We start from the raw sequence: 48,477 nt of genomic DNA, 5'->3' as shown, positions 1-48,477 counted from the left end.
GTTCGTCTTTTTTTTCACTGGTCTCTGTCGCTCCCCCCCGCGGGTGCGCCCCCGCGTCCACCGGCGCACCGTTGAGTTCGCCGTAGTTGCACTCGCGCAACCGCCAGTCCTGGAGGTACGGCGCCGTGAGTCCGGACAACTCGACCGTCTGCACCGCGCGCCGCAGGTCCGAGCTGAAGACCAGGTCCACCTCCCGCCGCCGCGGACCGAGCTCAGCCGCCAGCCGCCGCCCCTCCGCCGACAGCTCGCCGGGGAGCCATCCGGTGGCGATCCCGCGCTCGTTGTCGACGGTGATCGAGTGCGTCTCGTATATCAGCTTGGCCACAGGTCACAGGTAACACCCTTTGCCGTCGTTACCCACGGGTATATACTCAAGTTACTCGTGAGTAAGCGATCGCTGAGGGGATTACGTGAGAGAGCGCAGCGAACGAACCAATATGCACAGCAGTCCCCTGGCTCATGCCGGAGCCGAGCGAAGCGAGGTGGAGGCATGAGTCACTACAAGTCGAACCTGCGCGACATCGAGTTCAACCTGCTCGAGGTCCTGGGCCGGGACGAGGTGCTCGGGCAGGGCCCGTACGCCGATATGGATGTCGACACCGCCCGCGAGGTGCTCGCGGAGATCGACCGGCTGGCCAAGCACGAACTGGCCGCCTCGTTCGCCGAGGCCGACCGGACGCCGCCGGTGTTCGACCCGGAGGCGCACGAGGTCCGGATGCCGGAGGCCTTCAAGAAGAGCTTCCATGCCTACATGGACTCCGAGTGGTGGAAGCTCGAGCTGCCGGCGGAGCTCGGCGGCCAGCCGACCCCGCCCTCGCTGCGCTGGGCCGCCGCTGAGCTGGTCCTCGGCGCCAACCCGCCGGTGCACATGTACGCCGCCGGCCCGAACTTCGCCCACGTGCTGTGGCGCAGTGGGACCGAGCGGGACCAGAAGATCGCGCACCACATCATCGAGCGCGGCTGGGGCGCGACCATGGTGCTGACCGAGCCGGACGCCGGTTCTGACGTCGGCGCCGGGCGCACCAAGGCGACGCTGCAGGACGACGGCTCCTGGCACATCGAGGGCGTCAAGCGGTTCATCACCTCGGGCGAGCACGACATGACCGAGAACATCGTCCACCTGGTGCTGGCCCGCCCGCAGGGCATCGAGGGCGTCGGTGGCCCGGGCACGAAGGGCCTGAGCCTGTTCGTGGTCCCGAAGCACCACTTCGACCTGGAGACCGGCGAGCTGACCGGGGAGCGCAACGGCGCCTTCGTCACGAACGTCGAGAAGAAGATGGGGATCAAGGTCTCCACGACCTGCGAGATCACCTTCGGCGACTCCAACCTCGGCGGCCCGGCGAAGGGCTGGCTGCTGGGCGAGGTGCACGACGGCATCGCGCAGATGTTCCAGGTGATCGAGTACGCGCGGATGATGGTCGGCACCAAGGCCATCGCGACCCTGTCCAGCGGCTACCTGAACGCGCTCGACTACGCCAAGGAGCGGGTCCAGGGCGCGGACATGACCAACCCGGCCAAGGATGCGCCGCGGGTCACGATCACCCATCACCCCGACGTACGGCGTTCGCTGCTGACGCAGAAGTCGTACGCCGAGGCGCTGCGGGCGCTCGTGCTGTTCACCGCGACGTACCAGGACCGCGCCGAGCAGGCCCGCTACGCCGGCGAGCACGACACCGTCGCCGAAGGCGTCAACGACCTGCTGCTGCCGCTGGTCAAGGGCTACGGCTCGGAGAAGTCGTGGACGCTGCTCGGCACCGAGTCGCTGCAGACCTTCGGCGGGTCCGGCTTCCTGCAGGACTACCCGATCGAGCAGTACGTGCGGGACGCGAAGATCGACACCCTCTACGAGGGCACGACGGCCATCCAGGGGCAGGACCTGTTCTTCCGCAAGATCATCAAGGACCAGGGCAAGGCCCTCGGCCACCTGGCCGAGCAGGTCCAGGCGTTCGTCGCCTCCGAGGCGGGCAACGGCCGGCTCAAGGAGGAGCGCGCGCTGCTCGCGAAGGGCCTCGAGGACACCCAGAAGATCCTGGGCATCATGGGGCAGGCCCTGATGGCCGCCAACCCCCAGGCCGAGAACGGCGACATCCGGAACGTGTACAAGGTCGGGCTGAACACCTCACGGCTGCTGTTCGTGCTCGGTGACGTGGTCTGCTCGTGGCTGATGCTGCGCCAGGCCGAGGTCGCACTGAACCGGCTCGGCGGCGAACTGTCCGCCGCTGACCAGGACTTTTACACCGGGAAGGTCGCCGCGGCCCAGTGGTTCGTCCGGTCCACCATGCCGTCCGTCCGCGCCGAGCGGGTCAAGGCCGAGCTCACCGACCTCGACGTCATGGACCTTCCGGAGTCCGCTTTCTGACCGATCTCTCCGGCTCGGGCGCTTGCGCGGTCCGGGCCGGAGGCCAGACCGGGGCAGATCGATCTGCCCCGGGTTGCCCCGCGATCTGCCCTCCCCAAGGGCTTCCCGGTGCAGCAGAGTTTCTGCCCTGAGGTACCGCGACCCTGGCCTGGCTTCCCCTGTCCGAGCCAGGGTCGCGTCTAATTGCGGGAGCTGCTGAGGCGCCGGATCCCGGTGGGTTCAGAGCGGCAGGACGTACAAGCTCAGCGTGGTGGCGAGAAAGGTGAGCGCTGAGACGTAAGCGAGCAGCGGTACCCCGAGGCGGACGCCGGCCGTGCCCGGCTCCAGGCGGTCCCGCCGCGCGGTGAGCGCCTGACCGGCGAGGCGTTCGCCGCGCAGTTCGGCCGCCCGGCGCTCCTCGTCGACGAATACCTCGAGAGACGAGCGCAACGGGTCGAGATGCCCCAGCCTGGCGGCGTGGTCGTCCGCGCACATCTCCAGCAGCAGATCGACCTCGGAATGCACCGCGAGCGACAGCGGAGCGCGCCGGAAGAGGCGACGGAACATCGCGAAGGGCAGGATCGCCAGGTCGTGCCGCGCTGACAGATGGTTGCGCTCGTGGGCGAGCACGGCGGCCAACTCCGGTGGAGTCAGGGCCCGGATCGCCGCGGTCGTCGCGACGATGGTCGGCTCCCGGCCGGGTACGGCGTACACCAGCGGGGCCGTGTGGTCGATGACCGCCATCTGTCCTTGCTGCGGGTGCGCGACGAGGTCGAGCAGCAAGCGCTGACGCGATTGCGCGCGCCGCGACCGAAACGTGGCGTGCGCGTAGGTCGCCAGAACGAGTGTCAGCATCGCGAACGCGCTCAGCAGAGCGACCGCCTCCACCGTGTTCAGTTGACTCATGCTCGGCTTGCCGCGACCGATGGCGCCCAGCGCGGGGACGACACCCAGAGCCGGCAGGGCGACACTGACCAGGAAGCCGAACGACGCCAGCAGACAGGTCAGACTCAGCAGGTGCCAGAGCGTCACGGCCGCGCGCGGATGCTGGCGCGTCCACGCTTTTCCGTGCAGCAGGGCTGCGGCTGTCAGGGCAGCTCCGAGCAGCGCCGCGGCGTGGTGCGTCGCGTAGATCATCTTCGTCGCTGCCGCGGGCTCAGGGCCTGACGGAGCGCTTCCGCCTCGGCGGGCCGGACCACTCGCGCGAAGGCTGCGAGCGCCGCTTCACGATCGCCGGTGAGCGCCAAGGCCTGCAGCATCAGCTCCGCCACGAACGCCTCCCGACTGGCCACCGGCTCGTAGAGCCAAGCTCGATCGGACCGGACGCGACGGACGAGGCCCTTCTCGGCGAGTCTGTTCAACACGGTCCGGACGGTCGCGTACGCCAGGTCGTGGCTGCTGCACGCGGCCTGGACCGCACGCGCCGAGAGCGCCGCATCGGCCTCCCAGAGCGCCTCCATGAAGGCGCGCTCCAACGTCCCGAGACGAGCCGGCCCCGCGTCGTGTGCCGCCCGTTCCGCACCGTGCCATGTCTCCTTCACGCGTCCATCATCCCACCCCTCGCGGATGCTGCGGTCCTGCGTAGCGCTACAGTTGCTAGCGTTACATCATGTAGCACATCGGAGGAATCGACGTGTGGACTGATCTGAGTGGCGGCTTCCTGCTCGCGGCGACGGCGGTCTACGCCTTGGCCGCGCTGATGTTCGGTGTCGGGCTGGCGCTGTCGTCGGCGGCCGCGCCCCGTCGCGCGTCTCGTACCGCGGTCGCTCCGGGCGGGCAACTCGTACGGGTCGGTGAGGCTCGGCGCGACAGCGATCAGTCGGCAGGCGCCGATTCCGTACTGCGGGCGCGCGGCGAGGTGATCGCTCGGATCGGCGTCAACCTGACGGTGCTCGCCGCGGTGCTGCACGGCGCCGATCTCCTGACGCGTGGTCTCCTGGTGGGTCGCGCACCGCTGAGCAACCTGTTCGAGTTCACGGTGGCGGCGTCGTTCGTGGCCACGATCAGCTATCTGGTGATCGGGCGGCGAACCGGGCAACTGCGGGAGCTCGGGTTGCTGGCGCTGCTGCCGATCACCTCCGCCATGTTCTTGGCGGTCAGCACGCTCTACAAGGCACCGCAGCAGGACCTGCCGCCGTCCTTGCAGTCCTACTGGATCGGCATCCATGTGACAGCGGCAGCCATCGGGGTGGGTTCGGTGACCATCGGCGCTGTGGGCTGTGCGGCGCAGCTGAAGGCGCAGCGAGCCGGCCGGCCGGACCTCCTACCGCGGGCGGAGAAGATCACCAGCGCGGCGTTCGCCTTCGCGTTCCCGGTCTGGACGTTCGCGGTGACGACGGGGGCGATCTGGGCCAACTACGCCTGGGGCCGCTACTGGGGCTGGGATCCCAAGGAGATCTGGGCCTTCGTCAGTTGGGTCATGCTCGCCGCGTACCTGCACTCCCGCCGCACGGCAGGCGTCAAGAAGCGCACGCTCGCCGTCGTGGGCCTGATCGCCTACGGGACGCTGCTGTTCAACTTCATCGGCGTCAACCTGTGGTTCAGCGGACTCCATTCGTACGCCGGACTCTGAGCCGTGCGGACAGCCGGCAAGGTGCTGACGCGCCCAGGGGACGCTCGCCGAACCGCGCGGGTGCTGACCGCGACGGTCGTCGCCCAGGTCACGATCGTCGTCACCGGTGGCCTGGTGCGGATCACGGGCTCTGGACTGGGCTGCCCGAGCTGGCCCGCATGCACTCCCCAGTCGCTCGGACCCACACATTCCGGCCCCGCGATGTGGATCGAGTTCAGCAACCGGCTGGTCGCGGCCGGAGTGATCGTCCTGTGCGTCGCGTCGCTGATCGCCGTCGCGCGACGCGGTGACCGCTTCCTGACGCGGTGGGCAGCCGGACAACTCACCGGCGTCGTCGCTCAAGCCGTCATCGGCGGCCTCGCCGTGATCGCCGACCTGGCTCCTGTTCTGGTCGCTCTGCACATGTTCGTCTCGGCCTTCCTGATCTACGCCGCCGTCACGATCAGGCTGCAGTACGCCGGACCTGGGCCAGCGCCTCGAGTCGAGCGACGCGTCCAAAGGTTGACCACCGCAACCTGTGCGCTGGGGCTTGTCGTCGTGATCGCGGGCACCGTAGTCTCGGCCTCCGGCCCGTACGCCGGCGACGCCGCATCCGCGCGCCTCGCGGTCGACTGGATGCTCGTCACCCGGCTCCACGCTCTCGCTGCGACAGGCCTGCTCGCCTCGTTGGTTGCAACCGTCTGGGCAGCACGGCGGCAGACGGCGAATCGCCAGACCGCTTCACCGCCGGCAACCACGGGCGCACTGCTGACCGGGATCTTCGGGCTGCTCGTGATGCAGCTCGGCGTCGGCGAGTGGCAGGTGAGGTCCGGCCGACCCGCCATCGGCGTGGCCGTGCACCTGCTGCTGGCCGCCACGCTTCTGGCCGGGCTGTCTTGTCTGCATCGGCTGGTGCACCTCGCCCGGGCCGGTGTCCCTGTTCACTCCCAGGAAGGAACGGAGATCCCTTGAATCCCGTCATCGGGGGTATCGACACCGTGGCCACGGTGCTCGCCCTGCTTGCTGCGCTCGCTGCCGCCGGATGCGTCATCCGCGACCGTCTACCCGGCTGGCCCACCGTCTTCGGGCTGCTCGGCCTGGAAGCTGCCCTGCTGGCGACAATCGTCGGCAACGTCGTGCTGCTGGTCAGCACCGACCGTGACGTCGACACGCCGGCTCTGATCGGCTACCTGTTCGTGCTCCTGATCATCGTCCCGGCGGGACTGCTCTGGGCCTTCGTGGACCGCACCAGGTTCGGCGTGGCCACCATCATCGTCGCCTGCCTCGCAGTACCGGTCATGATCCTTCGGACCCAGCAGATCTGGGGGCTTGCCCATGGCGCGTGAGCGCACGGCGAAAACCCCGCTGCCGACCGGCATCAACACCGGCCCGGGCCGGACTCTCACCGCGGTCTACGCTCTCTTCGCGGTGGCGGCGACCGGACGATCCACGGTCCAACTCATTGCTGACGCCGGCAAGGCTCCTCTGGCGTACTCCCTGTCCGCGCTCGCGGCAGTGATCTATCTCCTCGCGACCGCATGCCTGGCCATCGGGGACCGTGCGCGGTACGTCGCGATCGGCGCGTGCAGCGTCGAGCTGGCCGGCGTACTGGTGGTCGGCACGCTCAGCTACCTGGCGCGCGACCTGTTCCCCGATCGGACGGTGTGGTCCCACTTCGGCCAGGGCTACGGCTACATCCCGCTCGTCCTCCCCCTGGTCGGGCTCTGGTGGTTGCTCCGGGGGCGGCGGGGCCGAGACGATGAGTGAACTGTCCGTCCGCACTCAGGTGCTCGCCCTGGCGTCGGTCGTCTTCGTCGACCTGCTCGGCCTGGCCATCATCCTGCCTTCCCTTCCGTTCTTCGTGCTGCACCTGGGCGGCAGCGGTCTCGCGCTGGGCGCCATCCTCACCAGTTACTCGCTGGCGCAGATGGCGGCGGCCCCCGTCCTCGGCCGGCTCTCGGACCGCTACGGGCGGCGTGGACTGCTCCTGCTCAGCCTGGCGGGCTCCACGGCCTCCTTCGCGCTCTCGGCACTCGCGCCCACCGTGACCCTCCTGATCGTCGCCCGCGTCCTGGCGGGGCTGTGCGGCGGCAGCATCACCGTGGCCTACGCGTTCGCTGCCGACATCACCACCTCCGAGGACCGCCGAAGCGCGATGGGCCGGATCGGAGCAGGGATCGGCCTCGCCTTCACGGTCGGTCCAGCCATCGGCGCGGCCCTCGCACCCCTGGGCTTCGCATCGGTGTGCTGGGCCGGCGCGGCCGTCACAGCCGCGAACCTGGTCGCCGCCTGGCGGGTGCTTCCCCACCCCTCCGGTCCGGAGCACCCCACACCGCGACCGCCCTCCCCCCGAGCCGAGCGACCCAGGTTGCTCATCGTGCTGGTCCTGGGCGGAGCTGTCGTCACCGGGGCGTTCGTCTCGATGGAGACCACCGTCGGCCTCCTGGTTGACGCCCGCTACCGCTACGGGCCTTCCGGCGTGGGGTGGCTGCTCGCGCTCGCCGGGTTGTCCATGGTGCTGGCTCAGATCGGCATCGGCCTGCGGCGCGCGCGACAGGTCCCGGACCGGATTGTCGCCCTCGGTTCGATGACCCTGGTAGCGGCCGGTCTGGCAGCGATCCCGGTGGCCTGGGCTCCCGGCACCGTCCTTGGCGTCCTCCTGCTGTCGGCTGCGTACGGCGCCTTCACGGTGACCCAGGCGAGCCTGATCTCCCGCAGCGGTCCGCCGACGAGCACCGGCGTACGCCTCGGCTGGTCACAGAGCGCGAACGCTGCCGGTCGCGCTTGTGGTCCTCTCGGCGCGGGCCTTCTCTACGACCTGCACGCCGACCTGCCGTACCTGGTAGCGGCGGTTGCGACCGCGGTCATGGCTACCCTCCTCGCCGGCGCCGAGCGGTCGAACTGAGACTGTTTCGCGGTGGGTACCTGGTGGTGCAACAGACATCTGCTGTTGATGGTTTGTCGACGCACGGCGGGGTAGCGTCGAAGGTGTTGGACGCACTCCAAGGAGGCTCGGATGAGCATCGGTGTGGGGATCTTCCTGATGGTCGTCGGCGCGGTGTTCGCGTTCGCGATCAGGGACTCGTGGGACGCGGTCAACCTGCAGGTCGTCGGGTACATCCTGATGCTCGCCGGACTGGCCGGGATCCTGCTCTCCTTCTACATCACGAACCGGCGGCGCCGCGTCACCACCGATGCGATCGACCCCGCGGTCGAGGAGGAGTACCGCGTGGTCGAGGAGCACCACCGGGACATCAAGGAGTAGTCGCTCCCGAGAGCACCAGCTGCAGGCGGGTCTGCCCGTCCGGGGTCACCTGGACGGGCACGCCCCAGTCCTGGCGGTGCACGTGGCACGCGGGGAACTCGACCTCCGTGGAGTCGTCGCACGACGCGGCCTGGACCGCCACGTGCAGGACGCCGTCGCCGACGTGCTCGTCGATCACCAGCCGTCGCGTGAGGTCGGTGGAGTCGCCGGCACCCTCGCGCAGCAGGTTGTCCGGGGTTGAGGACACCAGCAGCCGGGTGGACGGGCCGTAGCGGTTGTCGAGCTTCTGCCCGGGCGGCGGCGTGAAGACGACCTCGAGCGTCACCTCACCGGCCGCAACCTCCATCGGTGGACGCTGTGTCCGCGTGCTGAACTCGTCGACCCGCGCCGATGCACCGAGCGGGATCCGGGTCAGCCGGTGCGCCGCCGACTCGACCACCAGCAGTTCGTTGCCCACGACAACGGCACCGCTCGGCTCGGCCAGGTCCGCCGCCATCGTCTCGACCACCTCGGTCCGCGGGTCGAACCGCCGTACGGCGCCGTTGTAGGTGTCGGCGATCGCCACCGAACCGTCCGGCAGCACGGTCACGCCGAGCGGGTGCTGGAGCAACGCCTCACTCGCCTTGCCGTCCCGCAGGCCGAAGTCGAACAGCCCGGTGCCGACAGCGGTGTGTACTTCCGTGTCGATCCAGCGCAACGCCGAGATCTCCGAGTCGGCCAGCCACAACCGGTCGCCGTCGGCGGCGAGACCACTCGTCTGCGCGAACCAGGCCTCGGCCAGCGGACCGTCCTTCAGCCCTTCGTTGGTCGTGCCGGCCGCGACCTCGGTGACCTTGGTGACCGGGTCGTACGTCCACAGCTGGTGTACGCCGGCCATCGCGATCCACACCTTGTCCCGCCACCACGCGACGTCCCAGGGCGAGCTCAGGACGTCGGTCCCGTCGCCGTCCATCCACTGCTTGCCGGTCCCGGCCAACGTCGTGACTTCACCGCTCTGCAACGAGACCCCGCGCAGGGCATGGTTGACGGTGTCCGCGACGACCACGTCGTACCCGACCCGCGCGGCGAGCTCGTCCGGGAGCAGGGTCAGGCCGTTGGGCTCGGAGAACCGCGCCTCGGACGCGCCGCCGTCGACGAACCCACGCTCGCCGGTCCCGATCCGCCGTACGACGGTTGCCGCGTCGTCGGCCAGCTCCACCAGGCTGTGGTTCCCCGCATCCGCGACCAGGAACCCGTTGTCCAGGGCAATCACCTTCGCCGGGAACCGCAGCTCCGACCACTCCGGCTCGGGCGCGACGTACGGCGATTGCCCGCGGGTCAACGTCCCGGCCTGCTCGTGCTGTGGGATCAGCTCGCCCAGCAACGCGTCCAGCGCGTGCGCGTGTCCCTCACCGGAGTACTGCGCGACGATGTACCCGTTCGGATCCACCAGCACGAGGGTCGGCCACGCGCGGGCCGTGTAGTTCTGCCAGGTCACCAGCTCCGGATCGTCCAGCACCGGATGCCCCACCTCGTACCGCTCGACCGCAGCGCGAACCGCCGCTTCCTCACCCTCGTGCGCGAACTTCGGCGAGTGCACCCCCACGATCACGAGCGCATCGCCGTACTTCTCCTCCAGCGGCCGCAACTCGTCCAGCACGTGCAGGCAGTTGATACAGCAGAACGTCCAAAAGTCCAGCAACAAGAATCGGCCCCGAAAGTCCGCGAGCTTCAGCTCCCGCCCCCCGGTGTTCAACCACCCACGACCCCGCAACTCCGGCGCACGCACATGCATACCAACATTGTCCGGCCCCACTCAACACGCCCGGCCGCGGGGGCCACGGACCGAGACTCAGCGCGGGAGGATCAGGGTGTCGGTGAGGAGTTTGGCGGTCTTGCGGAGGGTTGCCGGGGAGGAGGAGAGGTCGGTGGCCAGCGCGTAGGGGGTGAGGGCTTCGCCGGGGCCGACCAGGCGGTGGCGGTGGGCCAGGAGCCAGACGATGGCTCGGGGCCAGGTGGAGAGGCGGGCCTTGGTGAGGAGGTCGGGGGCGTCGCGGACCAGGCGCTCGGCAATGTCGAAGGCGTCGGAGGCATACGCGTTGCCGAGAGTTTCGCCGGCCATCAGCCAGGCGTGCGGGGCGAGCACCGAGAGCGTCGCAGCCTGGGAGTTGTCCAGGCCGTTGAGGTCCGGTTGCGGGGGTGAACCCAGCCCGGCCAGCGCCCGGTACGCGTCCTCGAGGTCGTTGCTGGTCTCGTCCAGGAAGACGCGCTCGCCCGGCCTCGAACCGACCGGGTCGACGATGGCCGCCGCGGCCAGCGCCGGCGTCCAGATGTCCACCGCGTCGACGGCCTCGTCCACGGCGTCCAGCGGCAGCTGCGTCCGCTCCCCCGCGAACTCCAGCCACGCCTTCACCGCACCCGGCACCGCCTCGAAGTACGTGCTGTCGGCAAGCACCTTGCGCGGCAACCAGTGCGCCAGGAACAACTCGACCAGTACGGCGCTGACTCGCAGCGGACCGCCGACGGTGTGGTCCACGGCGTGGTCGATCCACAGCCGAAGGATGTCGGCGGCCTCGTCCGGCAGCCCCATCGCCCGCTCCGACGCGAGGAACTCCTCGACCAGCTGGTCGCGCTGCCGCGGCGACAGCAACGGCCGCACCGGCGGTCGCACCGGCCGCTCCGGCAACTGGGTCAGCCGGTTGACCAGCAGCCCGGAGAAGAACTCGAAGTCCTCGCTCACCGGGGGCTCGTCGTAGTCGTTGGTCTCCCCAAGAGCCTGGAGGATGATCCCGGCCGCGATCGACGGCCGGACGGTCCGGATCGTCACCCGCCCACCGCGCTGGTACGCCTCCAGCACCCGGTCCACCGGCGGACCGACGAAGACGTCCTTCACGATCGCACCGAGGTTGTTGTCGATGAACACCACCACGGTGTGCGGGTGCTGCTCGTCGTCGTAGTCGAGCACGACACTCAGCCCGTCACCGGTGATGTCCTCCGACACGATCGCGCTCGTCAGCCGGAAGCCGGCGATCCGCGTCACCCACTCCGGCACGAAGCCCTGGGTCCGCAACCGGGCGACATGGGCCCGCTGCAACGGCAACCGGCCGGCCGGCCCGACCGTCCGGGCCAGACTCGTCAGCAGGACAAAGGATTCCTCGTCGCGGCGCTCGCTCAGCACTCGGGCCGCATCCGCCCAGAAGAACCGCTCGACCTCTCCGATCTCGTCCGGCCGCCCGGCCGGCCACAGCTGGTCGGCGAGCATCGCGGCCGACCGCGCCACCGAGGCCTCGGCGATCACCGGATGCAGCGCCGGTGGCGCCGCGGCGAGATCCAGGGAAAGGGTCTCGAGCAACGTCTCCAGCACGGCGACGCTCGGCGTGATGTCGACGTCGACACCCAGCGTCGGCCCGTCCGGCGCACCGGGACCCGAGCCGACCAGCCGCAGGTGGCTGCGCCGTCCGTCCCGTCCGCGTGGAGGTTTGGTCACGTTCGTGAGATTACCGTCCTGCCACAGTCCGCCGCAGAGTCCTGCGCGCGTCCTGTGGACAACTGGAGAAGCGACCAGGTTATCCACAACCTGTCATCACGCAAGCGCGGCCCGTGCTCACCAGGAGCCCGGGCCGCGCGTACGCCGTACAACCGTGAAAACTGTCAGCCCTTGAGGGCACCTGCCATCAGGCCGCCGATGAACCAGCGGCCGAGCAGGATGTAGACCAGCAGCGTCGGGAGCGACGTGATCAGCGCGCCCGCCATGCTGGCCGCGTAGTCGACCTTCTGGCCACCCGCCAGCGCGGCCAGGCCCAGCGTCACCGGGCCGTTGTTCTGCTGGGTCAGGAACAGCGCGAACAGGAAGTCGTTCCAGACCGAGGTGAACTGCCAGATCAGCGTCACCACGAACCCGGAGATCGAGATCGGCAGGATGATCCGCGCGTACGTCTGGATCAGCCCGGCGCCGTCCACCCGGGCCGACTCGATGATCTCGTTCGGCACGATGGTGGCGTAGTAGTTCCGGAAGATCAGCGTGCAGATCGGGATGCCGTAGATGCAGTGCGCGATGATCAGCGTCGGCACGCCCCGGGTCACGTCCAGCTCGGTGAACGTCGTCCGCAGCGGCAGCATCACCGCCTGGTACGGGATGAACATCCCGAACAGGATGAACGCGAACACGATGTTCGCCCCCGGGAACCGCCAGCGGGCCAGCACGAACCCGTTCGCGGAGCCGATCAGCGACGAGATGATCGCCGCCGGGATCGCCAGCGACAGCGACCGGATCATGTACGGCTGGAGCACGTCCCAGGCCTTGCGCCAGGGCTCCACCGTCCAGGTCTGCGGCAACGACCACTGTGCCGCGGCGGTGGTGTCGCTGGACGTCTTGAAGCTGGTGATGAGTACGACGTACACCGGCGTCAGGACGAACAACAGGAACAGCAGCAGGAGGATGTACCGCACGGTCCGGCTGCGCCGGGTCGAGCCGTCCGCGATCACTCCGCGCTTCTGCGGCTTCCGGCGGATCGCCGCGGCGGCCTGTCCGGTCGCGGCAGCGGTATCGGCGCTCATTCCTCGTTCTCCTGCCGGACGGTGTACGCGATGTACGGAATGACAAGGACGGCGACCACCGCGAGCAGCACGATCGCGATCGCAGCGGCTTTCGCCTGGTCGCTGCGGAGCAAGGTGTTCCACATGTAGACCGCGGGCACCTCGGTGCGGAACTGGTTCGGCCCGGTGATCGCGTAGATCAGGTCGAACAGCTTCAGCGACATGTGCCCGAGGATGATCAGCGCGGAGAGCGCGATCGGCGACAGCTGCGGGAACAGCACGTGCCGGTACAGCTTGAACTCCGACGCGCCGTCCACCCGGGCCGCCTCGCGCAGCTCGCCCGGGATGCCCCGGAAGCCGGCCAGGAACAGCGCCATGATGTAGCCGGACAGCTGCCAGACCGCCGGCAGGGCGATGGACGCCATCGTCGTCCATCGGCTGCCCGCGGTCCACCACGGATTCTCCAGGAAGTTCAGGTGCAGGATCTGGAACAGCCGGTTCAGGCCGCGGGCGTCGTCGCCCTGGGACGGGTTCAGCAGCCAGCCCCAGACCACGCCCGAGGCGATCATCGAGATCGCCATCGGGAACAGGTAGACCGACCGGAAGATCGACTCTCCCGGCACGCCCTTCTCCAGCAGCAGCGCCCAGAGCAGGCCGAAGATCAGCGTGCCCACGATGAACGCCACCGTGAGCACGCCGAGGTTCTTCAGCGAGTTGAGGAACCGGTCCTCACCGAACAGGTGCCCGTAGTTCTCGAACCCGACGTACGACGCCGGGCCCTTGCGAGCGGTGTGCCGACTGGTCAGTGAGGTGTTGAAGGACCACGCGATCAGCCCGTAGACGAAGTACCCGAGCAGCAGCACGGTCGGCAGCAGCACCAGGGCGCCGGGTCCCCAGGTCCGAATTCTTCCGTGCAACGCTCAGTCCTCCCAATCGTGACGGATCCGCAACTCGTGCTGCATCAGCTCGTCTTCATCGCGGTACCGAGCGCCGACTGCAGCTTGGCGACGTCGGGGCTGCCGCTGAACTGGCTGAGCGCGGACAGGATGTCGTTGTTCTGTCCGGCCGTGCAGGCCGCACCGTGCGCGCAGGACGGCACGATCTTGTTGCTCTTCCAGTCCGCCATCGCGGTCTGCTGGTACTTCGGGTAGTCCGCCGGGTTCGCGTCCGACCGGGCCGGGATCGAGCCCTTCTTGGTGTTGAACGCCTTCTGGCCCTCGGCCGAACCGACGACCTTCAGCCAGCACTTGGCGCCGTCCGGGTCCGCACCGTTGGTCGGCAGCGTGAACGAGTCGGCGAGGAACTGGAAGTCGCCCTGGGTACCCGGCGCCGGCCAGTAGGTGTACGCCGAGTCCGGCACCTTGTCGGCGAGCTGCTGTGCGGCGACCCAGTCGCCCATCAGCGTGTAGCCGGCCTTGCCCTTGTTCACGTAACCCAGCGAGTCGGCCCAGTCGATCGCCTCGCGGTCGCTGTTGCTGAAGGTGAGCAGCGTCTTGTACTTGTTCAGCGCCGCGGTGACGTCACCGCCGGCCCAGTCGGTCTTGCCGTCCCACAGCCCGCTGAACTTGTCCGGGCCGAGCTCGGCGAGCAGGGTCGTCTCCATCAGCATCTCCTGGGCGAAGCCCTTGGAGAGGCCGAGCGGCGCCGTCACGCCGGCCGCCTTCAGCTTGGTCAGGTCGGCGATCCACGCGTCCACGGTGGCCGGGGCCTTGGTGGCGTCGATGTTCGCCTTCTTCAGCACCGTCGGGTTCGCCCAGACCACGTTCGCCCGGTGGATGTTCGCCGGGATCGAGTAGATCTTGCCGTCGACGGTCAGGTTGTCGATCAGGTTCTGCGGGAAGGCCTTGTCCAGCCCGTAGTCCTTGTACAGCCCGCTGACGTCGTCGACCTGGCCGGCGTTGATGTAGTCCTTCAGCTCCGCACCGGCGTGCGCCTGGAACGTCGACGGCGGCTTGCCGGCCTGCAGGTCGTTGGCCAGCACCTGCTTGGCGTTGGAGCCCGCGCCGCCGGCGACGGCGGAGTTGACGAACTTGTAGTCCTTGCACTCGGTCGCGAAGGTCGAGACCAGGCCGTCCAGCCCGGCCTTCTCACCACCGTCCGCCCACCAGGTGAAGACAGTGACGTCCTTACTGGCCGACGAGCCTCCGTTGCCGCCGCCACCGTTGTCGTCGCTATTCCCGCACGCGGACACCGCGAGAAGACCCGCCGCACCCACCACTGCGAGGGTCTTACTCAGACCACCACGCATGATTTCACTCTCCGATCAGTTGCTGGAGCCGCCTGTGACAACGATGCCCCCTTGACGGCCCCAACTCTGGGACGCGGCCTGCCGGGTGTCAACGATCCGCGCAAGCGCGTTGCGCAGCCGTGACCCCACGCACCTTGACAGTGTGAGAGCGCGCACATAACAGGCACTGCGCAGCGCGACTGTTCGTTTCAGGGGCGCAACATGACCTTGATGGCCCGGCGCTCGTGCATCGCCCGGTAGCCCTCGGCCACGTCCGCCAGCGGCAGCACCGAGTCGAAGACCTTGCCCGGGTCGATCTCCCCGGCCAGCACGTCCGCCATCAGGGCCGGCAGGTACGCCCGGCACGGCGACGCGCCCCCGGCGAGCCCGACGTTCCGCCCGAACATCGTCCCGATCGGCACCTCGACGCCATGCGGTACGCCGACGAATCCGACCGTGGCGCCGGCCCGCGCGACGTCGAACGCGGTCGTCATCGACTGCCCGGTCCCGACGCACTCCAGCACCGCGTCCGCGCCGACGCCGTCAGTCAGTTCGAGTACGGCGTCCCGCCCCGCGTCGCCGCGTTCGGAAATGATGTCCGTGGCACCGAATTCCTTCGCAAGCTTCTGCCGGGGCTCGTGCCGTGACATCGACACCACTCGCTCCGCGCCCATCCGGGCCGCGGCCAGTACGCCGCACAGCCCGACGGCGCCGTCCCCGACGACGACCACAGTGTCACCGGGCTTAACCCGCGCGGACCGGGCGGCGTGCCACCCGGTCCCCATCACGTCCGACAGCGTGAGCAGCGAGGGCACCAGCGAGTCGTCCGGTACTTCGGGCGTCGCGACCAGCGTGCCGTCGGCGTACGGGAGCTTGACGTACTCGCCCTGGCCGCCGTCGGCGCGGTCGGTGCCGTACCCGACCCGGTTCACGCAGGCGGTCTGGAACCCGGCCAGGCAGTGGGGGCAGGTCCCGTCGCTGACCACGAACGGTGCGATCACGAAGTCGCCGGGCTTGACCGTGCGGACCTCCGAACCGATCTCCTGGACGATCCCAACGAACTCGTGGCCGATCCGCCGCGGCGCCTTGACCGGCGGCTCACCCCGGTACGGCCAGAGGTCGGAGCCACAGATGCAGGAGGCAACGACTTTGACGATGGCGTCCCCGGGCCCGTCGAGCTTCGGGTCCGGGACGTCCTCGAGCCGGACGTCGTACGACGTGTGGAGCACTGTGGCACGCATGGGCCCAACACTAGGTCGTGTCTGGTGATTCCGCGCCGTAGCGAGCATGTGCTCGGTGCGGTAGCTCGGCGTGCTGGGGCGAAGGGTTCGATGCGGAGCATCGTGCCCTTTGCACCAGTGCGCCGAGGTGCCGTGCCGAGTGCAGCGCAGTAGGCGGGGAATCACCAGACACGGCCTAGATCGTGGCGGGTTGCCCGGTGGCCTGGGCTGCCTCCGTCCGCCGCGCGGTCCAGGCGAGCCACACGCAGCCGACGGCGAGGAGTACGCCGTGACCGATCCGCACTGCGGGCGGGGTGAAGAACTGCGGCAGGAACAGGACGAAGCCGGCACCGAACAGGATCGCCGGCACCGTCCGGAGCCGGACCGCGACGATGATCCCGGCCGCCGCCATGGTCAGTAGGCCGGCGCCGAACAGCGTCATCGCGAACGGGTTGTAGCGCACGTCCTCGGCCAGGTCGAGCAGGTTCGGCTGGCCGGCGATCGCGTGCAGACCGAAGTCCTCGGCGCCGTAGTACGGCAGCGTCAGTCCGGCGCCGATCCAGAATACGATCGCTGCCGCGCGGTTGATCTGCAGCAGCGCGACCGCCACCAGGATGAAGCCGATCATCGCGCAGAGGTGGGCGACGATCCAGGCGGTGGAGCCCATCGCGGCCGAGGCGCCCGCCCTGGTGGTCTCGTCCTCCCACGGACGGAGCGCGGGGTACAGCAGGAACAGCAGGCCGGCGACGGACAGGGGGATTCTCATGACTCATTCCTCAGGGTGGTGAGATACATCTGGATCAACTGGTCGTAGGTCTCGTCGAGGTCCTCGGGCAGGCCGAAACCGCCCGCGGACTCGATCGACGCGAAGCCGTGCACGAGCACGCGCAGCCGCCGGGTCGCATGGACCGCGGCCGGGCCCTCGAGCCCGTAGCCGCGCAGCGTGGCGTACATGACGCCGAGCAACTTCCCGGCGATCGCCCGCTGGACCGGGTCGTGGACGGGGTCCATCGGCATAGCGGCGTACCGGTTCGGGTTGGCGGCAACGTAAGCGCGGTACGCGTGCATCAAGGTGGTGACCGCCTCGTCACCGCTGCTGCCCAGGACGGCCGCAGTGAACTGCTCGGTCATGTCTTCCAGCACCCGCACCCCGACGAGCGTCTTCAGCTCGCCGAGGCTCGCCACGTGCTTGTACAGGGACGGAGTGGCCACCCCGCACCGCTGCGCCACGGCGGCGAGCGTGAGGCCGTCCGGCCCGTCCTCGTCGACGACGCCGAGCGCCACGTCGACCACAGTGGTCGGCGTCAGCGGCTTCTTTATAACCATAGCCAGAAGGCTAATGACATTAGCCGAGGGCGTCAACGGACTTTCGGAGGCGCTTCCAGGTGGTCTAGATCGCCGTGTAGCGGCCGCGGCGGTGGACCAGTGCCGGTACGTCGTCAGCCGCCAGCTCGACGTGCTTGATCTCCAGCTGGACCTGCAGCCCCCAGCCCACCTCAGGCGGGTCCTGGTCGACGAGCGTGCAGCCGGCCCAGGTCGGTACGCCGACCGGCGCGGGACCCCACTCGGTGTCGGTCCAGTCGAGCAGGCGGAACGGGCCGCCCGGCGCCGGCGCGACGTACCCGAAGGCGTCGGCCAGCTGCCGGTGCGGTTCGCCGAGCAGCGCGACCACCGCGGTCCTTGCCCTGCGCAACGTTTCCCACAGGTCCGAGTCCGGGTCGATCATCCCGACCACGAACCCGGGCTCGCCGTCCGCGACCAGCATCGAGGACACCGTCAGCCCGGCCCGCTTCCCGTCGTACGCCGTCGTCCACAGTCCGACCGGGGACGGCAGCCGGCCGCGGAACCGCCGGACCGGGCTCCGCTCCGACTCCGGCGGAAGGAACGGGTGGTCACCGTGGATGGTCATACCAGCACGGTACTGACCCGGCGACCTAGCCGAGCGTCACCTTCGACGGCAGGGCGAAGCGGTCGATGGGATGCATCGTCAGGCCGTTGCCGCCGCGCACCGATTCGACAGCGCCGTTCGCGTCGAAGGTGAAGCGGTAGGACTCGCCGTACGCGCCGTACCCGTTGCCACCGGACACACGCAGGTTGTCACCGTCCAGCTCGAGCTCGATCGGCTGGTCGGCCGGATTGCCCTCGGCAGGTGACATCCCGTAGAGGCGGCCACCGAGCAGGGCTATGTCGGTCACTCCCCACAGGTCCGCGTAGCGGCCGGCGAACCGGGCCAGGCCGGCCGCATCGCCGCGCTCCTTGGACTCGGCCAGCTCGACCAGCTTGAGGAAGCCCTCGGCCAGCTGCGCGGCGGGCCCGTCGATCGCGTTGGTCAGCACGGAGACGATCAGCCGGCGCTCGCCGTCGACGAACGTCTTGGTGATGTGCCCCGGATACCCGCCCGCGTGGCCGAAGACATCGCGCTCGCCAACCTTCTGCACGATCACACCGAGCCCATAGCGGCTCTTCTCGTCGGTGCCGGTGACCCAGTGCGGGTGCTGCATCTCCCGCTTCGACTTGTCCGACAGCAGCCGGTCGTCGCCGGGCAGGTGCGCGGAGAAGTAGGTGACGAGGTCGCGCGCGTTCCCGAAGAAGCCGGTCGCAGCCGACAGCGCGTGCGTGTCGATGTGCTCGATCGGCAGGCGCTCCTCGCGGTACTCCACCGAGCTGTAGCCGACCGCGTATTCGCTCAGCCGGGCCGGGTCCAGCTCCGGCCCGAGCCCGGAGAGCCCCAGCTTGTCCACGATCGCGGTCTGGACGTACGAGTTGTACGGCGTCCCGCTCGCGGCTTCGATCACGAGACCGAGCAGGCCGTAGCCGATGTTGGAGTACTTGAAACGCTCGTTCTCCGGCATCACGGCCGACGACTCCTGGCGCATGACGTCCAGCAGCTGATCCCGGTCCGGGAAGCTGTAAGCGAGCTGCCACCAGTCGGAGTCCGCGCTGTCCCGGGTGATACCGCCCGCGTGCGCGAGCAGCTCCCGGACGGTCCGCTCGCCGAGCGGCGTACCGACAAGCTCGGTGACGTGCTGGCCGGCCTTGTCGTCGAGCCGCAGCCGGCCCTGCTCGACCAGCTGGAAGACGGCGGTAGCCGTGAACGTCTTCGAGTGCGACGCGATCCGGAACAGGTGCTGGTCGGTCAGCGGTACGTCGTTCTCCACGTCGGCGAGACCGTAACTGCCGGAGAACACCACCCCGTCGCCGGCGTACACCGCCGCCTGGATTCCGGGGACGCGCCGGTAGCGCTGGTTGAACGCCAGCCAGCTGTCGTAGTACTCGAGCGCTTCGCGCAGGTTCTCTGGCAACAGGTCGTCAGGCATGACGCCTAGATTGAATGACGCGGAAGCGACTCGCAACGTAAGCGCCGTCGGTGTACGTGGCGTTGGCGGCCGGATTCGCGCCGGTGCCGTGGAAATCGCTGAACGCGGCCGACTGGTTCACGAACACCGGGCCGGTCAGGTTCTCCGACAGCGCGACCCCGGCGTCGAGCGCGGCCTCGCGGGCCTCCTCGATCACCTTCTCGTCGGTCGAGTAGATCCCGGCGGTCATCGCGCCGCCGTCGACCACGGTCTTCCGGAACAGCTCGATCGACTGCGCAGTGTCGGCGGTCCGGACCAGGAACGACACCGGACCGAAGCACTCGCGCCCGTAGACGTCGGCGTCGTCGGCGCCGATCGCGATCAGCGTCGGCGTCCGGACCACCGCGTTCGGGAAGGCCGGGTGCTCGATCGCCCGCGACTCCAGCACGACCTCGCCGTACTCCGGGGCCAGCTCGAGGCGGCCGATCACGGCCTGGTTCACGATGCCGCCGAGGATCTCGACCGCGCGGGCGTCGTCGCCGAGCAGCTTGCTCATCGCGGTCGCGATGCCGGCGCCGACCTCCTCGAACGACTTGTGGCCCTCGTCGGTCTCGATCCCGGCGGCCGGGACGAACAGGTTCTGGGTGGTGGTGCACATCTGGCCCGAGTACAGCGCGAGGGTGAAGGAGAGGTTCCCGCAGAGCGCCTTGAACGCGTCGGTCGAGTCGATGATCACCGCGTTCACGCCGGCCTTCTCGGTGAAGACCGTCGCCTGGGTCGCGTTCTGCTCGAGCCACTCGCCGAACTCGCTGCCGCCGGTGAAGTCGATCAGCTTCACCTCGGGCCGGGTCGCCAGCGGCTTGGCCAGGCCGTCGCCGGCGCGCTCGGTGGCGAGCGTGACCAGGTTCGGATCGAAGCCGGCCTCGGCCAGCACCTCGCGGCACACCTCGACGGTGATCGCCAGCGGCAGCACGGCCAGCGGGTGCGGCTTGACCACGACCGCGTTGCCGGTGACCAGCGAGGCGAACAGGCCGGGCCAGGAGTTCCAGGTCGGGAAGGTGTTGCAGCCGATCACCAGCGCGACGCCACGGCCGGTCACGGTGAAGGTCTTGGTCATCCGGATCGGGTCGCCCTTGGCCGGCTTCTCCCAGGTCGCCTCGGCCGGGTAGCGGTGCATCTCCTCGTGGGCGTACGCGACCGCCTCGAGCGCCCGGTCCAGCGCATGCGCGCCGCCGGCCTGGAAGGCCATCACGAACGCCTGCCCGCTGGTGTGCTGGACCGCGTTGGCCAGCTCGAACACCCGCTTGTGCAGCCGGTCGAGGATCTCCAGCACGACCCCGGTCCGGCCGTCGATCCCGGCCCGCCGCCAGTCCGCGAGACCCTGCTGGGCCGCGGTCAGAAGCTCGTCCAGCCCTTCCTCGACCATCCGCGGGTACGCGACGTCCATCGCGATCCCGTACGGCGACTCCTCGGTCACGACCGTGCCGCGCGCACCGGGGATGTCCAGGGCGTACGTCGCCCCGAGGTGGGCCTCGAACGCCGTCTTGCCGTCGGCCGCCGCGGTCTCGCCGTACACCCGCGGACTCGGGGACTCCGGGAAGGCGGAGTGGTAACCGCGGTCCCGGATCGCGGTCAGTGCGGCGTCGAGGCGGTCGCGATGAGCGGCGAGCAGATCGGTCATGCCTGCGATGTTACAGTCGTTGGCGCAACCGGGACCAGAGTGTCATATAGCTTCTTCTCGATGGGGCAGGTCGGATGGACTTGGCAGCCAGGGTCGCCGCGGCGATGTGGGCGGAGGACACCGCCAGCGCAGGGCTGGGCATGCGGCTCGTCGACGTCGGCGCCGGGACGGCGCGGCTCGAGATGACCGTGCGCGACGACATGGTCAACGGGCACGGGATCGCGCATGGTGGATTCGTGTTCACTCTGGCCGACTCCGCGTTCGCCTTCGCGTGCAACTCGCGCAACCTGGTCACGGTCGCGCAGGCCTGCGACGTCGTCTTCGTCGCGCCGGCGCGCCGCGGTGATCTGCTGGTCGCCGAGGCCCACGAGCGGACCACCTTCGGCCGGAACGCGATCTACGACGTCACGGTCACCCGTGGCGACGAGGTGATCGCCGAGTTCCGCGGCCGCAGCCGCCAGTTGTCGGGGACGATCATTCCGGAGGAAGCATGAGTCGCGAGGCCTTTCTGGTCGACGGAGTTCGGACGCCGATCGGGCGGTACGGCGGCGCGCTCGCCGCGGTCCGGCCGGACGACCTGGCCGCGCACGTCGTCTCGTCCCTGCTGAACCGAACCGCCCTGGACCCCGCGCTCATCGACGATGTCGTCCTCGGGTGCGCGAACCAGGCCGGCGAGGACAACCGCAACGTCGCGCGGATGGCCGTACTGCTGTCCGGGTTGCCGGAGTCGGTTCCCGGGACGACGATCAACAGGCTCTGCGGGTCGGGGTTGGACGCTCTCGCTTCCGCGGCGCGGTCGATCATTGCCGGAGACAACGACATTGTCGTGGCCGGTGGGGTCGAGTCGATGTCGCGGGCGCCGTTCGTGATGCCGAAGGCGGGTTCGGCGTACTCGCGGCAGGCGGAGATCTACGACACCACGATCGGCTGGCGGTTCGTGAACCCGGCGCTGCAGGCGCAGTACGGGATCGACTCGATGCCGGAGACCGCGGAGAACGTGGCGGCGGAGTTCGGGATCTCGCGGGAGGACCAGGACTGGTTCGCTCTGCGGTCGCAGCAGCGGGCGGCGAAGGCGCAGGCCAATGGTCGGCTGGCCGAGGAGATCGTTGCTGTCGAGGTGCCGGGGAAGCGTGGTGCGGTGACGGTCGTCGACACGGACGAGCATCCCCGGGAGACGTCGTACGAAGCTCTGGCGGGTTTGAAGACTCCTTTCCGTTCGCCCGGGACCGTCACGGCTGGAAACGCGTCGGGGGTGAATGACGGGGCTGCGGCTTTGCTGGTGATGAGCGGGGAGGCTGTCGAGAGGTTTGGTGTTACGCCGATTGCCCGGGTGGTTGGGACCGCGGCTGCGGGGGTGCCGCCGCGGATCATGGGGATCGGGCCGGCGCCGGCGACTCGCAAGCTGCTCGACCGGACCGGGGTCGCGCTGTCGGACGTCGACGTGATCGAGCTGAACGAGGCGTTTGCCGCGCAGTCGCTGGCCGTACTGCGGGAGCTCGGCCTCCCCGACGACGCCGAGCACGTCAACCCGAACGGCGGCGCGATCGCCCTCGGCCACCCGCTGGGGATGTCCGGCGCCCGCCTCGCACTCACCGCGGCCCTCGAGCTTCGCCACCGCGACGCCGGGTACGCGCTGGCCACCATGTGCATCGGCGTCGGCCAGGGCATCGCGACCCTGCTCGCCCGTCCCTAGGAGAACGTCATGTTCGGTGCGGCCTGTCCGGAAGAGCTTCGGGACGCCGGCGAGAAGCTGTCCGTCGACGAACTCCGGTCCCGGCAACTATCGTTGCTGCAGGCAACCGTACGGCGGACCTACGAGAACGTGCCGCACTATCGTTCCGCGCTGGATGCGATCGGCTTCAAGCCCGGGGACCTGCAGTCGCTCGAGGACCTGAGCCGGTTGCCGTTCACCGCCAAGAAAGATCTGCGCGACAACTACCCGTTCGGAATGTTTGCGGTGCCCAGGACCGAAGTGGTGCGGGTGCATGCTTCGTCCGGGACTACTGGGCGGCCGACTGTGGTTGGCTACACGCGGCGGGACCTCGACAACTGGGCCGATCTGATGGCGCGGTCGATCCGGGCGGCCGGTGGGCGTGCGGGCGACGTCTGCCACGTGGCGTACGGCTACGGCCTGTTCACCGGCGGGCTCGGGGCGCACTACGGGGCCGAGCGGCTCGGGTGCACCGTCGTACCGGTGTCCGGCGGGATGACCGAGCGGCAGGTGGACCTGATCCGCGACTTCGGGGCGCGGATCATCATGGTCACGCCGTCGTACTTCCTCTCGATCGTCGACGAGATGGCGGCGCGCGGGCTGGACCCGCGGGACACCGCGCTCCGGATCGGCATCTTCGGGGCCGAGCCGTGGACCGAGCAGATGCGCCGCGAGGTCGAGGAGCGGACCGGGATCCACGCGGTCGACATCTACGGCCTGTCCGAGGTGATGGGCCCGGGGGTCGCGCAGGAGTGCGTGGAGACCAAGGACGGCCTGCACATCTGGGAGGACCACTTCTACCCGGAGATCATCGACCCGGTCACCGGCGAGGTGCTGCCGGACGGGTCCGAGGGCGAACTGGTCTTCACCACCCTGACCAAGGAAGCCTTCCCGGTACTGCGGTACCGCACCCGCGACCTGACCCGCCTGCTGCCCGGCACCGCGCGGCCGGGGATGCGCCGGATGGAGAAGATCACCGGCCGGACCGACGACATGATGATCGTCCGCGGCGTGAACGTCTTCCCGACCCAGATCGAGGAACAGATCCTGCTGGTCGAAGGCCTCACGCCGCACTACCTCTGCGTCCTGACCCGCCCCGGCCGCCTCGACGAACTCACCGTCCAGGTCGAGGCCGCACCCGGTCTGACCGATCACCGGACCGCCGCCGCCCATCTGGCGCAGCGGGTCAAGGAGCGCGTCGGCGTGACGATCACGGTCGAGGTGGTCGAGCCGCACGGGCTGGAACGCTCGCTGGGCAAGGCGAAACGCATCCGCGACGACCGAACAGGCTGAGAGGGTGGCTGGCCGGTAATCCTTAGAGCAGAGCTTCGGGCTGGGTTTCGAAGTGGCGGGTCTTGCGGAACGCCGGGGGGCGGATGTGGGGGCGGACCAGAGCCTCGACCTCGAAGTCCTCCAGGTTGAACTTGGCCGCGATCTCCCGGTACGACGCTCCGGTCCGGACCTCTCCCACGACGTCCTCGACGCGGACGTCCGAACCGTCCACCATGGGCTGGCCGTAGGCGCGTGCGGGGTCCACGATTACGTCGATGTCGTGGTAGATGACGAGTCGGAGCGTGGCGGCGTACCCGTCGTCGGACCAGCCGATCGCGGCCGAGCCGCGGCGAAGGACGCCGGGCAGGCCGCCCTGGCTGTCGCGGATCCGCTCCCAGCCCTGCTCGCGGCCCTCGTTGGAGATCTCGATCAGCAGGTCGCGGCCGTCGTACGCCAGGCCGGACCAGGCGAGCGGGTAGTGCCGGCCGGCCCGGGAGCGGAGGGCGACCGCGGCCTCGCCGATCGCCTGCAGGGACAGACCCGAGCGGCGCAGGTGCCGGAGCATGTGGGTCTCGACCAGGCCGGCGAAGGTGATCGTCGGTTCGCCCCGGGTGCCGCGGCCGGCCTCGAGCGCTCCGGAGCGCAACCAGTCGCCGAGTGTCGTTGCCGGGAGTCCCAGATGCAGGGCGACCTCGGCCCGGGTGTAGAGCGGCCGGTCGAACCGTGGGTCCACGTGTCACCTCGTCTGCGCTGAGCGGGCGCTGTCAGGACCAGAGTGCCAGAAATGTGTATCGCTGCCCCGAGCAGTCCGGTACGGTGCGCGCAATGACTCCTGTAGAACGTCCGTCGCTGACGGCCGACGAGCGCACCCAGCTGGTCGGATGGCTCGATGTCCAGCGTTCCTTCGTGCGGATGAAGTGCGAAGGACTCACCGAAGAAGATGCCCACCGCAAGGTTCTGCCCAGCTCACCGCTGAGCACGATGGCCGGTCTGGTCGCGCACCTGCGCTGGGTCGAGTACGACTGGTTCCAGACGCGCATCGCGGGCGTGCCCGACACCGGGCAGACGCCGTGGACCGAGGGCGGGCACGTCGACGCGGAGATGTTCGTCGACGACGTACCCATCGCCCAGCTGCTGGACGAGTACGACGAGGAGTGCGCGCGCTCGAACGCCACGGTCGCCGCCCTGGAGCTGGACGCGGTCGGGAAAGCGGGTCCGCCGGACAAGGCGCCGTCGGTGCGCTGGGTGCTCTGCCACATGATCGAGGAGACCGCCCGGCACCTCGGGCACCTCGACATCATCCGGGAACTGATCGACGGCACCAGGGGCTACCAGCAGCCCGGCGACTCCTGATCCGGGGCCGAACCAGTCGGCCGGGTGGCCTGGTCGCGAGCACGATCACCGGCCGCCTCGCCGGGGCGGTACCGGACGGCCCGAGGCGTGGATAGGATGTCCGGCATCTGGCACGGGGTAGCGACAAGAGGTGTGATGAGGGAACCCTCCGTACGCCGTTATTCCGGGCGGTCAGTCGAGGAATGGAAGGCCGCACGCCGGGAGCGGTTGCTGGCCGCGGCACTGGAGCTGTTCGGGACCGAAGGCTATCCGGCGACGTCGGTGGAACGCCTGTGCACACAGGCGAAAGTGTCGACCCGGCACTTCTACCACGAGTTCCAGAACAAGGAGGCCGTACTGCTCGCGGTGCACGCGCAGGTGATCGAGCTGGCGGTCGGGAGCACCGGCGACGCGCTGCGCCGGACGGCCGACCGGCCGGTCCGGGAGCGGATCACCGCGGCCGTCGACTCCTACCTGCGGACGATCATGGCGGACCTGCGCCGGGCACGGATATCGTTCGTCGAGGTGGTCGGGACCAGCCCGGCGGTCGAGGAGCAGCGGATCGCGTTCCGGGAGCTGCTGATCGGCAGTGTCCGCGACCTCGGCGACACCGCGGTCGAGCGCGGCGAGATCAAGCGCAAGGACTTCCGGTTCCTGGCGCTGGCGTTCTTCGGCGCGGTCAACGCCGTGGTCTACGACTGGATGCTGTCCGACCCACGACCACCCGAGCAGAAGGTGCAGAAGTCCCTGCGGGAGCTGGCCGTCCAGCTCATCACCGCCTGACGATTCACCGCCTGACAATCAGGACGAGCTGACCCGCTTGCCGAGCTCCGCGAGGGCCTCCTCGCGGGTCAGCGCCGCACCGGCCTGGTACAGGGCGTCGTACCGGTCGTTGCCGAGGGCATCCTGCAGCCGGTCGACGACTCGCTGCAGGTCGACGGGCCGAACCCCCCACACACCCTTCATCCGGCCGGCCATGCCCAGGGTGCGGGCGGCCTGCGCGAACTCGCCCGCGACCAGGTCCACCTCGGCGGCCGCCTCGACCGCGGCGGCGGCGAGCGGCATGTCCTCGGTGGTGAGCGCCAAGGCGACCGCCTCCCGGGCACGGCGCTGCCCTTCCTCGACGTCACCGGTCAGCGCCGCCATCCGGCCGAGCTGGGCCAGCAGCATCGCCTGTCCGTGCGGTGCGAGCCGCTCGGCGTCCAGGTCGAGCATCGAGTACGCGAACTCGATCTCCCGCTTGGCCTCGTCCAGCCGCCCGAGCCGCTCCGCGAGCCGGCCGTACCCCAGGTGGGACATCGCCTGACCGCTGCGCGACCCGCTCTCCTCGGCCAGCCGCAGCGCCTCGTCCAGGTCGGCCCGCGCGCCCTCGGGATCGCCCAGCTCGAGCCGGCACATTGCGCAGCTGCCGAGCAGCTGCCCGACGCCCTCCGTCGTACCCAGCTCGCGGATCAGCCGGAGCGCCTCGACCAGCGACTCCAACGCCTCCGCGTACCGGCCAGAGGTCGACTGGTACTCGGCCAGGCCGCGCAGCGCCATCGACAAACCGAACCGGTCGCCGAGCTCGCGGAAACCGTCCAGCGCGAACTCCAGGTCGGCCGCCATCTGGTCGACCTCGCCCTCGTTCTCGTGGAACATCGCGTTGGCCATCGTGGCCATGCTCCGCACCCACGGGTCGGGGTGCTCGCGGCCGGTCTCCAGCCAGCGGAAGGTCGCGGCCTTGTCCCGGCGGAAGGCGGCCCAGATCGCGTTCACGAACAGCGCGATGCCGACCTCGCGGACCTGCGCGTGGTTCCGGCTCAGCCAGCGGATCGTGGCCAGGTTGCGGATGCCCTGCTGGAACGCGCGGGCCGGATCGTTGTCGCTGGAGACCCGGCCGAGCGCGAGCAGGTACAGCGCGACGGCCCGGTCGACCGGAGCAGACCTGCCCGGTACGGCGAGCGCGGCCTCCATCCAGCCGACCGCCTCGGCCGGGCGTCCGCTCATCGTCCAGTACTGGCCGAGCACCGCGACCATCTGGACGGCGACCCGGGCGGACCCGATGTCGATCGCGTACCGCAGGGCGTCGATCAGGTTCTCGTTGTCGGCGTTCAGCCGGGCGATCCACTGGATCTGCTCGCCGGTTTGGAGGGCCGGCCAGGCCTTGCGGAGCATCCGGCTGAAGTACGCGGTGTGCTTGCGCCGGAAGCGGTCCTGCTCGCCCGCTGCCTTGAGCTGCTCGGCGCCGTACGCGCGGACCGTCTCGAGCATCCGGTACCGCACGGACCTGTCGTCGGCCGCTGCTTCGACGAGGGACTTGTCGACCAGCGACGCGAGCAGGGTGAGCACGGACTCGGCCGGGATCGCCTCGTCGCTGCAGATCTGCTCGGCCGCGTCCAGCGTGGCGCCGCCGGAAAACATCGAGAGCCGCCGGGCGACCGCTTGCTCGTCCGGGTCCAGCAGCTCCCAGCTCCACTCGACCACGGCCCGCAGCGTCTGGTGCCTGGGGAGCGCGGTCCGCGACCCGCTGGTCAGCAGCCGGAACCGGTCGTTGAGCCGCTCGACGATCTGGTCCGGGGTCAGCGCCCGCAATCGGGCAGCCGCCAGCTCGATCGCCAGCGGCATACCGTCCAGGCGCCGGCAGATCTCGGCCACCGCCGCCCGGTTCTTGTCGATCAGCATGAAGTCGGGACGTACGGCGCGGGCGCGGTCGACGAACAACTGCATCGCCGGGTAGCCGTCGGCCTCGACACCCTCCTCGGGCGGGAGGCCCAGCGGACCGACCGGGTGCAGGTGCTCACCGGGGATGCTCAGCGGCTCGCGGCTGGTCGTCAGCACCCGCAGCCGCGGGCAGGATGCCAGCAGCGAGTCGACCAGGCCGGCGACCTCTTGGATGAGGTGCTCGCAGTTGTCGAGGACCAGCAGGATGGGACGGTCGGCGATGACCTCGACGAGCCGCTCGGTCGCGGCCCGGCTGGTCGGGATGTGCTTGGGGGTCAGGGTGGCCGGCAGGTCGACGTACTCCGACGCGCCGAGGGTGGACAGCACCGCGGGCGCGACGTCGGCCGCATCACCGAGCGGAGCAAGCTCGACGAACCAGATGCCGTCGCCGGACTGGTCCACGAGGGTCCTGCCGGTCTCGGTGGCCAGGCGGGTCTTGCCGGCGCCACCGGGGCCGACCATCGTGACCAGTCGGGTGCCGTTGCTGAGCAACCGGGTCAGCTCGGCCACATCCTCGCGGCGGCCGACGAAGCTGGTCAGTGGTGCTCGCAGGTTGCTGTGGCGCGCTTTGGACGGCGCGGGCGATGCGGTGGCCGGCTGGGGAGCCGGGTCGATGCTGTCGCCGCGCAGCACCGAGACATGCAGGTTGCGAAGCCGGGTGCCGGGGTCGGCGCCGAGCTCGTCGGCCAGCGTGGCCCGGAGACGCTCGTACGCGGCCAGGGCCTCGGCCTGGCGGCCGTCGGCGTACAGCGCGCGGATCAGCAGCTCGTGGACTCGCTCGCGGAGTGGGTGGGTGGTGGCGAGGTGTTCGAGGTTGGCGACCTGGTCGCGGGCGTGGCCGCAGCTGACCGCGGCCTCGGCCAGGTCCTCCGCCGCCGCCAGCCGGAGCTCGGCGAGGCGGTCCGCCTCGATCGCGGCGAACGGTAGATCGCGCAGGTCGGCCAGGGCCTCACCACGCCAGAGCTTGTCGGCCTGGGTGAGCAGGGTGTGCGCCTGCTCGGCGTCCGAGGTCAGCAGCCTGCGGCCACGCCGTACCAGGTCTTCGAACTGCAGTGCGTCGACGCAGTCCGGTCCGATGGTCAGCGTGTAGCCGGCCGGGCCTGACTGGACCGAGATGCTCGATTCGGTGGCCGGCAGACTCGCGCGCAGCCGGGAGACGAGCGACTGCAGTGCGTTGGCGCTCGGGGCCTCACTGCCCCACAGGCCGTCGACCAGGGTCTCGACGCTGACCGGACGGCCGGCGCTCAGCGCGAGCCGCGCGAGCAAACCGCGCAGCCGGACTCCGCGGACGTCCAGCGGAGTCCCGTCGGCCGCCCACATGGCGAGAGGCCCAAGCACCGCTATGCGCACTCCACCAGCCTCGCACATTCGACCGACCAAACACCCCTGCCTTTTGTCACTTGGCTGCCTTAAGGTCGGAAGTCGTGACCGAAATCGCCGCGCAGACACAGAACGCGCTCACCCGCATCGTCGCCGAACGTCAGTCGAAGGGCCGGGTCCCCGGTGTCGTGGGAGCCGTCGCCCGCGAAGGTGGGCTGGCCTGGTCCACCGGGATCGGGTCCGCCGACCTGGACCGTCCGGGCGAGCCGCCGACCGCGGACTCGCAGTTCCTGATCGCGTCGCAGAGCAAGACCCTCACCGCGGTCGCGGTGATGGCGCTCCGCGACGAGGGGAAGCTGAGCCTCGACGACACCGTCGAGAAGCTGATCCCGGAGAGCAAGCACGAGGGCATCACCGTGCGGCAGATGCTCAGCCACGCCACCGGCATGCAGCGCGAACCGGTCGGCGACGTCTGGGACCTGATGAAGTTCCCGTCCCGCGAGGAGCTGGTCCCGGGGTGGAACGAGGCCGAGCGGGTCGGCAGACCGCACGACCGGTTCCACTACTCGAACCTGGTCTACTCGTTGCTCGGTGAGATCGTCGCCCGGCTCGACGGCCGGTCCTGGTACGACTCGGTCAAAGCCAGGATCCTCGACCCGCTGGAGATGCGCCGGACCACGGTCGGCATGGACGGCGGGCCGGCTCAGACCGGGTACTACGTGCCGCCGTGGACCGACGTACCGGTCAAGGAGCCGCTGATCGACATCGGCGCGATGGCGGCGTGCGGTGGACTGGCGTCGACGGCCGAGGACCTGGCGAAGTGGGCGATGTTCGTCGCGAACCCGGTCGACGAGGTGCTGTCGAAGGACACTCTCGAGGAGATGTGCCAGGTGCAGATCATGGCCGACACGGACCGGTGGCAGCTCGCCTTCGGCCTCGGGTTCATGCTGCTGCGCCGCGGCGAGCGGCTGTTCGTCGGCCACGACGGCGGGATGCCGGGCCACATCACCTCGACCTTCGTGCACCGCGAGTCCGGTACCGCCGGGATCGCGCTGTTCGGGGCGCCGCCGGCTTCGTCGCCGAGCGCGCTGGCCACCGACCTGATCATCAAGGTGCTCGAGGACGATCCGCTGCCGATCCCGGCCTGGGTCCCGGGTACGTCGGTCCCGGCGGAACTCGAGGGCGTCCTCGGCACCTGGTTCTCCGAGGGGACGCCGTTCGTGTTCTCGGTCAAGGACGGCGTACTGGAAGCCAAGTCGCCCGACGCGGCCGACTACCTTGCCCCCGCCGTGTTCGAGCGCGTCTCGGAAGACACCTACCGCACCGTGTCCGGCCGCGAGCGGGGCGAGCTGCTGCGGATCACCAGGGACAGCTCGGGCACGCCCACACAGTTGCACTGGGCAACTTATCTGTGCACCCGGGCGCCGCTGTCCTTCGGCGAGCTCGGCAACGCATGACAAGGGCCCGGGGAGGTTCCCCGGGCCCTCATCGTGGTTGGTCAGGTACGGCGGCGGTAGGCGCGGATCGCCAGTGGCGCGAAGACCGCGACCAGGCCGACCATCCAGGCCAGCGTGATCAGCAGCGGCTTCTGCAGCGCGCCGCCACTCATCAACGCCCGTTCGGTGTTCACCAGGTAGGTGATCGGGCTGACCTTCACGAACGCCTGCAGGAAGCCGGGCAGCGTGCTGGCCGGGACGAAGATGTTGCTGCCGAAGGTGAGCGGGAACATCACCAGGAACGCGATGCCCTGCACCCCCTGGGCGGTCTTCATCGTCAGGCCGAGCCAGACCCAGATCCAGCACATCGACAGCGCGAACAGCAGCACGATCAGCATCGCCAGCAAGCCGTTGCCGACGCCGTTGTGGAACCGGAAGCCGAGCACGAAGCCGCTCGCCATCAGGATCACGATCGACAGCGAGTACCGGATCGCGTCGCCGAGCACGGCCCCGATCAGCGGCGAGATCCGGGCGATCGGCAGGCTCCGGAACCGGTCGAAGACGCCCTTGGCGAAGTCGTCGTTCAGCCCGACCCCGGTACCCATCGTCGCGAACACCACGGTCTGCACGAGCAGGCCGGGCAACAGCGTCGGCAGGTAGCCGCGCCAGCCGCCACCGCCCGCGATCGCGCCGCCGAAGACGAACAGGAACAGCGCCAGGAAGATGATCGGCTGGAACGTCACGTCCGCCAGGGCTTCCGGGTTCTGCCGGATCCGGACGATGTTGCGCCAGGCCAGCGTCAGGCTCTGCGGCACCCAGGCGAACGGCCTGGACCGGCGCGCCGCGTGCGCAGGTACATCCAACGTTGCGGCGCTCATCGGCCCGCTCCTTCCAGGATCGCGTCGCTCGGACGCTCTTCGGCGGCGTGGCCGGTCAGGGCGAGGAAGACCTCGTCCAGGCTCGGTAGCCGCAGGGACAGCTCGGTGACCGCGATGCCGGCCTCGTCGAGGCGCCGGACGACGACGGGCATCGACGTACCGTCCGTCACCGGGACGCTGACCAGCGCGTTCACCACATCGACCGACGGGCGAGTGCCGACCGACTCGGCGACGATCGCCGCGACCCGCTCGAGGTGCGCCGGCTCGGCCGGGCGGACGTCCAGCGACTGCTTGCCGGCCTGCGCCTTCAGCTCGGCCGGACGGCCGGACGCGACCACGGCACCCTTGTCGAACACGACGATCGAGTCGGCCAGTGCGTCGGCCTCTTCCAGGTACTGCGTGGTGAGCAGGACCGTGGTTCCGTCGAGCACCAGGTTGCGGATCGTCTCCCAGACGCCGTTGCGGGCGTGCGGGTCGAGACCCGTGGTGGGCTCGTCCAGGTACAGGATGTTCGGGTTGCCGACCAGGCTGGCGGCCAGGTCGAGCCGCCGGCGCATGCCGCCGGAGTACGTCTTCGCGATCCGGTCGCCCGCGTCGACCAGCTCGAACCGCTCCAGCAGCTCGTCGGCCCGGGACTTGCTCTGCAGCCGCGACATCCCGAGCAGCCGGCCGATCATGACCAGGTTGCGGCGGCCGGACATGTCCTCGTCGACCGACGCGTACTGGCCGGTCAGACCGATGATCTCGCGCACCCGCCCGGCCTCGCGGACGACATCGTACCCGCCGACCGTGGCGTGACCGGCGTCCGGCCGGAGCAGGGTGCCGAGAATGCGGACCGCGGTGGTCTTGCCGGCGCCGTTCGGGCCGAGGACCCCGAGCACCGTGCCGGTGGGCACGCTCAGGTCGACGCCGGCCAGCGCGGTCGTACTGCCATATTTCTTGACCAGACCGACCGCCTCGATGGCGACCTGGTTCGTTGTGGTCATCGGTTCCTCCCAGTGCTTGTCACTGGGACTACCGTGCCGCCACGGCCTGGCACCGGCCTGGCACTCGGCTGTCAGGCCATCTCAGCCCACGTCAGCCCGCTGGCGTCAGCCCTTGAGCGGGACGATCTGGTTGGCCAGCAGCGCCTGGTAGGCCTCCGGGTTGTACCGGGCCAGGTTGCCGCGCGCCCGGCGGCGGTACTTGAGGATCTGCCGGGTGCCGATCGCCCACAGCACGTACTGGAAGGCCAGGGCGAACTTGAAGTCCTCGATCGTCTGCGGCGCCCCACCGGACGACGCGTCCAGCAGGATCCCGACCATGCCGATACAGAGCAGCGTCGCGATGAACCCGCCGGTGTTGACCATCCCGTTGGCGGCGCCGAACCGGGTCGCAGGGTTGAACGTCCGGGCGTAGTCCAGCCCGAGCATCGACCCCGGGCCGCCGGCCGCCTGGACGACGATCAGCGCCAGCAGCACCGGCATCGGCGCACGGCCCGGCCAGAGCAGTACGACGGTCCACATCAGGACCGAGCCGGCGACGACCGCCAGCACGATCCAGGACCGGTAGAACGGGAACCTGGCGGCGTACCGCCCGACCAGTGGGCCGTAGCAGAGGCCGGCGAGAACCGGCACGATCAGCATCGCCGCAGCGGTCGTTGGCGCGACCCCCTGTCCCTGCACGAGGAACGGGAAGCCCCAGAGCAGACCAAACGTGCTGCCGGAGAAGCTGGTGGTGAAGTGCGTCCACAGACCGAGCCGGGTGCCCGGCTCCTTCCACGCGCGCTTCAGGTTGCGCCGTACCTCGGTCAGCGACTGCTTGGGCCGCCGCAACGGTTCGTCGTACGGCGAGTCCTTGATCAGGAACAGTACGGCGACACCGGCGACCAGGCTGAGCACGCTGGCACCGGCGAACGTCGGCGTCCAGCCGAAGGCGTGGAAGGCCGCGGCCATCGGCACGGTCGACATGATCGCGCCGAGCCCGCCGAGCATTCCAGTCGCCTGCGACATCACCGGCTGCCGCAGCGCGGGAAACCAGGACATGACCACCCGGAGCACGCTGATGAAGACCAGTGCGTCACCGACGCCCAGTACGGCGCGTGCCGCCAGCGCAGCCGGGTACGAGTCGACCAGGCTGAACGCGGACTGCGCGATGAAGAGCAGGCCGGACGCGGTGATCAGCAGCCGCTTGGAGCCGTAGCGGTCCAACAGGATGCCGAGCGGGACCTGCATAGCGGCGTACACGGTCAGCTGGACGACGGTGAAGCTCGCCAGCGCCGATGCGGAGATGTGGAAGCGCTCTGCGGCCTGCAGGCCGGCCACGCTCATCGAACCGCGGTGCAGGACGGTCACGAGGTAGGTCAGGACAGCAGTGGCCCAGACCGCCCAGGCGCGACGTCCGCCCAGGGGGTAGAGGAGTTCGGTCACCGAGTGCCCCGCAGATCCGTCGCGGCGGTGTCGATGTGGGCGACCACGAGCTCGCGGAACCGCTTGACGCTGTTGCCGCCGAGCGCGTCGATCATCTCCTGGTGCGCGGTGATCGACTTGTCCATCCGGGCCGGCTGCATCTCGATCCCGGGCACGCCCATCCGGACCTGACGGTCGCGGAGGCTGTTGTAGAGCTTGGCGAGGATCAGGTTGCCGGCGGCACCGACAATCGCCTCGTGGAAGGCGCGGTCCGCCTCCAGGAAGCTCTTCGCGTCACCGGACCTGCGGTGCGCGCGCATCTCGTCCACACGCCGGCTCAGCGCCTCGATCAGCTGCTTGCGACGCGGCCAGACCTTGGCTGCGGCGTGCGTCTCGATCAGCTCGCGCGCCTCCAGGACGTCGTCGATCTCCTGTGGCAGGACCGGGAGGACCAGCGCGCCCTTCTTCGGGTAGAGCTTGACCAGGCCGGACTCCTCCAGCCGCAGCAGCGCCTCGCGAACCGGAGTGCGGGACACACCTACCGCCGTGGCCAGCTCGCCCTCGGTCAGCAGCTCGCCGCCGGGGTAGACCCGGTCCAGGATCGCTGCCTTCACGTACGCGTAGACGCGCTCGGCCGCGGGAATCTTCTCCGCTTCCGGCGCTGCCTCGACCACCACCCGGGCGATCTCCGCGGTCTCGTCCCCCAGGATCAACGCAGTACTCGCCGGTGCGTTCTCCGGCACCCCGCCTGTCACTTCACTCCCATACGACCGGTATCTCTGTTGTATCTATCTTACACACAACTCAATCCACTGATTCGGGCCGGTATTCCCCAGCTTGTCCACGAGTTATCCACAGGCGAATCCACAGGTGTGGGCAACTGAGCGTGAACACCAGGACCGGCAGTAGTGACAAGTGCAGGGTTTCCCCTGCGTTGTGGATGAAGAACTCCGCTTGTCGGCGATCCGGCCTAGAGTCTCCGGATACCGAGCCCGGGTCCGTCCGCCCAGGCCCAGTCCCCAGGAGGCAGCGTGTCCCGAACTTCCCGTCCCCGCCGACTGGCCGCCGGCCTGGCCGCGGCCGCGCTGGCGTGCGCGTCGCTCGGCGCTCTCGAGGCCAACGCCGCACCGCTCGACGACACCGCGCCGGGTCCGCTGTCGAACTACGTGCTGAACACGAAGGCCACGCCGGGTCACGTCCGCAAGGTCGAGGACGCGGTGAAGCAGGCCGGCGGCACCGTGCTGGCGTCGTACGAGCAGTTCGGGGTCGTGGTCGCGCAATCGACCAACGCGAACTTCAAGGCCGACGTCCGCGTCGGGCACAACGGACGCGAGGTGCAGTCCGTCGGGTCCACGCGGACCGCCGCGGTCAGCGAGGGGCCGGCCACCGGGTTGAGCTCGACCGACGAGACCACGGCGACGCCAGTGCCCGACCCGCGGGAGAAGGACCAGTGGGACATGGTCCAGATCAAGGCGGACCAGGCGCACGCGGTGACCGACGGCTCTCGCCGGGTGCTGGTTGGGGTCAACGACAGCGGTGTCGACGACACGCACCCGGATCTCGCGCCGAACTTCGACGCTCGCGATTCGGTGAGCTGCGTGAAGAACGGCGTACCGGACACCACTGTGGGGGCGTGGCGGCCGACGACTTCGCCGCACGGCACGCACGTGGCCGGCACGATCGCCGCCGCGCGGAACGGTGTGGGCATCGTCGGTGTCGCGCCGGGGGTGCGGATCGCGTCGGTGAAGGTGGTCAACGACGCCGGCTTCATCTACCCGGAGTACTCGATCTGCGGGATCGTGTGGGCCGCCGAGCACCACATGGCTGTCACCAACCACAGCTACTTCATCGACCCGTTCGAGTTCTGGTGCAACGACGACGGCGACCAGGGCGCGGTCCAGGAGGCGGTCCGCCGGGCGTACGCCTGGGCCACCGACGAGGGCACGCTGTCGGTCGCCGCGGCCGGTAACTCGAACGTCGACCTGGCGAACAAGACCACCGACAGCGGCAGCCCGAACGACTCGACACCGGTCACCCGGACGCTGAACGCCGGCTGTCTCGACATGCCGACCGAGCTCCCCGGCGTGATCACCGTCGCGAGCACGACGCAGGCACGCGTCAAGAGCAGCTTCTCGAACTTCGGCCTGAACAAGATCGACGTCGCCGCTCCCGGTAGCGCGATCCTGTCCACGCTCCCGGGCGGCGGCTACGGAACCATGAGCGGTACGTCGATGGCGTCCCCGCACGTCACCGGTATCGCCGCGCTGATGAAGTCCACGCACCCGTGGTGGGGCCCGCGCGACATCGAGCGCGCGCTCCACAAGGAGGCCGACGACACGGCGTGCCCGACGACGCCGGACCCGCGCTGCACCGGCACCACCGCCAACAACGCCTTCTTCGGCGACGGCATCGCGGACGCCCTGGACGCCGTACAGCGCTGACCCCTCAAGCCGAGTGGGGGTCCACCGCCCGGGACCCCCACTCACTCAACCCGTGGTGATCAGCACAATGCCGGCGACCACTACAGCCGCGGCCACGGCGCGGCGCGGGCCGAAGCGTTCGCCGAAGAAGAGGGTGCCGATCAGGGCGCCGAAGATGATGCTTGTCTCGCGGAGCGCCGCGATGGCCGCGAGGGCCCCGCGGGTCTGCGCCCAGAGGACGAGGCCGTAGGCGACCATCGAGACGACTCCCCCGGCGAGGCCGGACAGGATCGCCTTGCGCGGCAGATTGAAGGTCTTCGGACCGCGCCAGGCCAGCAGGGCGAGCGGCACGGCGAGGCCTTGGAGCATGAAGACCCAGCCCATGTAGGTCGCGACCGGCATCTTGTGGACGGCGACGCCGTCGACGACCGTGTACGCCGCGATCGTCAGGCCGGTCCCGATCGCGGCCAGGATCGCGGGAGCCTGGCGACGGTTCGGGCGACCGATGAAGACGAGCGCGATCAGGCCGGCCGAGATCAGCAGTACGCCGGCCAGTTCGACCACGGCCAGGTGCTGGTGCAGGACGACGATCGACACCACCGCGACGACCCACGGCGACGTACCGCGGGCCAGCGGGTACATCTGGCTGAACTGACCGAGCTGGTACGACGCCAGCAACCCGCCCAGGTACGCGAGATGCAGCAGCGCCGACGCGATGATGAAGCCCCACGTCCCGGCCGGCGGCGGTCCGCTCAGCAGGACCGCGACGAGCCCGATCACTCCGGCCGACAGCTCGAACAACGCCAGCCCTGCCACCCGGTCCGGCGCCCCGTGCGCCATCGCGTTCCAGGTCGCGTGCAGGACCGCGGCCCCGAGCACCACCAAGATCACCACCACGGGCACACCCTCTCACCCGCCTGCTGCCAACAGCAGGCGAAATATCAGGTGCAGGTGACCTCCGGGGTGAGCCAGTCGGCGTGGTCGTAGTCGGGTGTGCCCGCAGTGTCCAGGCGTAGGTCGACGACGTCGACGCCGGACAGGTTTGCGGTCAGCGGGACGGCACCGCCGGCGCCTGTCGCGTCGGCCTGGGCCAGGCGGGTGCCGTCTCCCCAGACCTCGAAGTGCACCTGGCCGAGGTTGCCGACCTCGTCGTCGATGCCGACAGAAGCGGTGAGCGTCGTACACCGCTTGCCCAGGTAGTAGGTGACCGAGCCGTTCGCGTGGCCGCCGAGACCGTAGGGGTAGACGGTGCCTGCCACGGTCAGCGGCAGGCCGTCGCCGAGGCCTTGGCCGCCGACGCTGCGGTTGCGCTCGACCGGACCCCAGCCGTTGGACATGGACAGCCAGGACCGGTCGGACAGCCTGGACTTGCCGGGCGGTGGCGGCGTACCGGTGCAGGTGATCTGTGGCGCGAGCCAGTCCGCGTGGTCGTATTCCGGCGTTCCTGCGGTGTCCAGGCGCAGCTCCAGGACCTCGACGCCGGTCAGGTTCGCGCTGATCGGGACCGCTCCACCGGCGCCGGTCGCCTCGGCCTGTGCGAGCCGTACGCCATCACCCCAGAGCTCGAAGCGCACGTCGCCGTGGGCACCCACTTCGTCGTCTATGCCGACCTGTGCCGTCAGCTGTGAGCACTGTGAGGCCAGGTAGAACCCGATGCGGCCTGGGGCGTGCGCACCGAAGCCCTGGGCGTAGACCGTGCCTGCGACGGTCAGGGGCTTCCCGTCACCGGCCGCCTGTTCGCCGACGCTTCTGTTGCGTTCGACGGGACCCCAGCCGTTATCGGCGTACGCCCAGGGCTGGTCGGAGAGCGTCGTACGTCCTGCGGGTGGCGGGTTCGCCACGGTAAAGCGGCCCGGGCCGGACCCGCTCTGCACACTGCTCCCCCAGAGCCAGTCCGCCCGGGCGGTAAGGTCCACCGGACCCAGGTCTGGGCGGTCTGCTGCCAGATGCCAGGTTGCGGCACCGGTCTGCCCCGCACCGATCGTCGCGAGCTGGGTGGACCCGGCCGGCGTAGCTTGCCAGGCGTCCGGGGCAGTCAGGCTCAGCCGTGCGTCTGTGACCGCAGCCGGCCCGTCGTTGCGGACCTTCACCTGTACGTCGAGGCGCCCGTCGGTGGTCACATAGGGCTTCGTCGGTACGGCCTCGACCGACACCATCGGTGCGAGCTCTGCCGCCGCACCGGGCGTCACGCGAAACATGGCTGCGTCGTGCGAACCCACCACTGCGCGGACGTTGCCGGCCGAGGAACGGACCGCGTTGCTCCACAGGTCCTTCACTGTGTAGGCCTGCGCCGCCGGCAGGCCCAGCTCTGCTGCGGTCGTGGACATCGTGGCCGGGTTGCTCGCGCGGTTGAGGAGGACGACCGCGGCCGAGCCGTCGGACAGCTTCTTCGACCACACCTCCAGTTCGCCGTCGTCGCGGAGCTTGGCGCCCTGGCGGCCGGCCCAGTCCTGGTTGACCGCGAGCACGTCCGGGTCGGTCAGCAGGCCGCGCGTCGAGGCAGACATGGAGCGCAGGTCGTTGCCGGCGATCAGCGGCGCGTTGAGGATCGACCAGAGGCTCATGTGCGCGCGGCTCTCGGCGTACGTCAGGCCGGTGTTGCCCACCTCGAGCATGTCCGGGTCGTTCCACTTGTTCGGACCGGAGTACTGCTCGAGCCCGACCTGCAGGTCGAGCAGGGACATCACGCTCGCCCAGTTGTTGGCGATGTCGCCGGTCGTGCGCCACATGTTCCCGCCGGCGCTCGCTCCCCACAGCCACGGCTGGTTCGAGCCCCACTCGCAGATGCTGTAGAGAATCGGCCGGCCGCTGGCGGCGAGCGCGTCACCCATCGTCTTGTACCGCGTCTGGGCGGGGATACCGTCCTGCTCCCCGCAGTTGTCGTACTTGAGCAGATCCACACCCCAGCTCGCCCAGGTCTGCGCGTCGACCGTCTCGTGGTGGAGGCTGGCCGGGCGGCCCTGGCAGGTGTACGAACCGGCCGAGGAGTAGATGCCGAGCTTCAGGCCGAGCGCGTGCACGTAGTCGGCGAGAGCCTTGATGCCGTTGGGGAAGCGCGTCGGGTCCGGCTGCAGCCGTCCGCCCGCGTCGCGCTGGGCGGCCATCCAGCAGTCGTCGATGTTCACGTACTTGTACCCGGCGGCGGCCATCCCCGACGACACCATCGCCTCCGCGGTGTCGCGAATGAGCCCCTCGTTGATATCGCAGCCGAACGTGTTCCAGCTGTTCCACCCCATCGGCGGGGTCGGCGCCAGATTCGCGGCGTCCGGAGCCGCCTGGGCAGGGGGCGCGATCGCGCCGAGCAGCAGCAGTCCGAGCACGACGACAAGCAGACGACGCATGGCGAGCTCCCTGGGTGGGCGGCAAACAGCGGGCTCAGTCCGTCGGACGTTAGGCGCTTATCTCGCGACGCACAATCCTCTCGACGCCGGTGAAATGGTCTCGGCGGGGAAGCATGTGCTCACCGTTCGTCGAGGAGGTCGAGGAGGTCGAGGAGGCCGAGGTCGCGGAGGCTCTCGGCGGTTTCCACGATCGTGGTTGCTGCCGGGCGGGGTCGCCAGCCGAGCTCGGTTCGGGCGCGGTCGTTGTGGATGATCGGACGGGGCAGGTCGGGGCCGTCCGCTTCCGCCGTGGGTGCAAGGGCGGCGCCGAAGTCGCGCCGGAGGATGCCGGCGACGTCGAGGAAGCTCATCGCGGGGTCGCTGGAGACGGCCAGGTAGCGCTTGCCGGCCGCGTGCGGGGCGTTCATCGCACGGCGGTGCAGGTCAGCCACGTCGCGGACGTCGACCACGCCGAACCGGTGCCGCGGCGCGACCTTCATCGTGCCGTCGAGCATCATCCGGATCAGGTGGGTGGACGACCGCAGTTCCGTCGTCAGGGTCGGGCCGAAGATACCGGTCGGGTTGACCACGACGAGCTCGGTGCTGCTGCCGGCCATCAGGTCCCAGGCGGCGCGCTCGGCGATCGCCTTCGACCGCGGGTACGGCGCGAGGCCGGGGGTGTCCGGGTCGGTCCAGTCGTCCTCCGTGTACTCCGCTCCCGGCTTCGGGGTGTAGCCGACGGCCGCGAACGAGGACGTGAGCACGACCCGGCGAGCGCCGGAGTCGCGGGCGGCACGCAGTACCCGGAGGGTGCCTTCGCGGGCGGGGACGATCAGCTCGTCGGGGTCCTCGGGCTGCTCGACGGGGATCGGCGACGCGACGTGGTGGAGCTCGTCGCAGCCGGCCACGGCGTCGGCCCAGCCGTCGTCGGACAGCAGGTCGGCCACGACCAGTTCGAGCTGGGTGTCATCGGCGCCCCCGCGGCGTACGGCGACTCGCAGTTCGGACTCGCGACTCGTCGAGCGGACCGTCGTTCGCACCTCGCGGCCGTCGCGGAGGAGCGTCGCGATCACGTGGGTCGCGAGGTAGCCGGAGCCGCCGGTCACCAGGACCGGGCTCATCGCAGTACCTCGACGATGTCGATCAGGCGCTTGGTCGCCGCGACCTCGGCCGCGTCGTCGTTGCGGTCGCGGGCATCCCAGAGCGCGGCCTTCTCCCGCAGGTACTCGAGCCGGACCCGCTGCGCGGCGATCTCGTCCCCGATCCGCTCGGCGTGCCGCAGGAGGAGATCGCGCTGCTCGGCCGCGGCGTCCCGGCCGCGCTTGCGGTTGCCGAGGTACGTGCGCATGTCCTCGATGCCGACGCCGACCGTCCGCAGGCAGGCAAGGACCTCGACCGTGTCCAGATCCGCATCGGCGTACCGCCGGTGGCCGCTGCTCGGATCCCGCGCGATCGGGCCGACGAGGCCGGCGTCCTCGTAGTACCGCAGCGTGGGCTCGCTCAGCCCGCTCCGCCGCGACACCTCCTGAATGGTGAAAACCGTCATGCCGCCACGGTCACATACCTCAAGCGCTTGAGGTCAAACGGTCGAAGGCCCGGGTGGTTCGCCCGGGCCTTCGAGGGTTCAGAACATCAGTGCGCGGGCCGGGTCCTCGAGGATGCCGGCCACGTCGGCGAGGAAGGTGGAGCCCTTCTCGCCGTCGATCAGGCGGTGGTCGAAGGACAGCGCCAGGGTGGTGATCCAGCGCGGGACGATCTGGTCGTCCACCACCCAGGGCTGCTTCCGGACCGCGCCGAAGGCGAGGATCGCGGCCTCGCCCGGGTTGATGATCGGCGTACCGGCGTCGACGCCGAAGACGCCGACGTTGGTGATCGTGAACGAGCCACCGGCCTGGTCGGCCGGCTGGGTCTTGCCCTCGCGGGCGGTGGCGACCAGGTCGTTCAGAGCCTTGCAGAGGTCGGGCAGGGTGAGTGCGTCGGCGCCCTTGATGTTCGGGACGATCAGACCGCGCGGGGTGGCCGCGGCGATGCCGAGGTTGACCGCGCCCTTGTAGACGATCTCCTGCGCCTGCTCGTCCCAGGCCGCGTTGACGATCGGGGTACGGCGGGCCGCCAGCGTGACCGCCTTCGCGACGATCAGCAACGGCGACACCCGGAGCTCCCGGAACGCCTTGTCCGCCTTCAACCGCTCGACCAGCTCCATGGTCGCGCTGACGTCGACGGTGATCCACTCGGTCACATGCGGAGCAGTAAACGCACTGGCCACCATCGCCTGCGCCATAACCTTCTGCACACCCTTGACCGGAACCCGAGTGTCCCCCCGCCCACTCACCACCGGCGCGGCTTCGTAGGCAACCTGAGGCTCGGGAGCCGCGACATGGTTCTCCACATCGGCCCGAGTGATGATCCCACCCGGACCGGTCGCAGTCACCGCACCCAGGTCAATCCCCAGATCCTTCGCCAACTTCCGCACCGGCGGCTTCGCCAGCACATGCACCGAACCGGCAGTTTCATTGCTCTTGGCAACAACAGGTTTGGGTACCACCGGAGCCGGAGCCGGGGCGGCAACCGCCGGAGCACCACCGCTCGGCTTGCGGGTGCGGCGTTTGGCTTCTGTTGTCTTGGGGCCGTAGCCGACGAGGACTGCGGTGCGGCCGCCGGTTTCTTCTTCTGGTTCGGGGAGGGTGGGGACCATGTCGTCGGTCAGCGCCTCGGCCGGCGAGTCGGTTTCGACCGCGATGATCGGCGTACCGACATCGACCGTTTCGCCCTCGGGGACCAGGAGCTCCTTGACCACGCCCGCGAACGGGACCGGCAGCTCGACCAGCGACTTCGCGGTTTCGATCTCGACGATGGTGTCGTTGAGCTTGACCGTGTCGCCGGGCTTCACCTTCCAGCTGACGATCTCGGCCTCGACCAGACCTTCGCCGACGTCCGGGAGCCGGAACTGCTGGATGCCCATCAGTACCCCATCACCCGGTCGACGCCGTCCAGCACCCGATCCAGGTCGGGCAGGAATTCGTCCTCGGTCCGCGACGGCGGGTACGGGACGTCGTACCCGGTCACCCGCAGTACCGGCGCTTCGAGGTGGTAGAAGCACTCCTCCTGCAGCCGCGCCGCGAGCTCCGACCCCGGCCCGAACGACAGCGACGCCTCATGCACCACGACGGCCCGCCGCGTCTTCCTCACCGAGGCAAACACCGTCTCCAGGTCGAACGGCGCGAGCGTCCGTAGATCCACGACCTCCAGCTGCCGCCCGTCCTCGACCGCGGCCTCGGCCGCCTGCACGCACGTCTTCACCATCGGCCCGTAGCAGAGCAGCGTCGCGTCGGTACCCTCGCGGACCACCTTCGCCTGGTGCAGCGGCAGCGCCGGCGGCACGGACTCGTCCAGCTCAGCCTTCTCGTGGTACCGGCGCTTCGGCTCGAAGAACACCACCGGGTCGTCCGACTGGATCGCCTGCTGGATCATCCAGTACGCGTCCACCGGGTCGCCACACGTCACGACCTTCAGCCCCGGTACGTGCGCGAACAGCGTCTCCGGTGACTCCGAGTGGTGCTCGACCGCGCCGATGCCACCGCCGAACGGGATCCGGATCACGACCGGCATCTTGATCCGCCCCGCGGACCGGTAGTGCATCTTCGCGATCTGGTTGACGATCTGGTCGTACGCCGGGAACACGAACCCGTCGAACTGGATCTCGCAGACCGGCCGGTACCCGCGCAGCGCCAGGCCGACCGCGGTCCCGATGATCCCGGACTCGGCCAGCGGGGTGTCGATCACCCGGTCCTCGCCGAAGTCCTTCTGCAGCCCTTCGGTGATCCGGAAGACCCCGCCGAGCTTGCCGATGTCCTCGCCCATCACGACGACCTTGGGGTCCGCCTCCATCGCCGCCCGCAGACCCGCGTTGATGGCCTTGCCGAGAGTGATCTTGGTCATCGCTCAGCCCTCGCCTTCGAACGAAGCGGAGTACGCGACGTACTGGTCCCGCTGCTCGGCGAGCTGCGGCGTCTCGTCGACGTACACGTGCTGGAAGTAGTCGGTGAGCACCGGGTCCGGCATCGCCAGACAGCCGGCCCGCAGCTCGGCGGCGACCTTGTCCGCCTCGGCGTCGACCTGGTCGAAGAAGTCGTGGCCGACCCCGGCGTGCCGGGTCAGGTACGCGTGCAGCCGCTCGATCGGGTCCTTGAGCTTCCAGTGCTCGAGGTCCTCGCTGAGCCGGTACTTCGTCGGGTCGTCGGAGGTGGTGTGCGCACCCATCCGGTACGTGTACGCCTCGATCAGCGTCGGCCCGCTGCCCTCGCGGGCCCTTTTGAGCGCTTGTTGCGTCACGGCGTACGTAGCAAGTACGTCGTTGCCGTCGACGCGGACGCCGGGGAAGCCGAAGCCGGCCGCGCGCTGGTACAGCGGGATCCGGGTCTGCCGGTCGATCGGCTCCGAGATCGCCCACTGGTTGTTCTGGCAGAAGAACACGACCGGCGCGTTGAACACCGAGGACCAGATGAACGCCTCGTTCACGTCGCCCTGGCTGCTGGCGCCGTCACCGAAGTACGCGATCGTGGCCTCGCCGTTGTCCGGGTCGCCGACCGCGTGGTCGCGCTGCTGACCCATCGCGTACCCGGTCGCGTGCAGCGTCTGCGCGCCGATCACGATCGTGTACAGCTGGAAGTTGTGGTCGTTGGGGCTCCAGCCGCCCTGGTCGACGCCACGGAACAGGCCGAGCAGGTGCAGCGGGTCGACGCCCTGGCACCAGGCGACGCCGTGCTCGCGGTAGGTCGGGAAAACCATGTCCTTGTCGTTCAGGGCCCGGCCGGAGCCGATCTGCGCGGCCTCCTGGCCGAGCAGCGAGGCCCACAGCCCGAGCTCGCCCTGGCGCTGTAGCGCGGTCGCCTCGGCGTCGATCCGGCGGACCAGCGTCATGTCCCGGTAGAAGCCCTTGATCGCCTCGTCGTCGAGGTCGAAGGAGTACTCCGGGTGCTCGACGCGCTCACCTTCGGGGGTCAGCAGCTGGACGAACTCGACCTCTTCGGCAGCTCGGGGCGGGCTGACCGGCGCCTCCACGGGCGCGAACACTTCCGGGGGAGTCCCCGGCATCGACTCACTCACATGCACTCCTCGGGTTCGAGCGCGGGATCGCCGCGACCGCAACGTTGCACGGGGCCGGCCCCTCCAGCCGGGTGAGGCTTTCGCAGGCAGGACCGCGTGGAATACCAGGGCTGATGCACTTGTGGCAGTGGACCTCCTCACCGGTCACACCACCATCTTGCCGGACACCGTACCGACCGGGTGCCTGATCCGCTAACTGTCTGGACGCGGGCGGGTACGGCGGTACCGGAATCGGTCTCAGGATGAGACACCAGTCCATCCACTGGTCTCAGTGTCGCGCTCCTGTGACAGAAATCTGTCCCATCGACAAGAACTGTCACAAATGTGTCTCGATCAGGGCAGCTGTTCGAGCCGGACCAGCTTGAAGTTGGTGCCCTCGCGGTCGCCGTCACCAGGCGTGTTCTCACCGTCATGCACCGCGAACAGCCCGTGCGGGAACCGCGGCCCGAGCGCCTCGGTGGTCACCGCCGCGCCGTCGCTGTGCTGCACGCCGTCCGCCGCGGAGCGGTCGACGACGACGAAGCCAGCGCGGTAGACCAGTCGACCGCCGTCGATCCGGTACGCCGCGAACGTCGAGTCACCCTGGCTGGACCGCCGGCTGGTCACGAACCTTCTCCAGCAGCTCCGGCTTGCCGTGTTGTGGAATGCGCCACAAACCGACGTCCTCCTGGGCCGCATAGAGGTCGTTGGTGGTCTGGTCGAACACCATTCCCTCGAGCTGCGGGCGGTCCCCCCGATCCTCGCAGGGTGACCAGGTGGTGCCGTCGGACAGCCTGAAGCTCGCCGGCAGGTCGACGTACCGGAGCTTGCGGTAGGTGATTCGGCGCGGTCTCGGCGGCGGCAGTCACGGGCGTGAGGCCGCTCGCGTACGCCGGGACCACACTCCACGCGGCTGCGATGGCCACGGTCAACGTTGCTGCTGCTACCCGCATCGTGCACTCCTCACCTCGGGGTCCGGTACCGGCACTGTGCCGGGCGGCGGTGGACTGGCGGGAAACGGCGGATTGCTGACCGGAAACCGGCTTGCGCGCCGGATCGGGGCGACATAGCGTAAGCATCGTTCTTGCATTACACCCCTGACGACCTTGGGAGGCCTCTCGGATGGCCGCTTCCGCTCCGGCCGCCGTACCGGCCGCCGGCACCAAGCCCGTGTCGAGCGCGATGATCTGGACAGCGCTCGCGGTCGTCTACGTCGTCTGGGGTTCGACGTACCTCGGCATCCGGGTGGTCGTGGACGCCCACATCCCGCCGATGCTCGGGATGTCGGCGCGGTTCCTGGTCGCCGGCCTACTGCTGGCGGTCGTGCTCGGTGTGAAGTCAGGGTGGCGGCGGCTGCGGATCACCCGGCGAGAGGCGGCCGGCGCGGCGGTGGTCGGCGTACTGCTGCTTGCCTTTGGCAACGGTGCGGTCTCGGTGGCGGAGCAGACGGTGCCGTCCGGGCTGGCGGCTCTGCTGGTGGCCGCCGTACCGCTGTGGCTGATGCTGCTGCGCGTTGGTGGCGGGGAGCGGCCGCGGGCGTTGACGTGGCTCGGCGTGCTCATCGGGTTCGGCGGGGCGGCGCTACTGTCGCTGTCGGGTGGCAACACCGGCGCGAAGCCGCTGTCGGTGGCGATCCTGGTGCTCGGGACGATCTCGTGGGCGACGGGTTCGCGGTTCGCGCCGCGGCTCGGGCTGCCGCGGGACCCGCTGGTGACTGCTCTCTACGAGATGCTCTTCGGCGGTACGGCGATGATCCTGCTCGGCGTACTGCGGGGTGAGCCAGGGCGGCTGCACCTGGACCAGCTCGACCGGTCGGGGTGGATCGGGCTCGCGTACCTGGTCGTGTTCGGGTCGCTGCTGGCGTACTCGGCGTACAGCTTCCTGCTGGCGAACGCGCCGATCTCGCTGATCGGGACGTACGCGTACGTGAACCCTGCCGTGGCGGTGTTCCTCGGGTGGCTGATCCTGAGCGAGAGCCTGACCTGGCAGATCCTGCTCGGCGGCGCGGTGATCATCGTCGGGGTCGCGCTGGTGGTGACGGCGGAGCGTCGCCGGACGCCGGCTCCCTCAGCTCCCTCGGCGCCGGCAGACTCTCCGGCTCCTTCGGCCGCGGCCGTCGAGAGGTAGAGCGGCGGTACAAGGAAAGGCCCGGACCCACGAGGGACCCGGGCCTCCCACCGCTGCCGATGCGCGCGGCAGCGGGCCTGGTTGCCGGCCGGCGCGATGCCCCGAAAAACACGGCGCGAAACTCCGGCAATGGTTGCAACGATATTCCGATTCATCATGGTATTGCCAATTCGGCGACCACCGAGTCCGCCGATAAACAATCTTCCGAATCACCGGGTCTTCCGTCACCCGCGCTGACTCAACGAGGGAACTCCGGGGTGGTTACGCCCAAGTTTCTTGCAACTTCAACACACTCGGGTGACCGGAAGTTGCCTGGTCAGCGCGGGGTTTCGTTGCCCTGTCAGCGAACTCATCACTGCGCGGCTATGGAGGCCAGGCGCTCGGGAATAGTTGACGAAAAAGTTTGTAACCGGGTCTGCCAGATGTCGTTACCACTAAGACGAATCCGTCAAACCCGAAAGGAAACCTGGCATAATGCAGGTAACTCGTAAGATCGTCGCCGCCGCGGCGGTGGCGACCGTCGCCACCCTCGGCCTGGCCACCGTCGTGAGCGCCAACGTTCTCGACGACACCCAGAAGAAGGCCCAGGACAGCGGCCTGGCCGACGCGGCGTCGATGGCCAGCAAGTCCTACGGTGGCCACTCCCGCTGGTGGGGCGTCCACAAGGACGGCTCGCTCGTCGCGCTGGACGACAACAACGTTGGTCCGTTCCAGGCCTGCCACAACTTCGGTTCGGGCACCGGCATCGGCGGCAACGTGCCGGCCGAGGACATCGTCGCCATCGTCGGTTGGGGCAACGACAACAACAGCGTGTCGGCCGTCAAGACCTGCGAGCAGGGCAGCGAGCAGAACAACCACAAGTGGTACAAGGGCGACTCGCACGGTGTTGTCTCCGTGTCCGACAACAACGTCGGCCCGTTCCAGGCCTGCCACAACGAGCTGTCGGCCACCGGCATCGGCGGCAACGTCCCGCTGACGAACCCGGTCGGCATCCTGGGCCTGGACAACGACAACAACTCTGTCGACTCGCTCAAGACCTGCGAGCAGGACTCCGAGCAGAACAACTGACCCTCCCTGGTCAGTGATGCAGGACCCGAAAGAGCCACCTCGGTGGGGTGACTGATTCGGTAGCAACACCGCGGCGCCGGGAGCAAGCCTCACTCCTCCCGGCGCCGCTCTCATTTCCCTCCACTCGTGCTGGCGTACGCGTGCTGCTGGTAGCCGACCCACGCGTGCTCCGCGGCCACTCCGTCGTCGCTCCGCTCCTCCTACGCGACCACTACGCCCGCTCCCACCTCCCCTGGGGTGTACCAAGGTTGTTGGACAGGTGCTCTTGCTTGAGAGGATTTGTTCATGGCTGAGAAGCGTCGTCGGTTCAGTGCGCAGTTCAAGGCTG

Annotated in this window: 45 protein-coding genes; 16 read left to right on the top strand and 29 right to left on the bottom strand. The window is 69.4% G+C overall.

The annotated features are described in order from the left end of the window. Positions 1–325, bottom strand: a 325-nt coding sequence (locus AB0E69_RS40505; RefSeq protein WP_360159583.1) for a histidine phosphatase family protein, incomplete at its 3' end; no start/stop codon positions are given. 165 nt (positions 326–490) lie between these two features. On the opposite strand from AB0E69_RS40505, the gene AB0E69_RS40500 reads away from it, so the two are divergent. Beyond that, a complete protein-coding gene (locus AB0E69_RS40500) occupies positions 491–2,359 on the top strand; it encodes an acyl-CoA dehydrogenase (RefSeq protein WP_360159581.1) in 1,869 nt (622 codons plus the stop codon). A 219-nt stretch (positions 2,360–2,578) separates the two neighbouring features. Here AB0E69_RS40500 and AB0E69_RS40495 read toward each other — a convergent pair whose 3' ends face one another. Beyond that, positions 2,579–3,475, bottom strand: coding sequence for a M48 family metalloprotease (locus AB0E69_RS40495; protein ID WP_360159579.1), 897 nt, complete (start codon positions 3,473–3,475; stop codon positions 2,579–2,581). After that, positions 3,472–3,879 (bottom strand): BlaI/MecI/CopY family transcriptional regulator, encoded by a 408-nt coding sequence (locus AB0E69_RS40490; RefSeq protein WP_360159577.1) that lies wholly within the window; start codon positions 3,877–3,879, stop codon positions 3,472–3,474. The genes AB0E69_RS40495 and AB0E69_RS40490 overlap by 4 nt, the downstream gene beginning before the upstream one ends. Positions 3,880–3,971: 92 nt before the next feature. Here AB0E69_RS40490 and ccsA point away from each other — a divergent pair, with 92 nt between their 5' ends. The 6 genes from ccsA to AB0E69_RS40460 all read left to right on the top strand — a co-directional run bounded on the left by ccsA (position 3,972) and on the right by AB0E69_RS40460 (position 8,154). Next, complete coding sequence (gene ccsA, locus AB0E69_RS40485) at positions 3,972–4,910, top strand: cytochrome c biogenesis protein CcsA (protein ID WP_360159575.1); 939 nt, start codon at positions 3,972–3,974, stop codon at positions 4,908–4,910. Positions 4,911–4,913: 3 nt separating this feature from the next. Further along, entirely contained in the window at positions 4,914–5,861 is a 948-nt protein-coding gene (locus tag AB0E69_RS40480) for a COX15/CtaA family protein (protein ID WP_360159573.1), read from the top strand. Next, positions 5,858–6,235, top strand: coding sequence for a hypothetical protein (locus AB0E69_RS40475; protein WP_360159571.1), 378 nt, complete (start codon positions 5,858–5,860; stop codon positions 6,233–6,235). The genes AB0E69_RS40480 and AB0E69_RS40475 overlap by 4 nt, the downstream gene beginning before the upstream one ends. Further along, positions 6,225–6,656 (top strand): hypothetical protein, encoded by a 432-nt coding sequence (locus tag AB0E69_RS40470; RefSeq protein ID WP_360159570.1) that lies wholly within the window; start codon positions 6,225–6,227, stop codon positions 6,654–6,656. Before AB0E69_RS40475 ends, AB0E69_RS40470 begins: the two co-directional genes overlap by 11 nt. Continuing rightward, positions 6,649–7,794: an MFS transporter gene (locus AB0E69_RS40465; protein ID WP_360159568.1), complete on the top strand. Its 1,146-nt coding sequence runs from the start codon at positions 6,649–6,651 to the stop codon at positions 7,792–7,794. The genes AB0E69_RS40470 and AB0E69_RS40465 overlap by 8 nt, the downstream gene beginning before the upstream one ends. Positions 7,795–7,905: 111 nt before the next feature. Then, a complete protein-coding gene (locus AB0E69_RS40460) occupies positions 7,906–8,154 on the top strand; it encodes a DUF6458 family protein (protein ID WP_360159566.1) in 249 nt (82 codons plus the stop codon). Here AB0E69_RS40460 and AB0E69_RS40455 read toward each other — a convergent pair. The 11 genes from AB0E69_RS40455 to paaN form a co-directional block, all read right to left on the bottom strand. After that, entirely contained in the window at positions 8,144–9,928 is a 1,785-nt protein-coding gene (locus AB0E69_RS40455; RefSeq protein ID WP_360159564.1) for an NHL domain-containing thioredoxin family protein, read from the bottom strand. The two genes, AB0E69_RS40460 and AB0E69_RS40455, sit on opposite strands and share 11 nt — an antisense overlap. A 57-nt stretch (positions 9,929–9,985) precedes the next feature. Then, entirely contained in the window at positions 9,986–11,620 is a 1,635-nt protein-coding gene (locus AB0E69_RS40450; protein WP_360159562.1) for a hypothetical protein, read from the bottom strand. A 164-nt stretch (positions 11,621–11,784) separates the two neighbouring features. After that, entirely contained in the window at positions 11,785–12,690 is a 906-nt protein-coding gene (locus AB0E69_RS40445) for a carbohydrate ABC transporter permease (protein WP_360159560.1), read from the bottom strand. Next, complete coding sequence (locus AB0E69_RS40440; RefSeq protein WP_360159558.1) at positions 12,687–13,586, bottom strand: sugar ABC transporter permease; 900 nt, start codon at positions 13,584–13,586, stop codon at positions 12,687–12,689. Before AB0E69_RS40440 ends, AB0E69_RS40445 begins: the two co-directional genes overlap by 4 nt. 44 nt (positions 13,587–13,630) lie before the next feature. Beyond that, complete coding sequence (locus AB0E69_RS40435) at positions 13,631–14,917, bottom strand: ABC transporter substrate-binding protein (protein WP_360159556.1); 1,287 nt, start codon at positions 14,915–14,917, stop codon at positions 13,631–13,633. 188 nt (positions 14,918–15,105) lie between these two features. Further along, a complete protein-coding gene (locus tag AB0E69_RS40430) occupies positions 15,106–16,137 on the bottom strand; it encodes a zinc-dependent alcohol dehydrogenase family protein (protein ID WP_360159554.1) in 1,032 nt (343 codons plus the stop codon). A gap of 175 nt (positions 16,138–16,312) precedes the next feature. Beyond that, entirely contained in the window at positions 16,313–16,882 is a 570-nt protein-coding gene (locus AB0E69_RS40425) for a hypothetical protein (protein ID WP_360159553.1), read from the bottom strand. Then, the gene (locus tag AB0E69_RS40420; RefSeq protein ID WP_360159551.1) at positions 16,879–17,442 is read right to left on the bottom strand and encodes a WHG domain-containing protein; all 564 of its coding nucleotides are present in this window, start codon (positions 17,440–17,442) and stop codon (positions 16,879–16,881) included. Before AB0E69_RS40420 ends, AB0E69_RS40425 begins: the two co-directional genes overlap by 4 nt. Before the next feature lie 64 nt (positions 17,443–17,506). After that, positions 17,507–18,025: a flavin reductase family protein gene (locus tag AB0E69_RS40415; protein ID WP_360159549.1), complete on the bottom strand. Its 519-nt coding sequence runs from the start codon at positions 18,023–18,025 to the stop codon at positions 17,507–17,509. Between the two features lie 25 nt (positions 18,026–18,050). Continuing rightward, positions 18,051–19,433, bottom strand: coding sequence for a serine hydrolase domain-containing protein (locus tag AB0E69_RS40410; protein WP_360159547.1), 1,383 nt, complete (start codon positions 19,431–19,433; stop codon positions 18,051–18,053). After that, on the bottom strand, positions 19,426–21,093 hold the full coding sequence (gene paaN / locus AB0E69_RS40405; protein ID WP_360159545.1) for a phenylacetic acid degradation protein PaaN: 1,668 nt from the start codon (positions 21,091–21,093) through the stop codon (positions 19,426–19,428). Before paaN ends, AB0E69_RS40410 begins: the two co-directional genes overlap by 8 nt. A 74-nt stretch (positions 21,094–21,167) precedes the next feature. Here paaN and paaI point away from each other — a divergent pair, with 74 nt between their 5' ends. The 3 genes from paaI to paaK are packed head-to-tail and all read left to right on the top strand — an operon-like array spanning position 21,168 to position 24,097. Continuing rightward, positions 21,168–21,587: a hydroxyphenylacetyl-CoA thioesterase PaaI gene (gene paaI / locus AB0E69_RS40400; protein ID WP_360159543.1), complete on the top strand. Its 420-nt coding sequence runs from the start codon at positions 21,168–21,170 to the stop codon at positions 21,585–21,587. Then, a complete protein-coding gene (gene pcaF / locus AB0E69_RS40395; protein ID WP_360159541.1) occupies positions 21,584–22,786 on the top strand; it encodes a 3-oxoadipyl-CoA thiolase in 1,203 nt (400 codons plus the stop codon). The genes paaI and pcaF overlap by 4 nt, the downstream gene beginning before the upstream one ends. 9 nt (positions 22,787–22,795) lie before the next feature. Continuing rightward, positions 22,796–24,097, top strand: a complete 1,302-nt coding sequence (paaK, locus tag AB0E69_RS40390) for a phenylacetate--CoA ligase PaaK (protein WP_360159539.1) — start codon at positions 22,796–22,798, stop codon at positions 24,095–24,097. Positions 24,098–24,119: 22 nt separating this feature from the next. On the opposite strand, the gene AB0E69_RS40385 is transcribed toward paaK, so the two are convergent. Next, the gene (locus AB0E69_RS40385; protein WP_360159537.1) at positions 24,120–24,809 is read right to left on the bottom strand and encodes a DUF433 domain-containing protein; all 690 of its coding nucleotides are present in this window, start codon (positions 24,807–24,809) and stop codon (positions 24,120–24,122) included. A 92-nt stretch (positions 24,810–24,901) separates the two neighbouring features. Between AB0E69_RS40385 and AB0E69_RS40380 the strand changes: the two genes are divergently transcribed. Then, complete coding sequence (locus tag AB0E69_RS40380) at positions 24,902–25,429, top strand: DinB family protein (RefSeq protein WP_360159535.1); 528 nt, start codon at positions 24,902–24,904, stop codon at positions 25,427–25,429. 135 nt (positions 25,430–25,564) lie between these two features. Next, positions 25,565–26,191, top strand: coding sequence for a TetR/AcrR family transcriptional regulator (locus AB0E69_RS40375; RefSeq protein ID WP_360159533.1), 627 nt, complete (start codon positions 25,565–25,567; stop codon positions 26,189–26,191). Between the two features lie 18 nt (positions 26,192–26,209). Here AB0E69_RS40375 and AB0E69_RS40370 read toward each other — a convergent pair whose 3' ends face one another. After that, positions 26,210–29,446 carry a BTAD domain-containing putative transcriptional regulator gene (locus tag AB0E69_RS40370; protein WP_360159531.1) on the bottom strand — a complete coding sequence of 1,079 codons (3,237 nt, stop codon included), beginning with the start codon at positions 29,444–29,446 and terminating at the stop codon, positions 26,210–26,212. 86 nt (positions 29,447–29,532) lie between these two features. Here AB0E69_RS40370 and AB0E69_RS40365 point away from each other — a divergent pair, with 86 nt between their 5' ends. Beyond that, a complete protein-coding gene (locus AB0E69_RS40365) occupies positions 29,533–30,885 on the top strand; it encodes a serine hydrolase domain-containing protein (RefSeq protein WP_360159529.1) in 1,353 nt (450 codons plus the stop codon). A 41-nt stretch (positions 30,886–30,926) separates the two neighbouring features. Here the strand turns inward: AB0E69_RS40365 and AB0E69_RS40360 are convergent, their stop codons facing one another. The 4 genes from AB0E69_RS40360 to AB0E69_RS40345 all read right to left on the bottom strand — a co-directional run bounded on the left by AB0E69_RS40360 (position 30,927) and on the right by AB0E69_RS40345 (position 34,884). Continuing rightward, positions 30,927–31,742 carry an ABC transporter permease gene (locus AB0E69_RS40360; RefSeq protein WP_360159527.1) on the bottom strand — a complete coding sequence of 272 codons (816 nt, stop codon included), beginning with the start codon at positions 31,740–31,742 and terminating at the stop codon, positions 30,927–30,929. Beyond that, positions 31,739–32,728, bottom strand: coding sequence for an ATP-binding cassette domain-containing protein (locus tag AB0E69_RS40355; protein ID WP_360159525.1), 990 nt, complete (start codon positions 32,726–32,728; stop codon positions 31,739–31,741). Before AB0E69_RS40355 ends, AB0E69_RS40360 begins: the two co-directional genes overlap by 4 nt. 105 nt (positions 32,729–32,833) lie before the next feature. Further along, the gene (locus AB0E69_RS40350) at positions 32,834–34,150 is read right to left on the bottom strand and encodes an MFS transporter (protein ID WP_360159523.1); all 1,317 of its coding nucleotides are present in this window, start codon (positions 34,148–34,150) and stop codon (positions 32,834–32,836) included. Further along, entirely contained in the window at positions 34,147–34,884 is a 738-nt protein-coding gene (locus AB0E69_RS40345; protein ID WP_360159521.1) for a GntR family transcriptional regulator, read from the bottom strand. The genes AB0E69_RS40350 and AB0E69_RS40345 overlap by 4 nt, the downstream gene beginning before the upstream one ends. 276 nt (positions 34,885–35,160) lie before the next feature. Here AB0E69_RS40345 and AB0E69_RS40340 point away from each other — a divergent pair, with 276 nt between their 5' ends. Further along, positions 35,161–36,570, top strand: a complete 1,410-nt coding sequence (locus tag AB0E69_RS40340) for a S8 family serine peptidase (RefSeq protein WP_360159518.1) — start codon at positions 35,161–35,163, stop codon at positions 36,568–36,570. Between the two features lie 45 nt (positions 36,571–36,615). On the opposite strand, the gene AB0E69_RS40335 is transcribed toward AB0E69_RS40340, so the two are convergent. The 9 genes from AB0E69_RS40335 to AB0E69_RS40295 all read right to left on the bottom strand — a co-directional run bounded on the left by AB0E69_RS40335 (position 36,616) and on the right by AB0E69_RS40295 (position 45,684). Beyond that, positions 36,616–37,446, bottom strand: a complete 831-nt coding sequence (locus tag AB0E69_RS40335) for a DMT family transporter (RefSeq protein WP_360159515.1) — start codon at positions 37,444–37,446, stop codon at positions 36,616–36,618. Between the two features lie 44 nt (positions 37,447–37,490). Then, positions 37,491–39,890: an NPCBM/NEW2 domain-containing protein gene (locus AB0E69_RS40330; protein ID WP_360159512.1), complete on the bottom strand. Its 2,400-nt coding sequence runs from the start codon at positions 39,888–39,890 to the stop codon at positions 37,491–37,493. 119 nt (positions 39,891–40,009) lie between these two features. Then, positions 40,010–40,990 carry an aldehyde reductase gene (locus tag AB0E69_RS40325; RefSeq protein ID WP_360159509.1) on the bottom strand — a complete coding sequence of 327 codons (981 nt, stop codon included), beginning with the start codon at positions 40,988–40,990 and terminating at the stop codon, positions 40,010–40,012. Beyond that, positions 40,987–41,415 (bottom strand): MerR family transcriptional regulator, encoded by a 429-nt coding sequence (locus AB0E69_RS40320; protein WP_360159506.1) that lies wholly within the window; start codon positions 41,413–41,415, stop codon positions 40,987–40,989. Before AB0E69_RS40320 ends, AB0E69_RS40325 begins: the two co-directional genes overlap by 4 nt. 78 nt (positions 41,416–41,493) lie before the next feature. After that, complete coding sequence (locus AB0E69_RS40315) at positions 41,494–42,831, bottom strand: dihydrolipoamide acetyltransferase family protein (protein ID WP_360159503.1); 1,338 nt, start codon at positions 42,829–42,831, stop codon at positions 41,494–41,496. Further along, the gene (locus AB0E69_RS40310; protein WP_360159500.1) at positions 42,831–43,808 is read right to left on the bottom strand and encodes an alpha-ketoacid dehydrogenase subunit beta; all 978 of its coding nucleotides are present in this window, start codon (positions 43,806–43,808) and stop codon (positions 42,831–42,833) included. Before AB0E69_RS40310 ends, AB0E69_RS40315 begins: the two co-directional genes overlap by 1 nt. Before the next feature lie 3 nt (positions 43,809–43,811). Then, positions 43,812–44,975, bottom strand: coding sequence for a pyruvate dehydrogenase (acetyl-transferring) E1 component subunit alpha (gene pdhA, locus AB0E69_RS40305; RefSeq protein ID WP_360159497.1), 1,164 nt, complete (start codon positions 44,973–44,975; stop codon positions 43,812–43,814). A 333-nt stretch (positions 44,976–45,308) separates the two neighbouring features. Further along, a complete protein-coding gene (locus AB0E69_RS40300) occupies positions 45,309–45,581 on the bottom strand; it encodes a phytase (RefSeq protein WP_360159495.1) in 273 nt (90 codons plus the stop codon). After that, a complete protein-coding gene (locus tag AB0E69_RS40295; RefSeq protein ID WP_360159492.1) occupies positions 45,553–45,684 on the bottom strand; it encodes a hypothetical protein in 132 nt (43 codons plus the stop codon). Before AB0E69_RS40295 ends, AB0E69_RS40300 begins: the two co-directional genes overlap by 29 nt. Before the next feature lie 392 nt (positions 45,685–46,076). On the opposite strand from AB0E69_RS40295, the gene AB0E69_RS40290 reads away from it, so the two are divergent. Both AB0E69_RS40290 and AB0E69_RS40285 read left to right on the top strand, forming a co-directional pair. Further along, on the top strand, positions 46,077–47,081 hold the full coding sequence (locus AB0E69_RS40290; RefSeq protein WP_360159489.1) for an EamA family transporter: 1,005 nt from the start codon (positions 46,077–46,079) through the stop codon (positions 47,079–47,081). 474 nt (positions 47,082–47,555) lie between these two features. Further along, on the top strand, positions 47,556–48,149 hold the full coding sequence (locus AB0E69_RS40285) for a hypothetical protein (RefSeq protein ID WP_360159487.1): 594 nt from the start codon (positions 47,556–47,558) through the stop codon (positions 48,147–48,149). Positions 48,150–48,477: the final 328 nt, after the last annotated feature.

This window comes from Kribbella sp. NPDC026611, from assembly GCF_040638345.1.
In the GTDB taxonomy this organism is placed as follows: domain Bacteria; phylum Actinomycetota; class Actinomycetes; order Propionibacteriales; family Kribbellaceae; genus Kribbella.
The sequence above is the reverse complement of the archived record's forward strand: the minus strand, read 5'-3'. Positions and strand labels throughout refer to the sequence as shown.

What these genes read in the sequence shown, in the direction of transcription:
- AB0E69_RS40500 (WP_360159581.1), top strand. Translation starts at nt 491, where the DNA reads ATGAGTCACTACAAGTCGAACCTGCGCGACATCGAGTTCAACCTGCTC.
- AB0E69_RS40495 (WP_360159579.1), bottom strand. Translation starts at nt 3,475, where the DNA reads ATGATCTACGCGACGCACCACGCCGCGGCGCTGCTCGGAGCTGCCCTG.
- AB0E69_RS40470 (WP_360159570.1), top strand. Translation starts at nt 6,225, where the DNA reads ATGGCGCGTGAGCGCACGGCGAAAACCCCGCTGCCGACCGGCATCAAC.
- AB0E69_RS40465 (WP_360159568.1), top strand. Translation starts at nt 6,649, where the DNA reads ATGAGTGAACTGTCCGTCCGCACTCAGGTGCTCGCCCTGGCGTCGGTC.
- AB0E69_RS40460 (WP_360159566.1), top strand. Translation starts at nt 7,906, where the DNA reads ATGAGCATCGGTGTGGGGATCTTCCTGATGGTCGTCGGCGCGGTGTTC.
- AB0E69_RS40455 (WP_360159564.1), bottom strand. Translation starts at nt 9,928, where the DNA reads ATGCATGTGCGTGCGCCGGAGTTGCGGGGTCGTGGGTGGTTGAACACC.
- AB0E69_RS40445 (WP_360159560.1), bottom strand. Translation starts at nt 12,690, where the DNA reads ATGAGCGCCGATACCGCTGCCGCGACCGGACAGGCCGCCGCGGCGATC.
- AB0E69_RS40435 (WP_360159556.1), bottom strand. Translation starts at nt 14,917, where the DNA reads ATGCGTGGTGGTCTGAGTAAGACCCTCGCAGTGGTGGGTGCGGCGGGT.
- AB0E69_RS40430 (WP_360159554.1), bottom strand. Translation starts at nt 16,137, where the DNA reads ATGCGTGCCACAGTGCTCCACACGTCGTACGACGTCCGGCTCGAGGAC.
- AB0E69_RS40425 (WP_360159553.1), bottom strand. Translation starts at nt 16,882, where the DNA reads ATGAGAATCCCCCTGTCCGTCGCCGGCCTGCTGTTCCTGCTGTACCCC.
- AB0E69_RS40420 (WP_360159551.1), bottom strand. Translation starts at nt 17,442, where the DNA reads ATGGTTATAAAGAAGCCGCTGACGCCGACCACTGTGGTCGACGTGGCG.
- AB0E69_RS40415 (WP_360159549.1), bottom strand. Translation starts at nt 18,025, where the DNA reads ATGACCATCCACGGTGACCACCCGTTCCTTCCGCCGGAGTCGGAGCGG.
- AB0E69_RS40410 (WP_360159547.1), bottom strand. Translation starts at nt 19,433, where the DNA reads ATGCCTGACGACCTGTTGCCAGAGAACCTGCGCGAAGCGCTCGAGTAC.
- paaN (WP_360159545.1), bottom strand. Translation starts at nt 21,093, where the DNA reads ATGACCGATCTGCTCGCCGCTCATCGCGACCGCCTCGACGCCGCACTG.
- paaI (WP_360159543.1), top strand. Translation starts at nt 21,168, where the DNA reads ATGGACTTGGCAGCCAGGGTCGCCGCGGCGATGTGGGCGGAGGACACC.
- pcaF (WP_360159541.1), top strand. Translation starts at nt 21,584, where the DNA reads ATGAGTCGCGAGGCCTTTCTGGTCGACGGAGTTCGGACGCCGATCGGG.
- paaK (WP_360159539.1), top strand. Translation starts at nt 22,796, where the DNA reads ATGTTCGGTGCGGCCTGTCCGGAAGAGCTTCGGGACGCCGGCGAGAAG.
- AB0E69_RS40380 (WP_360159535.1), top strand. Translation starts at nt 24,902, where the DNA reads ATGACTCCTGTAGAACGTCCGTCGCTGACGGCCGACGAGCGCACCCAG.
- AB0E69_RS40375 (WP_360159533.1), top strand. Translation starts at nt 25,565, where the DNA reads ATGAGGGAACCCTCCGTACGCCGTTATTCCGGGCGGTCAGTCGAGGAA.
- AB0E69_RS40360 (WP_360159527.1), bottom strand. Translation starts at nt 31,742, where the DNA reads ATGAGCGCCGCAACGTTGGATGTACCTGCGCACGCGGCGCGCCGGTCC.
- AB0E69_RS40355 (WP_360159525.1), bottom strand. Translation starts at nt 32,728, where the DNA reads ATGACCACAACGAACCAGGTCGCCATCGAGGCGGTCGGTCTGGTCAAG.
- AB0E69_RS40330 (WP_360159512.1), bottom strand. Translation starts at nt 39,890, where the DNA reads ATGCGTCGTCTGCTTGTCGTCGTGCTCGGACTGCTGCTGCTCGGCGCG.
- AB0E69_RS40325 (WP_360159509.1), bottom strand. Translation starts at nt 40,990, where the DNA reads ATGAGCCCGGTCCTGGTGACCGGCGGCTCCGGCTACCTCGCGACCCAC.
- AB0E69_RS40320 (WP_360159506.1), bottom strand. Translation starts at nt 41,415, where the DNA reads ATGACGGTTTTCACCATTCAGGAGGTGTCGCGGCGGAGCGGGCTGAGC.
- AB0E69_RS40315 (WP_360159503.1), bottom strand. Translation starts at nt 42,831, where the DNA reads ATGGGCATCCAGCAGTTCCGGCTCCCGGACGTCGGCGAAGGTCTGGTC.
- AB0E69_RS40310 (WP_360159500.1), bottom strand. Translation starts at nt 43,808, where the DNA reads ATGACCAAGATCACTCTCGGCAAGGCCATCAACGCGGGTCTGCGGGCG.
- AB0E69_RS40295 (WP_360159492.1), bottom strand. Translation starts at nt 45,684, where the DNA reads ATGGTGTTCGACCAGACCACCAACGACCTCTATGCGGCCCAGGAGGAC.
- AB0E69_RS40290 (WP_360159489.1), top strand. Translation starts at nt 46,077, where the DNA reads ATGGCCGCTTCCGCTCCGGCCGCCGTACCGGCCGCCGGCACCAAGCCC.
- AB0E69_RS40285 (WP_360159487.1), top strand. Translation starts at nt 47,556, where the DNA reads ATGCAGGTAACTCGTAAGATCGTCGCCGCCGCGGCGGTGGCGACCGTC.